The sequence below is a fragment of the Streptomyces changchenzhani genome, assembly GCF_039766235.1.
Lineage (GTDB): Bacteria > Actinomycetota > Actinomycetes > Streptomycetales > Streptomycetaceae > Streptomyces.
This window is the reverse complement of the sequence record NZ_JBDHNH010000018.1, coordinates 1-55,897: the sequence shown is the minus strand read 5'-3', so window position 1 is coordinate 55,897 and position 55,897 is coordinate 1. Positions and strand designations below refer to the sequence as shown.

Sequence of the window (55,897 nt, the reverse complement as noted above, 5' to 3'; positions counted from 1 at the left end):
GCGACCCACGTGATGAAGGACCAGACCTCCTTGGGGTCCCAGCCCCAGTAGCGGCCCCACGCGTCGCCCGCCCAGATCGCGCCCGCGATGATCGTGAACGTCCACAGCGGGAAGACGGCCGCGTTCACGCGGTACGCGAACTTGTCCAGCGTCGCCGCCGACGGCAGTCGCTCCAGGACCGACGTGGCGAACAGGCCGGGCTTGCGGCCGTCGGCGAGCTTTGCCTGGTACGAGTCGCGGAAGAGGTAGAGCACCGAGCCGACCGCGCCGAGGTAGAAGACCGCGCCGCAGAAGATCGCGGTGGATACGTGGATCCACAGCCAGTACGAGTCGAGCGCCGGGACCAGCTGGTCGCTGTCGGTGTAGAGCCACTTGGTGGCGATGCCCAGGTCCAGGAGGACCGTGGTGACCAGCGGCAGGCCCGCCCAGCGGACGTTCTTCTTGGCGGCCAGGAAGATCAGGTAGACCGCGACGAGCACTGTGGAGAAGGTGATCGAGAACTCGTACATGTTGCCCCACGGCGCGCGCTGCACCGACATCGCGCGGGCCACCACACCGCCCGCCTCGATGAGGAACGCCAGGGCGGTCAGGGAGATGGCGACGCGTCCGTAGAGGTCGCCCTTCTCCGTGCCGCCGGCCGCGCCGGGGCCGTCCGGGACGTCACGGGAGCCGGCCGGGGCGCGGGTGACGACCTGCGGCTTGTCGAGTACGGCGACCGAGCCGGCGGCCGGGGCAGCGGCCTGCGCCGACGCAGGTGTCGCCCGGCCCGTCAGCGCGGCGGCCGTGCGGCCGACCTTGCTGCGGCTGCCGAGGACCCACTCGGCGATGTGGGCGAAGAAGGCCAGCAGATAGATGGCCATCGACGAATAGATCAGCACATTGCTGATGTTGGCGAGGTTCTCGTTGGTCTCGGCCGCGAGATTCACGCGCGGGCTCCTTCGGCGGGTTCAGCAGGATCTGCGGGGTCGGGCGCCGGGGGCGCACTCGGCGCGGTCGGCGCCTCGGTGTTGAGCTTGGCGGCCAGGTCGGCCAGTTCCTCGGGGAGCTTCGTGGACTCGCTGCGGCCGAGTCCCGCCATCTCGACGACGGTGACGCCGTCCTTGCCGCGTGCGGCCCGGATCCAGATCCGGCGCCGCTGGATGAACAGCGAGCCCGACAGGCCCGCGATCGCGGCGACGGCTCCGATCAGCGCCAGCTGGGTGCCGGGCTGCTGGGAGATCTGGAACGTCGCCCACTCCTTCACGTCCTTCTCGAACGTGACCGTGCCCGCGCCGCCCGGCAGCTTCATGGTCTCGCCCGGGGCGAGGCGCTGCTTGAGGTCCGCGCCCTTGGCGTCCTTGAACGGCTTCATCTTGCGCTTGTCGAGCTGGTACACGTTCTGGGCCAGCCCCGCGTCGACGCCGAGGCTGCCGTGGAAGGCGTTGAGCGCGAGGCGCGGGTCGTCGAGGCCGGGGTACTGGGAGAGCATCGTGCCCTGGCCGGCGCCCGCGAACGTCGGTACGAAGAAGGCCTGGAAGCCCAGTTGGTCCTTCTTGCCGGTCTTGTCGCGGTAGCCGTCCATGATCTTGACCGCGCCGGACGAGGTGACGTTGGAGTCCATCGGCAGCATGGGGACCGCGCCGGAGAAGACCTTCTTGCCCTTGCCGTCCCTGACGGTGACGACCGGCGCGTAGCCATGCCCGATGAGGTGGACCTTCGAGCCGTCGACCGTCAGCGGCGAGTTGACCTCGATGACGGCTTTCTTCTCCGGGCCGTCCGAACCCTTCGCGTACTTCACGTGCGCCTCGTAGACACGGGGTGTGCCCCGCTGGGGGCCTGTGCGCTCGTACGTCCCGTCGAACTTCTCCAGCTGGAAGCTGAAGGGCGCCAGGTCGTGGTCCTTGTCGAAGAGGGTCCCGGACTTGAAGTCGTCGTACTGCGTGAGCGTGTTGGCGAAGCCACCGCCCTCGACGACCAGCTTGCCGCCCTCGGACTTGAAGAGCTGCCCGGTGGCGAACGACACCAGCATCACAATGAGCGCGGTGTGGAAGAGGAGGTTGCCGGTCTCGCGGAGGTAGCCCTTCTCCGCGGCGACGGCGTCGCCCGTCGGGTGCGCCCGGTAGCGGCGGCTCTTCATCATCGCCAGCGCAGCCTCGCGCACCTGCTCGGGCTCGGCGTCGGTGCGCCAGGTCGTGTACGCGGGCAGCCGGTTCAGGCGCTTGGGCGCGGCCGGCGGGCGGCTGCGGAGCTGGCCGACGAACTGCCAGGTACGCGGCACGATGCAGCCGATGAGGGAGATGAAGAGGAGCAGGTAGATCGCGGAGAACCACACCGAGCTGTAGACGTGGAACAGGCCCAGGTCGTCGTAGATCGGCGAGAGCGTCTTGTGCAGCTCGCGGAAGTCGGCGACCTTGCCCTCGTCGACGCTGGTCTGCGGGATCAGCGAGCCGGGGATCGAGCCGAGCGACAGCATGAAGAGCAGCAGCAGCGCCACCCGCATCGAGGTCAGCTGCCGCCAGAACCAGCGCGCCCAGCCGATCACGCCGAGCGTGGGCCCGCTGAGCACGGATTCCTCGCGGGGCGCCGTCGACAGCTGGGCCCCGGCTGCCTGCTCGTCGGATTCCACGGAGGTGCCCGCGGACTCTGTCTTGGTCTTGCTCATGGAACTAGATCCCCACCGTGAAGCCGTTGGTCCAGCCTTGCATGTCCTGGACGAGGCTGTCCCAGACGCCGGTGACAAGCAGCAGGCCGGTCGCGATCATCATCAGCCCGCCGATGCGCATCACCCAGGCGTAGTGCTTCTTCATCCAGCCGAACGCGCCGAGCGCCTTGCGGAACGCCACCGCGGCGAGCACGAAGGGCAGCCCGAGTCCGAGGCAGTACGCGACGGTCAGTATCGCCCCGCGCCCCGCGCTCGCCTCGGTAAAGGCCAGCGTCTGCACGGCGGCGAGTGTCGGGCCGATGCAGGGCGTCCAGCCGATGCCGAACAGGGCGCCCAGGACGGGCGCGCCCACCAGCCCGGCCACCGGCCGCTTGTGGAAGCGGAATTCGCGCTGGGTGAGCCAGGGCATCATGCCCATGAAGAAGATGCCCATCAGGATCATCAGCCCGCCGAGCACCTTGGAGAGGATCTGCTGGTGCTCCTGGAGGGTCGAGCCGAAGTAGCCGAAGAGCGCCCCGCCGGAGACGAACACGGCGGTGAATCCGAGGACGAAGAGCGAGGCCCCCGCGACCATCCGGCCGCGCTTGGCCTCCGCGAGGTCGGTGCCGCTGATGCCGGTGACGTACGACAGATAGCCGGGGACGAGCGGCAGCACACAGGGCGAGAAGAAGGAGACGAGACCGCCGGCGACTGCGATCGGTACCGCGAGGAGCAGTGCACCGCTCAGAACCGTCGGGTTCGGATCGGAGATCGCTGCGGCCAGAACACTCACAGGATCACTTCTCCGCGATCAACGGGTCGATCATCTGGCGCAGCTTCTTCTCATTGAGGGCGGTGAGCGTGCGGGCCGCGATCCGGCCCTCCCGGTCGATGACGATCGTCGACGGAATGGCCTGCGGATTCAGGCTGCCCTTGGGGAAGCGCAGAATGAGCTTGCCGATCGGGTCGTACAGGCTCGGATAGGCGACGCCGTAATCTTCCTCGAACTTGAGCGCCGGGCCCTTGGAGTCGTCGCGGGTGTTGATCCCCACGAACTCGACGCCGTCGGACTTCGTCTCTTTGGCGACCTTCGAGAAATGCGGTGCCTCGGCGCGACAGGGCGGGCACCAGGAGCCCCAGACATTCATGACGACGACCTTGCCCAAGAAGTCGCCGACATCGAGCTTCTTGCCTTCGAGGGTCGTGCCGTCGAGCTTGGGCGCGTCCTGCCGGTCGCCCTTGGCGACGGTGGAGATACCGCTGTCGCCGGTGACGAACTTGGCGCCGCCGGTGCCCGACGACGTACTCCCGTCGCCTCCGCACGCCGACAGGGTCAGCGCGCCGACGACCGCGACGGCCGCCGCCGCGGCAGCGTGGCGGGTGCGGTTCGAGCGGCGGCGGGGGGCGCGGCTAAGGCTCATGTGAAAAGTTTCGCATGGGCGTTCCAGTGATCTTCCGCGCCCCCCGTGGTGCCCGTAAAGCCCCTTGTCAAGACGCGCTAAGGAAGCTCTTCCAGCCGCCGGTCGGTGCCTGGCCGACTTCGAGGGAACGCAGTTTGGCGAGCACCGCCGGGTCCTGGACGTCGAGCCAGTCGCAGAACTGCCGGAAGGAGACCAGGCGTACGTCCTTCTTCCCGGCCATGCCCTTGATCGCCTCTTCGACGGCGTCCATGTAGATGCCGCCGTTCCACTGCTCGAAGTGGTTGCCGATGTAGAAGGGCGCGCGATTGCTCTCGTACGCGCGCTTGAAGCCGGCGAGATACGCGCCCGCGGCCTCCTGCTTCCATCCCGGGTAACGCGCGGGCGGGCCCTTGGTCGAATTCTTCGACTGGTTCGCGAGCATGTTGTAGTCCATCGAGAGCACCTCGAAGGAATGCCCCGGGAACGGCACGGCCTGCAGCGGCAGGTCCCACAGGCCCTTGCGCTTGACGGGCCACATCTGACGGCCGCCGGGCGAGCTGGCGTCGTAGCGCCAGCCGAGCTTCTTCGCGGTCGGCAGGAGGTTGTCCTGGCCGAGGAGGCACGGCGTACGGGCGCCGACGAGCTCCTTCTCGTAGTCGAAGGGCAGCGGGTCGAGGTCGGTCCAGCCGCTGTTGGTCTTCCACTCGGTGACGAAGGACTTCGCCTGGGCGGTCTCGCTCTCCCACTGGGCGGGCGTCCAGTTGCCGACGGAGCCGGAGCCCGCGCAGAAGTGCCCGTTGAAGTGGGTGCCTATCTCGTGGCCGTCGAGCCAGGCCTGGCGTACGCCCTTGAGCGTGGCCTTGATGTGGTCGTCGGTGAGGTAGCCGATGTCGGAGGCGCCGACCGGGTTGTTCGGCGGCTTGTAGAGGTCCTTCTTCGACTCGGGCAGCAGGTAGACGCCGGAGAGGAAGAAGGTCATCGCCGCGTCGTGGTCCTTGGCGACCTTCAGGAAGCGCGGAAAGAGGCCGTTGCCGACCTCGCCCGCACCGTCCCAGGAGAAGATCACGAACTGCGGCGGGGTCTCGCCGGGCTCCAGGGGGACGGGCTTCTTGGGCTGGTGCGGCTGCTTGCCGGTGTCGGCGGTGGAGCCGTCGCCTATGAGGCGTATCTCGGGCTCCTTGCCGGGCTCGCCCCCGCCTCCGCCCTTGCCGGACCCTGGCCGCCCCGAGCCCGAACCGGAGGCACCGCAGCCGGCGATCCCGACCGCGGCCGCCGCCCCAACTCCCAGTCCCAGCAGACCCCTTCGACTGATGTCGCGCATACCGTCCCCCATCCGAACTCGCCCTACTCGTCCTACTCGTCGTCCATAGAAATGGACATCGGGTGAGATGACGTGACGAACACGTAGGTTCCGGTGCAGGCGTACTTTTTCCTCAGTCATGGCCGAATATTGCTGATCTTTTACCGGCCATTTACCGGCTGCTTGCCGTTCACCCATCGGCGATCTATCGACGATCCGTCGGAGATCTATCGGCGATTACGCGCCAAATGCCTTGCCCTGTCCCTTGACGGGCTTCGCCCCGGCCAGCAGATGCGCCGGTACGAGGTCGCGGGCCGGCTCGCTGTAACCCACCGAGACGATCTTGTCGCCCCGGAAGGTGAAGGTGGTGAGCGAGGCCAGCGTGCACTGCCGCCTGCGCGGATCGTGCCACAGCCGCCGGCGCTCGACGAAGCTGCGTACGGTCCAGATCGGCAGCTGATGGCTCACGCACACCGCCTCGTGACCGCGGGCCGCGTCGCGCGCGGCGTTCAGCGCGGCCATCATCCGGGCGGCCTGCTCGACGTACGGCTCGCCCCAGGACGGGCGCAACGGGTTCGTCAGGTGCTTCCAGTTGGCGGGCCTGCGTAGCGCGCCGTCGCCGACACCGAAGGTCTTGCCCTCGAAGACGTTGCCCGCTTCGAGCAGCCGGTCGTCGGTGACCAGCTCCAGGCTGTGCGACTTGGCGACCGGCGCCGCGGTCTCCTGGGCGCGCTCCAGCGGGGAGGCGGCGACATGGGTGATGTCGCGGCCCTCCAGGTGCTCGGCGACCCGGTCGGCCATCTGCCGGCCAAGATCGGAGAGGTGATAGCCGGAGCGGCGGCCGTACAGGACCCCGTCGGGGTTGTGCACTTCGCCGTGGCGCATCAGGTGGACCACGGTCAGCTCGTCCGCCGCCCTGCTGGTCGGCTCGCTCATGCGGTCACCTCGGCGGCGGCGCGGGCGGCGGCCGGCAGCGCGGCGGCGATGCGCTCGACGGCACGGTCGTCGTGCGCCGTCGAGACGAACCACGACTCGAAGGCCGAGGGCGGCAGATAGACGCCGTCGGCGAGCATCGAGTGGAAGAAGGCGGTGAAGCGGAAGGCCTCCTGCTTCTTCGCGTCGTCGTAGTCGCGGACCTCGTCGGCCGTGAAGAAGACGGAGAACATATTGCTCGCCGTCTGGACACGGTGGGCGACGCCCTCCTTGGTGAGCGCCCCGGTGACGAGCGCGCGGATCTCCGCGGACACCGCGTCGACCAACGCGTACGCCGCGTCGTCGAGCAGCCGCAGCTGGGCGAGCCCGGCGGCGGTGGCGACCGGGTTACCGGAGAGGGTGCCCGCCTGGTAGACCGGGCCCTCGGGCGCGAGATGTGCCATGACGTCCCGGCGACCGCCGAACGCGGCGGCGGGGAAGCCGCCGCCCATGACCTTGCCGAAGGTCATCAGGTCGGGTGCGACGCCATCGATGCCGTACCAGCCGGCCCTGCTGGTACGGAAGCCCGTCATGACCTCGTCGGAGATGTACAACGCGCCATTTTCGGCGCACAGGTCCTTGAGCCCCTGATTGAAGCCCTCCCCCGGCGGCACGACGCCCATGTTGCCGGGCGATGCCTCGGTGATGACGCAGGCGACGTCGCCGGGGTGCGCGGCGAAGGCTGCTCGTACGGCGTCGAGATCGTTGTACGGAAGGACAACCGTGTCGCCGGTCTGGGCGCCCGTGACACCCGGCGTGTCGGGCAGGGCGAAGGTCGCGAGACCCGATCCGGCGGCGGCGAGCAGCGCGTCCACGTGGCCGTGGTAGCAGCCCGCGAACTTCACCACCTTGGCGCGGCCGGTGAAACCGCGGGCGAGACGGATGGCCGACATGGTCGCTTCGGTACCGCTCGACACGAGCCGTACCTGCTCGACGGGCGCGATCCGGGCGACGATCTCCTCGGCGAGCGTGACCTCGCCCTCACCGGGCGTACCGAAGGACGTGCCGCGCGCGACGGCCTCCTGCACGGCCGCGACGACCTCGGGGTGGGCGTGGCCGAGGATCATCGGCCCCCACGAACACACGAGGTCGACGTACTCACGGCCGTCGGCATCGGTGAGGTACGGACCGGCACCGGACACCATGAACCGGGGCGTACCGCCCACGGCTTTGAATGCGCGGACCGGAGAGTTCACGCCTCCGGGCGTCACAAGGGACGCGCGGTCGAAAAGCGTCTGCGAAACTGGGGCGTCATAGGGGAAGCTCACACAAGCCATGGTGTCAGAGCCCCGGACGGACTTGCGGACAGGTGTTTCACCGCACATCCGTGGGGGAGGTCACTGTCACGATGATCGGGTTGCGCGGCCACGGCCGCGAGTGGTCGGGTGGAGATATGTATCGCGGTGGCGAAGTGGGCGAGGGGACCGACGACCTGGGTCCCGAGCGGACCCAGCGCGGCCGGCACCGTCGGGACCGTGAAAAAATGACTGACGCGCGGATGGAAAGCAGGAGTGGCCGGGTGGGGGTGACCTACAAGTACTTCGGCGCCCCCGATGGAGCCACTGCGGCCCGCGTGCCCATTTCGATGCGCCCGGAGGAGCTGGGCGGCGACGAGCTGGGCATGGGTGGCATGTTCTCCAAGATCAAGCCGGAGACGGTGGCGGCGATGGTCCTGACCGGCATCGAGGGAATACCGCTGCACAAGGTCCCCCCGCTGGAGCTGGTCGTCCTGCACCCCGACTACGCGGTGGTCAAGCTCCCCATGACGGTCGTCGACCCGCTGCGCGGCATCGGCGAGGAGTCGGTGGGCGCGGCGGCCTTCATCTGGTCGACGGTGCCGGATCGCGGGGGGCCGCGGGACGCGTACTACGTGTACCAACTGCTGCACGAATGGCAGGACTTCAGCCATCGGCTGCATGAGGCGGGGCATCAGCCCTATTGTCTGGTCTGGCCCTGACCTGGGGTTTTCGGGGTTTCGATGGTCCTCTTCAGAGGTCTTCCGGGACCGGTGCGGTCGGTGGTTACTGGGCCGGCGCGATGTTCTGGTTGGCGTGGAAGAGGTTGTTCGGGTCGTAGGTTCGCTTGACTGCCGCGAGCCTGTCGTAGTGGCCACGGTAGGTGGCTTTGACCCGGTCCTGGCTCTCGCCCGCACCGAGGAAGTTCACGTAGCCACCGCCCATGGAGTGCGGGTGCAGCTCCGCCCAGTAGTCGACGCACCACTGCTTGACGGTCTCGGCGTTGGCCGGGTCGGGGTCGACGCCGCCGATGATGCCGGACCAGACAGCGTCCCGGTAGGACCACGCGGTGTCCCCCTGGCCGACACGGTGGGCGGCCCCGTCGACCGGGTAGAGGTGCATGGTCGACAGGTCGGTGGGGAGGTTCTCGGCGTATTTGGCGTGCACCTCGATGGCTTCATCCGTGATCCGGTCGAAGAAGTCCCCGCGCCAGTACCACTGGAGGCCGGCGGGTATCAGCTCGTCGAACATGCTCTGCAGCATGGGGTACGGCATCGGTGCCGTGAAGTGGAAGGCCGGCGGGCCTGCTTCGTTCACGGGCGTCAGAGCCTCCTCGGTGCGGCCCGGGTCGCCCGTCCAGCACCACACGACGCCGCACATCTTGTGGCCGTGTATCTCTTCCGGGAATGGGGGACCGGGCGGAACCGCGAGCACCGCGAAGAAGCCGTTCAGGTCCTCGGACGCCTGCGGCAGGAAGTCGCGATACCACCGCAGCACTTCGCGGATGTGGTCGACCGGCCACAAGGTGACCGCGAGACCCACGGTGTGCACCGGGTGCAGCCGGAAGCTGAACGAGGTGGCGATGCCGAAGTTCCCGCCGCCGCCGCGCAGTGCCCAGAACAGGTCCGGGTGCTCGGTCTCGCTCGCGGTGACGAAGCTGCCGTCGGCGAGTACCACGTCCGCGGCCAGCAGGTTGTCCACCGTCAGACCGTACTTGCGGGTGAGATGGCCGTGCCCGCCCCCGAGGGTGAGGCCCCCGACGCCCGTCGTCGACATGATGCCGGCCGGGGTGGCCAGACCGAAGGCATGGGCGGCGTGGTCGAGGTCGCCGAGCGTACTGCCGCCACCGACCCAGGCTGTCTTCGCGGCAGGGTCGACGCGCACCCAGCGCATCGGCGACAGGTCGATGGTGACGCCGCCATCGACCAGGCACTGGCCGGCACCACTGTGTCCGCCGCCCCGGACGGCGAGTTCGAGACCGTGGTCGCGGATGAAATCGACCGCGGCCATGACGTCCGCCGCGTCCGCGCACCGCACGATGGCGGCCGGGCGCCTGTCGATCATCGCGTTGTAGATCTTGCGAGCCTCGGTGTACTCCGGGTCCTGCGGGCCGATGACCGGACCGCGCAGCGCGGTCCTCATCGCTTCCAGAGTGCTGACGTCCATGGCCATCTCCTTGACGGGACGCGGACCGCTTCCCACCCGGCCGCCTATCCCCTGCTGGGCCGCCGGCGAGCGGTGGTGCGCCGACGCTCTGACGCTCCCATCAGCGGCACGGGAATCGGACGCCGCAAAGGCTGACATATCCAGCATCCCGCCGGTCGGAGAGCCTCGCAATTCCACCAGGTGCCCGAGCCCGGCCGGGAGAGCACCATGAGGTCATGGATGGACGCATTGGCGACATCAGCCCACCAGGACGCCTCGCGGACCCCGCCGACGGGATCAGTCTGGAGGAACTCGCACTCGCGGCCCGTAACCACGGTCTGCCGCTGGAGGCCCTGCGTTACGACCTCACCCCGCCCGGACTGCATTACGTACTGATCCATTACGACATCCCCGCCGCCCGGGCCGACGACTGGCGGCTCACCGTGGGCGGCCGGGTCCGGACACCGCTGACGCTGGACATAGAGACCCTGCGGTCGTTCCCGGCCGTCACCCACCGCGTGACGATGGAGTGCGCGGGCAACGGCCGGGCGCGGCTCACGCCACGGCCGGTGAGCCAGCCGTGGCTGGTCGAGGCGGTCGGAACAGCCGAGTGGACCGGGGTGCCGCTGCGCTTGCTGCTCGCCGAGGCCGGGGTGGAGCCGGATGCCGTCGAGGCCGTCTTCAGCGGAGCCGACCACGGTGTCGAGCGCGGCGTCGAGCAAGACTACCAGCGGAGTCTGCCGCTGACGGTGGCCGCCGGCAGCGATCCGTATCCGGAGGTGCTGGTGGCGTACGGCATGAATGGCGGGCCCATGCCACCCCAGCACGGCCATCCCCTGCGGCTGGTGGTTCCCGGCTGGTACGGCATGGCACACGTGAAGTGGCTTCGCGAGATCACGCTCACCGACACCCCGTTCACCGGATTCCAGCAGGCGGTGGCCTACCGCTACCGGCAGGAGGCCGACGATCCGGGCGAGCCGGTCACCCGGATCTCCCCGCGCGCGCTGATGATCCCGCCCGGGTTCCCGGACTTCATGTCCAGGACCCGCGTCGTGCGACCCGGCCGGGTACTGCTGGAGGGCCGGGCCTGGTCCGGGTACGCCCCTGTCACGACGGTCGAGGTGAGCACGGACGGCGGACGCTCCTGGAGTGCGGCAACGCTCGCTTCGCCGGACGAACACGGCTGGGCCTGGCGGCAGTGGCAGGCGTCCTGGACGGCGGCACCCGGCAGCCATGTGCTCAGCGCCCGCGCCACCGATGCCGAGGGCAACACCCAGCCCCTCGCCCAGCCGTGGAACCGCGGCGGCTTCGGCAACAACCTCGTCCAACAGATCTCCGTCCTCTGCCCGCAGGACGGCTGACACCAGGAAGACGCGAATTCAACGAATTCAGGTCACGTACGAATACTGGGCCACAGCCACACCATTCACATGCAGAGCAGCAGTCGATTCGCGCATCAGAGGTCCCCGGCACGTTCAGGACATTTGACGCCTGGCCAGAATAAAGCTGTCGCGAGCGACTCCGATTCGCCACGCTGAAATCGCTTCGCACCACAAACAAATCAACGCTCAACTACACGCTCGCAGCACGTCAATCCGTTTCTTCGGAAGGAAACAATGCCGTGGCAAGTACCAAAGCGAATGTGCGCATCGAGCTGGTCAAGGTGCACTGTCTCGACACCGAGGACAATCTCGGCGGCGATGAGTTCTACCTCGTGGGCGGCGTCATCGGTGGCGAGCACCGCTATCCGGTCCTGACCCGGCCGCTCGACATCAACGAAGGGCAGACCGTCCTCTTCGACCAGAGCGAGGCCCTGATGTTCCAGGGCGAGCTCGACGTCACCGACACCCTGCACGTCGGCGTGGCGGCGTACGACGAGGACTTCAGCAAGGACTGGGGCGGGAAGTACGGAGCCGCCCTGAAGCAACTGACGGATGCCGTCAACCAGGTCGACCCGAGCAGCGGGAACACAGGTCAGCGGCTGATCGAGGCCGGCGAGCAGACCATGACCGAGATCTTCTCGATCATCGACCCGGACGACCTCCTCGGCCGGCTGACCTTCAGCTTCCCGGTGTCCGAGCTGCACGCGGGCGAGAAGCTGTGGCGGGTCAAGGGCGGCACCTGGATGGGCAGGTGGGAGTACGAGGTCACCTACCGGATCACCAAGATCCCGGTGGCCTGACCCTCCGACAATCCGTGAAGATGGGGCAGTGGTCCGCGCGCATTCCTGCGTGCACGCGGGCGCGTGTGCGGGCGACTGCCCCGCATTCCCCGGGAGAGGGAGAATGCCATGGCGGGCACCAAGGCGCGGATTCGTATCGCACTGGTCAAAATGCACTGCAAGGATACCGATGACAATCTCGGTGGCGACAACGTCTATATGGCGGGCGGCATCATTTGTGACGGCCGCCGCACCGCAATCCTTACCTACCCGACCGGCATCAGTGACGGACAGGTCATTCATCTCCATCAGAACGAAGCCCTGGTCTTCCAGGATGAAGTCCTGACCACCGCCACCATTCACGTCGGAATCGCTGCCTACCGGGAGGATTTCAGCAAGGACTGGGGGAAGAAGTACGGCCCGATGCTCAAGGCCATGACCCGGGCCGTCGACAGCGTCACCCCGCCGCCCGACGGCGCGGGCCGGCAAGTGATCGACGCCGGCGAGCAGGCCCGTACCGGCATCGACGGCGTCTTCGCCTCGGATATGGTCCTGGGCACACTGGACTTCCACATCCCGGTCGCCGAGCTGCACGGCGGAGAGAAGCTGTGGTGCTTCAAAGGCAGCTCCGGTCTGCGCAATTGGGACTACGAGGTGACCTACCGGATCGCGAAGACAGCCAACTCCGACTGAAGCCCCGCGCGGACCACGGCCTCAGCTGCTCCCGGCCGTGCCCGCGCGGGTCACAGGATCAGCTGCCCCCGGCCGTCCCCGCCGCCTCCCGCCGCAGCCGCACCGGCAGTCTCCGGACGCTGTTGCCGACGAAGCTCGCGTGCCGGGGCAGGGCCGCTTCCGTCTCCGGGACCGCCAGGTCCAGGTCCGGGAAGCGGGTGAACAGCCGCTCCAGGGCGATCGTGGCCTCCATCCGGGCCAGCGGTGCGCCCAGGCAGTAGTGCGGGCCGTGGCCGAGGGAGAGGTTGCGGGCGGTCCTGGTGACGTCGAAGCGGTCCGCGTCGGGGCCGTACGCCGTCTTGTCGCGGCCCGCCGCCGAGTAACCGGCCAGCACCGGAGTGCCCTTGGGGATCACGGTGCCGGCCAGTTCCAGGTCGCGGGTGGGGTAGCGGAACGGGAAGTAGCTGACCGGGGCGTCCCAGCGCAGCGTCTCCTCGACGACGTCCTGCCAGGAGACGGCGCCGGTCAGGGCCAGTTCGAGCTGGTCGCGGTGGGCGCAGAGCGCACGTACCGCGTTGGTGATGAGGTTGAGCGTGGTCTCGTGCCCGGCGATGATCATCAGCAGCAGGGTGCCGATCAGCTCGTGCGGGCCGAGCCGGTCCCCGTCCGCCTCGCGGGCCGCGATCAGCGCGCTGGTGAGGTCCTCGCCCGGCTTTCCGGTGCGGTCGGCGACGATCGTGCCCAGTACCTCCACCAGCTCCCGGTTCGCCGCCATCGCCTCCTGGGGGCCGATGTCGGTGGCGACCACCTGGTTCGAGAGGTGGTGCAGCCGGTCCTGGTGCCCAGCGTCCACCCCGAGCAGCTCACAGATGACGCCCATCGGCAGCGGCAGCGCGAAGTGCGCACGGAGGTCGACGGGCTCGCCGTCCGTCGGGGCCGCCCGCTCCAGGCCGTCGAGCAGCTCGGCGGTCACCTTCTCGATCCGCGGGCGCAGTTCCTCCACCCGGCGGGCGGTGAACGCCCTGCTCACCAGCGCCCGCAGCCGCCGGTGGTTCGCGTCGTCGGCGGTGGTCATGCCGTGCACGGTGGCGAAGGTCTTCAGCGGCCAGCCGTCGGGGATCTTCCCCTCCTGGAGCGCGGTGAAGTGCGCCGCGCCCTTGGCGACATCGGGGTGCGCGAGGAACTCCTTGAGCGCGTCGTGCCCAAGCACCACCATGCCCTCTACGTCGCCGGGGAGTACGACCGTCGCCACAGCGCCCCGGGCGAGCAGCCTGGCATTGTCCGCGTGCGGGCAGCCCCCGGCCGGATCCATGCGGTGGGGTGTGCCGGCGGGCGGGGCGGGCTCGTGCTGTGTGCCGGGTGAGGTGCTCAACTGGACTCTCCTGACGGTCGTACGGACGGCAGATGCGGTTCGGTGAAGCGCACCGGGAGCGCGGCGAGCCCCTTACTCCACGGCGACTTGGTCCAGGCCAGATCGGCTTCCGGCACGGCCAGTTCCAGGTCGGGCAGCCGGTGCCTGATGGTGTCCACCGCGGTACGGGTGATCAGCCTGGCCGGGTCCTGCGCGGGGCACGTGTGCGGGCCGCCGCCGAACGCCAGGTGGGAGCGGTTGCCGACGACGGGGCTGCCGTCGGCGGGCAGCACCGCCGGGTCCGCGTTGGCCGCGGCCAGGCCGAGGACCAGCATGTCTCCGGCGCGGATGTCCTGGCCGCCGAAGCTCAGGTCACGGGTGGCGTAGCGCGCGGGGAAGTTCTGGGTCGGCGGGAACCGCCACAGCACCAGGTCGAGCGCGTCGTCGACGGTGAGGTGCCCGCCGGTCAGCGAGGACCTGAAGGCCGGGTCGCAGAGCAGGATGCGCAGGGTGGTGGCGATCCAGTTCACGGTGGTCTGGTTCCCCGCGACGAACATCACCACCAGGTTGTGCAGCACCTCTTCGTCGGTCAGCCGGGCAGGGTGCTGCAGCAGCGCCGAGGTGATGTCACTGCCGGGTCTGCTGCGCTTCTCCTCGATCAGCGCCTGCAGGATGACGCCCATGCGGTTGTTGGCGTTGGCCGAGTCCGCGTTGCCGACGGCCATGCCGGCGATGGCCTGCACCAGTTGCTGGCCGGTCCGCTCGTCCAGGCCGAGCAGCCCCGTGATGACCTGCATGGGGAGCTTGCGCGCGTAGTGCGGCACCAGGTCGGCCTCCCGGCGCCCGGCGAACGAGGCGATCAGCTGCTCGGCCTGCGCCCGTACGGTGCGGCGCAGTTCGTGCCCGTTGATGCCGGCCAGCGCGTCGGACACCGCGGCCCGCATCCGGCGGTGCTGCTGCCCGTCGGCGTACAGCAGCGCGGGCCGCCAGCCGACCATCGGCAGGATCGGCGAGTCGGCCGGCACCCGGCCCTCGCGCATCAGGCTCCAGCGGCGCGGGTCGTGCGAGAAGTCCTGCTCGTCGCGGGTGAGTTGGAGCAGCTCGCGGTGGCCGAGCACCAGCCAGGCGTCGATGCCGGGCGCGACCGTCACCGGGGCCACCGGGCCGTACGTCCGGCGGAGTTCCTCGTACAGCGCGGGCAGCCCGTCGCCGTCGAGCTGGGGCCCGTACAGCGGCGTCGCGGCCGGGCAGCGCCCGCCGAACCCACGGGGCGGGGCGGCGGGATGGCCTGGCAGGGCGGGCGGGGTGGTCATGAGGGCTCCGGGGCGGACTGGGGTGGAGGTGCGGACTCGGACTCGGACTCGGACTCGATGAGGTGGCTGACGAGGGCGATCAGCGCCCGGACCGAAGACCGCGGGTCCCGCGCGTCGCAGGCCACCAGCGGAGTGTGCGGGAGCAGGTCGAGGGCGGCCCGGAGTTCGTCCTCGGGGTGCTGCGGGCTGCCGGGGAAGACATTGACCGCGACGGCGAAGGGCAGCCCGAGGTCCTCCAGGTTGCCCAGGGCGTCGAAGGACGCGGTCAGGTCGCGGGTGTCCACCAGGGCCAGCGCGCCGAGGGCGCCCTTCGCGAGGTCCCGCCAGGCGGGCAGGAAACGCGGCTGGCCCGGCGTACCGAACAGATACAGCACCAGCTCGCCGTCGATCGTCATCCGGCCGAAGTCCAGGGCGACCGTGGTGGTCGTCTTGGTGGGCTCGACACGGGCGTCCACCCGGGCGCCCGCCTGGGTCATCGCCGCCTCCGTGAACAGCGGCTTGATCTCCGAGACCGTGCCGATCAGCGTGGTCTTGCCGACCCCGAGCGGGCCGACGACCAGGATCTTGGCCGCCCCGACGACGCTGGAGGTGAGGTACTTGCCCGCGGTCCCGGGGGTCGCTGTCCCGGCGGTCGCGGTGCCCGGGGTCCCACCTGAACCGTGCACCGGTGCCTCAGAGGCGGCTTTCGAGGCCATGGAGCACCTTTCTCAGGACGGACAGATCGGTACGTTCGGCCGGCGGAATGGGCGGGCGGCTCACGATCAGCCCCCACTCCAGGAGGTCGGAGAGCAACACCTGTACCACCGGCGGGGATTGGCCGATGTGGGCGGCCACCTCGGCCACGGACAACAGTCCCTGACAGTGCGTCAGAATCATGCGGTGTTCGGGCTGGAGGGACGGCGGTACGTCGACGTCCGCGGCCATCACCAGGGACTCCCAGGACAGTGGCTCGCCGCCCGTGTCCGCCCGGCCGCCGGTGATCACGTACGGGCGTACCGCGGACGTGGTCCGTTCCTCCGGCCGGCCGGTCATGACGGCGGAGTCACCGACTGATCATGTTTATCCGGCCGGTGATCCGACTGGTCACCCGCCTGGCCATGCGACTGACCGCCCGCCTGGCGATCCGCCTGGTCACGCGGCCGGCTCGTCAGATGCGCGCCGATCTTCGCCACCAGAAGCTGCATCTGCTGGGCCACCAGGCCCACATCGGCGGCAGTGTCGGTGGCCACCCCCAGATGCGCGCCGGTTCCGGCGTGGGTGAACAGGACGAACCCGTGCTCCGACTCCAGCATCAGCTGACGCACCGCGCCGCCCCCGCCGAACAGCAGCGCGGCGGTGGACCGGCCCGTCATCGTCATCGCGGCGCAGGCCGCGGAGAGCGATTCGGCCTCGGCCACGCTCAGGCTGGCCACCGGCCCCGAGAGGTTCTCGGCGGAGGCGTGCCCCAGCCGCAGACCGTCCTCGGAGACGACCACGGCGTGTCTGACCCCCGGTATCTCGGTCAGCGGGCGCAGCATCCAGCCCAGGTCGGGGAGGATTCCTATGGTCCCGGTCACGGTCGGCCTCCATTGTGTTGGTTACGCACTTGATCGGGTTCCCGGGCCGGCACTTCGGTCTGCTCGGCCCCGTCGATGACCGCCCGCCCGCGCCGGGTGCCGGACAGCACACTGGCGATCGACGCCCGCGCGGCCTCCGGGGTCCAGGGAGCTGAGGGGGTCGGCGGTGCCTGTGGGGCCCGCGAGGTCTGGAGGGTCCGCGGAAGCTGGTCGGCCGCCGCCTGCCGGGCGCCCCGCCGACTGCGCCGCCGGGGCAGCCCGTCGAGTCCGGCCGCCGGCGGCTGTTGCGCCGCCCCCAGCTGCTGTACGTCGTCGGCCCCGGCCGCCAGGAGCTGCTGTACGTCGTCGGGGCCGGCCACCGATGGCTGTCGTACGCCGTCGGGCACGTCGTCGCCCCGGCTCGGTGGCGGTGACAGTGGTGGCGGCGGGGGCAGTGGGGGCGCGACCGGCGCGACGGTCTGATGCAGCGGCACGGGCTCGACGGTCCGCCGCGGTGGCACCGGCGCGGCGGCCGGGTACCCGGTGTCCGCGGCGGCCCGGTGCGACGGGGCGAAGTGGGACAGCGGCTCGGTCAGCAGCCGGTGCGGTACGAAGGCCACGGCGCGGGTGCCTCCGTAAGCGGACGCTCCCGTCAAATCCACCTTGAAGCCGAGCTCCCGGGCCCAGCGCCCCACGCAGGCCAGCCCGAGGCGGGGCACCGCGCCGAGTCTGGCGAGGTCCAGGTCGGCGCGCAGCTGGCCCATCGCCTGGCGCAGGACGTCGGGCGGCATTCCGAGGCCGGCGTCGTCGACCTCCACCACCGCTCCGGCGCCCACTTCCCTGATGGTCACGACGACTTGGGTGCTCGACGGTGAGAACACCGTGGCGTTCTCCAGGAGTTCGGCAATGGCGTGCATCAGCCCCTCCACCGCCGGGGCCACCACGTAGAGCGTCTGCCCGCCGTGCACATCGAGTCGGCCGAACTCCACGATCCGGGACTGCGCGCCACGTACACAGTCGTAGAGCGACACCGGCTGGGTCTCCCGCCGGGCGGGCCAGATGCCGCACATCACCAGCAGCGTCTGGGCCTTGCGGGTCATCTGGGACGCCGCGTGGTCGGCCTTCATCACCTCGGCCATCAGGCGCGGGTCGTCGATGGAACGCTCGACGCGGTCCAGCACCTGCTGCTGCACGGTGGCCATGGCGTGCATGTTCCGGGCGACGGATTCGAAGGCGGCCTGTACGGAGTCCCGCAGGGCACGCTCCCGGCGCACCGCCTCGTCCGAGCCGAGCGCCACGACCACGTCGGCCAGGGCGCGGGTGAACTCCTCGCCGGTCTCGGCCTCCAGGGCGACCGGCCCGGGAACCCCGTCCAACCGCTGTCCCGTACGCACGCGTTCGGCGATGGCGGGCACCCGTACCGCCGCCAGATGCGCAACGGCCGCTCCCCGGGCGGCGGCCACCCGCTGGTCCCCGGCCCGCCCGGCGCGCTCGGCGGTCAACTCCCTGCGCAGCAACAGCGCCCAGAAACCGAGGAGTACGGCGACGGCGGCGCATCCTGCGGCCAGAATCTGCCGCAGCTCGGCGGCCCCGGACCAGCCGGCGAGCGCCGCCCCGACGGCCGCAAGCGCCGCCGCGAGGAGCCACCACGCTCCCGCGGGCCCGCTCTTCGACCGGCTCAGCACGCGGAGTGGGGGGAGTACGGCTTGACGGCCCTGTGGGCCAGGACCACGACTACGACCACTGAGAAAGGGCCCCTTCCAGGACACGCCGAACTCCCCTAGGGATCAGGAGCATTCAGATCCTACGATCACCAACTCGCTTTCGAACATCGGTTGTTCAACTCCTGTCACTTTGGTGCGCCCTGCGGTAGGCGCGAGGCGTGGTGCCGGTGAGCTCGCGGGCACCAGCCCCAGCACGTACCGCACGGCGTTCCGCTCGCTGGTCGCCGACCTCACCTGGTCGGAGCGGGAGGAAGCGGGGCCGTCCTAACGCCCCACCGGCCATCGGCACACCAGCTGCCCCCACCTACAGCGGCGTAGCCGCCTTGAGCACCAGGAACAGCGCGAACGCCGCGTTCAGCGCCGAAAGCGTCGACACCGCCGTCCCCGCCGCCGCCACCAGCGCCGCGATCCCCGTCGGTGTCAGCGCCGGGGGCCAGCCTCGCGCCGGGGGGACCGGGCCAAGGAGGGCCGCCACCCGGCGGGGCACCGGGCCGCCCGGTGTCGCGAACGACGGGAGGGGGAACGGCGGGAGCGGGAGGGCGTCGTGGGAGATCAGGGCCGCCTTGCCCACCGTCCGGGCCGTCAGGCGCCGGTCCCCCGTCGCCTGCGCCGCCTCCTCGTCCGCCCAGCGCTCCGTGCTGTACCCGACCGCCGCACGCAGCGGGCACAGGAGGGGGTTCGCGCAGCCCGCAAGTTGGGTGGCCAGGAGCAGTCGGTGGTGGCGGCCGGTCAAGTGGGCGTGCTCGTGGGCCAGTAGCGCGTCGCGCTCGTCCTCGTCCAGGGACGCGAGCATCCCCGTCGAGACCATGATCCGGCCGCCCCGCGCGGCGGCGCCCCGCGAGGCAGGCAGCGCGTACGCGTACGGCGTCTCGTCCGGCAGGATCGCGACCTCGGAGGTGGAAGGGAGTCCCGCCAGGGTGCGGTGGGCCCGTGCCCGGAATCGGTAGTGGCGGCGGATCGTGAGCGCGCACGCCGTCGCCACCACGGCGAGCACGACGATGGCCGCCTCCCCCGCCACCTCGTTGTACGGGACCGCGGCCCGCACCTCGGGGTCGGACCAGCCGTCGGGCAGCGGGTTGCCGGGCAGTTGGGCCGTGCCGACGATCACCAGCAGGCACAGGCACAGCGTGCTGCACGACGCGAGGATCACCGCGGCAGCCGTCAGCAGGCGAGCGGCGCTCCTCGGGTGCAGGTGCTGCTCGGCCAGGCGCGCGAGCGGCAGCGCCGTCAGGGGCAGGACCAGCGGCAGCAGGACGAAGACGCCCACCTGTCAGCTCTCATCCGGATCGCTCGGCCCGACCTGCCCGGCGCGCCCGCCCGGCCCGCACTGTCCGCCCGGCCCGACCTGGCTGCCCACCTCGCCCAGCAGCGACCGCAGCAGGTGCTCGTCGTCCGCCGAGAGCGCCGACACGAAACTCGACAGCACCGCGTCGCGGTCGTCCCGCTTGTCGAGCAGGCTGCGCATCCGCAGCGCCGTCAGCCCCGCCCCGTCCGCCACCGGCTCCCACCGGATGGGGCGGCCCTCGCTGCTGCGGGTCACGGCCTTCTTCTCGTACAGCCTGGTCAGGATCGTAATGACCGTGGTGTACGCCAGGTCGCCGTCCAGCCGCCCCTGCACCCAGGCCGCGGTGACCGGCTCCTGGGCCGTGCCCAGCACCGAGAGCACCTGCGCTTCGAGCTCGCCCTGGCCGCGCCGGCGCCCGCGGGGCTCCCGCCCCCGGTCGGCCTTGCTTCCGTCTCCGCTCATGACGCGGCCTCCTTCCCGAATCCGTACGCGACTCATACGCGACTCGCACGCGACCCATACGCGACACTCATACGCGACTCAAACAACGGGGCATCGTAACCGTCTCGCAGCCGTGCCCCCCGCGCTCTCCACTTGACCTCTACACTGCTGTAGTTTTCAGAGTACGGATTCCAGGGAGGAAACAACATGGGTGTGACCCTCGCCAAGGGCGGCAACGTATCGCTCACCAAGGAAGCTCCCGGCCTGACCGCGGTCCTGGTGGGCCTCGGCTGGGACGTCCGTACGACAACGGGCACGGACTACGACCTGGACGCCAGCGCGCTGCTGTGCAACGAGTCCGGCAAGGTCGTGTCCGACGCGCACTTCGTCTTCTACAACAACCTCACGAGCCCCGACGGTTCCGTCGAGCACACCGGTGACAACCTCACCGGCGAGGGCGAGGGCGACGACGAGAGCATCAAGGTCAACCTCGCCTCCGTACCCGCCGCGATCACCAAAATCGTCTTCCCGGTGTCGATCCACGACGCGCAGAGCCGCGGCCAGAGCTTCGGCCAGGTCAGCAACGCCTTCATCCGCGTGGTCAACCAGGCCGGTGGCGCGGAGATCGCCCGCTACGACCTGAGCGAGGACGCCTCCACCGAGACCGCCATGGTCTTCGGTGAGCTCTACCGGCACGGAGCGGAGTGGAAGTTCCGGGCTGTCGGGCAGGGTTACGCTTCCGGGCTCGCCGGCATCGCGACCGACTTCGGCGTCGACATCTGAGCAGTCCGAGCACAGCGGCACGCTCGGCGCACAGCACCACAGCCGCGCGGCACCACCAGCCGCACGCAAAGCACAGCACAACACACAGCACCACACCACAGCACACTGCCCCGCCCCTCTCATGAGAGCCGAGCCATGACTGTCAATATGTCCAAGGGCCAGCAGATCAGCCTCACCAAGTCCGGCGGCGGCGAACTCACCGTCGTACGCATGGGTCTGGGCTGGAAGTCCGTGCCCCGCAAGGGATTTCTCGCCCGGATGACTGCCAAGGAGATCGACCTGGACGCGTCGGCCGTGCTGTTCGCGGACAAGCAGGCCGCCGACGTCGTCTTCTTCCAGCACCTGACGAGCGACGACGGTTCCGTCCGGCACACCGGTGACAACCGGGTCGGCGGCGCGGGCGGCGACGACGAGTCGATCGTGGTGGACCTTCAGCGGGTCCCCGTGCACGTCGACCAGATCGTCTTCACGGTGAACTCCTTCACCGGCCAGACCTTCGAAGAGGTCGAGAACGCCTTCTGCCGTCTCGTCGACGAGACGAACGGCCAGGAGCTGGCCCGCTACACCCTGACCGGCGGCGGTCGCCACACCGCGCAGATCATGGCCAAGGTGGTGCGCGCGGGCGCCGGTTGGCAGATGGCCGCCATCGGCGAGCCCGCCCAGGGGCGCACCTTCCAGGACCTGATGCCCTCCATCGCGTCCCACCTGTAAAACCCGACGAAGCGGCGCAGACTGCCTGATCCGGCGGATTCCGAAGGATGACGGATTTCAACGGATTCGATGGATTCGTCGGATCAGGCAGCCGGCCCCACCAGCTCCTCCAGGATGTCCTCCAGGACGTCCTCCATCGTGACAAAGCCGAGGACCGCCTCCTCGACGACCGCCGCCCGGAGCGCGGTCACGGAGTTCCCGGAACCGGTGGCAAACTGGCCGCCGATATCCGAGGAGCCCCCCGTGCCCATGTTGCGTCACCTGCGCCGCGTAGTCCGCCTTACCTCCCGCAGGCCCGTGGACCTCAGCCACCCGGCCCGCTCACCCCTGGGCAGCGCCGTGGAGAACTGCGTGGTCTTCGAGCACGGCGTACGCCGCCCCAGGGACTGCCCGGCGCCCGAGGCCGTGCGCCAGGTCCGCGAGTACGGCGGCAAGGGCTTCGTATGGATCGGACTGCACGAGCCCGGCGCCGATGAACTCGCGGACCTCGCCGACCTGTTCGGCCTGCACCCGCTGGCCGTCAAGGACGCGCTGAGCGCCCATCCCCGACCCAAGCTGGAGCGGTACGACGACACGCTCTTCGCCGTCTTCAAGACCGTCCGCTACGTCGAGCACGAGGAGCTCACCGCCACCAGCGAGGTGGTGGACACCGGCGAACTCATGGTCTTCACCGGCCCCGACTTCGTCATCACCATCCAGCACGGCAGGCACGGCTCGCTCGGCCCGCTCCGCGAGGCCCTGGAGGCCGCGCCCGACCTGCTGTCGGAGGGGCCCGCCGCGGTGCTGCACGCCGTGGTCGACCATGTCGTCGACGAGTACGCCCTGGTGACCGACGCCGTACAGCACGACATCGACACCGTCGAGAACGCCGTCTTCAGCGTGGACGCGGGCCGCAGTGGCGTCGGGCGGGTCTACCAGTTCAAGCGGGAGCTGCTGGAGCTCAGGCGGGCCGTGACACCGCTCGCGCGCCCCCTGCACACCCTGGCGACCCGGCCCGTCCCGCCGGTCGGCCCGGACCTCCAGCCGTACTTCCGCGATGTCGCCGACCATCTGGACCGGACCATAGAGCAGATCACGTCCTTCGACGGGCTGCTCGACTCGATCCTCCAGGCCCACCTCGCGCAGGTGACCGTCGCCCAGAACGAGGACATGCGCAAGATCACGGCGTGGGCCGCGATCATCGCCGTACCCACGATGATCTGCGGTATCTATGGCATGAACTTCGAGCACATGCCGGAGCTGAAGTGGACGTACGGCTACCACCTGACCGTCGCGGTGATGGCCGCCGTGTGCTTCACCCTGCACCGGAGCTTCCGCCGCAACGGCTGGCTCTGACCAGGGGCGCCGGGGCGTTCGATTGCGCTGTTCAGCCGCTCAGGCGCTCAGGCGCTCAGCTGTGCAGCGACCGCGCGTCCTCCGTGTGCCCCTCGGGCTCAAGCTGGATCGTCGAATGCGGTACGTCGAAGTGGTCACCGACGCACGCCTGGAGGCGGCCGAGCAGATGACCGGTCTCCTCCTCGCGCAGCGTCGCGTCCGAGACCACGATGTGCGCGGTCAGGACGGGCATCCCCGAGGTGACGGTCCACGCGTGCAGATCGTGCACCGCGAGCACCCCGGGCTCCGCCAGCAGATGCCGGCGCAGCTCGCTCAGGTCCATGTCCTGGGGAGTGGCCTCCAGCAGTACGTGCAGGGAGTCGCGCAGCAGCGAGTACGTACGCGGCACGATGAGGACGCCGATGACGATCGAGGCGACGGGGTCGGCCGCCTGCCAGCCGGTGAGCAGGATGACCAGGCCGCCGACGATGACCGCGACCGAGCCGAGGGCGTCGCCGAGCACTTCGAGGTAGGCGCCGCGCAGGTTGAGGCTGCGTTCCTTGGCATCGCGCAGGAGGTAGAGGCCGACGATGTTGGCGGCGAGGCCGACCAGGGCCACGCCGAACATCAGCCCGCCCTTGACCTCGACCGGCTCGCTGAAGCGCCGGATCGCCGAGTAGAGCACCCAGATGAAGATGCCGGCCAGGAGCAGGGCGTTCAGGACGGCGGAGAAGATCTCCACCCGGAAGAAACCGAAGGTACGGCGGGGGGTGGGCGCGCGCTGCGCGAGGGTGATGGCGCCGAGCGCGAGGGAGACGCCGACCGCGTCGGTGAGGCTGTGCGCGGCATCGGCGAGGAGCGCGAGGCTGCCCGACAGGAGCGAGCCGACGACCTGGACGAGGGTGATGGTGACGCTGATCCCGATGGTCCACAGCAGACGCCCGCGAAAGCCGCCACTGAGGGTGCTGGCGGCGGACGGCGCGCCATGATCGTGCCCCATGCCCGAACCTCCTCGCCCGCCAGTCGACCACGGGCGGGGGGAGCCCGCCACAGCAATGCCCGCGAGCGCGTCCCCCTACCCGGCCCTCTCAGCTCGCGTCCGGGGCGGAGCCCCAGTTCAGGAAGGGGCGCATCGGGGGGCCCACTGTCAGACCCGGGACCTACATTTGCGTTCATGGAACCGAACGTACGCATCGAGCCCTGGTCCGAGGGCGACTTGGAGCTGCTCCGGCAGGTGAACGCGCCGGAGATGATGAAGCATCTCGGAGGCCCGGAGACCGACGAGCAGCTGCTCGTACGGCACAAGAGATACGTGAACGAGGACGGCTCGCACAACGGCCGGATGTTCCGGATCGTGCTGCTGCCCGAGGGCGTACCGGCCGGCACGATCGGCTTCTGGAACCAGACCTGGCACGGCGAGGCGGTGTACGAGACCGGCTGGAGCGTGCTGCCCGAGTTCCAGGGCCGGGGCGTCGCGAAAGCCGCGACGGCGGCAACGGTGGAGCTGGCGAGGGCCGAGGGCCGCCACCGCCGGCTGCACGCGTTCCCTTCCGTCGACAACCCCGCGTCGAACGCGCTGTGCGCGAAGGCGGGCTTCGAGTTCGTCGCCGCGTGCGACTTCGAGTTCCCGCCGGGGAACCTCATGCGGTGCAACGACTGGCGGCTCGACCTCCGCGCGTGAGCATCCGCGCTGGGCCGGTTCGCCCCCACGCTCGCACGCCCACCCAGCTAGGGACGCTCCGCCGTCAGATAGCGCTGCACGGTCGGCCCCAGCCAGCCGACCACCTCTTCCCGGTCCATCTCGACGGCGGCCGGCAGCCGCAGCACGTACCGCGCCATCGCCATGCCCAGGATCTGCGAGGCCACCAGCGCGGCACGCCGGGGCGCCTCGGCGGGGTCGTGCCCCAGGCCGGCGGCGATGGGGACGAGCTGTTCCCGGAAGATCGCCGCCATGCGCTCGGCGCCCGCGGCGTTGGTCACCCCGACGCGCAGCAGCGCGGTCAGCACCTCGTCCGCCTCCCAGCGGTCCAGGAAGTGGCCGACGAGGACCCCACCGACATCCTCGCCGCCCAGCTGGGCCGGCTCGGGCAGCCGCAGGTCGAACTCGGAGGCCGCGGCGAAGAGCCCCTCCTTGTTGCCGAAGTAGCGCATCACCATCGACGGGTCGATGTCGGCGTCGTGCGCGATGGCGCGGATGGTGGCGCGCTCGTACCCGTCGGCAGCGAACCGCTCACGGGCGGCTTCGAGAATCGCGGCCTTGGTCGTGTCGGAGCGGCGCGGCGGCCGGGGCACATCAGTCATGCCCACGAATGTAGGCCAACGGCCGTTGACATTCCAGTGCGCACTGCGGCAGCCGGCCGGAGAAAGCCGGAGAGGATCAGAAGAAGTAGCGGTCCCCCGTGGCCGGAGCCAGCACCCGGTGCTCGTTGTTCTGCGGGTTCCGGTCGGACGCACCACCGTTCCACGCCGTGTCGATCCGCACTGTCACCTCGACGGTGTGCACCGCCACCCGGAGCGCAAGGTCGAGCCCCCGCCCCTTGAGCGACCGCCCCGTCCCGGCACCCGCCCGCAACTCCCCCGCCCCGCACAGCACCTCGTCGGGCCCGGCCCGCAAGCAGCCCGAAGGCAGCACCTGCGCCCCGGCCAGGGGCACCGAGAACCTCAGCCGTACGGTCGCGTCCGCCACCCCCGAGGGCCCATGGTTCGCCACCACCAGCCGGACCCCGAGCCGCCCCTCGCGGACCATGACATGCCCGTGGTACGCCACATCCGCCTCCGGAGCGATGCCCGCGCCCCCCGCACGGTCGCCCGCACTCGCATTCGCACCCACACCCGCACTCACACCAGCCACACCCACCACGGCCATAGCCGCCCCGGCCACCGCCACCAACGCCCTACGCATCGCAACCATGTCCCGAACATACCGATTCATCCCGCCAGGCCCGCCCCTCGCCCCGTGACACGCTGAGCCCATGCTCTTCGCGCGCTCCGCCGCCCTCTTCGTCCTCGCCGCGCTGTTCGAGATCGGCGGCGCCTGGCTCGTCTGGCAGGGCGTACGCGAGCACAAGGGGTGGATCTGGATCGGCGCCGGGATCATCGCCCTCGGCGCGTACGGCTTCGTCGCCACGCTCCAGCCGGACGGCGAATTCGGCCGCATCCTCGCCGCGTACGGCGGCGTATTCGTCGCGGGCTCCATCGCCTGGGGCATGGTCGCCGACGGCTACCGCCCCGACCGCTGGGACGTGACCGGCGCCCTGGTCTGTCTCGCCGGAATGGCCCTCATCATGTACGCACCACGGGCTCGCTAACCTGTTCCCCATGCCTACGCCCATCGCCATCATCACCGGAGCGAGCAGCGGAATCGGTGCCGCGACCGCCCGCCGCCTGGCCGCCGCCGGTTACCGCGTCGTCCTCACCGCCCGCCGCAAGGACCGCATCGAGGCCCTGGAGGCGGAGCTCACCGCCGCGGGCCACCAGGCGACGGCGTACCCCTTGGACGTCACCGACCGCGCGGCCGTCGACGAGTTCGCCACCGTCTTCCGCAACCTCGCGGTCCTCGTCAACAACGCGGGCGGCGCGCTCGGCGCCGACCCGGTCGCCACCAGCGATCCCGCCGACTGGCGCCAGATGTACGAGACCAACGTCATCGGCACCCTCAACCTCACGCAGGCCCTGCTCCCCGCCCTCACCGCGAGCGGCGACGGAACGGTGGTTGTGCTGTCCTCCACCGCTGGGCACGGCACGTACGAGAACGGCGGCGGCTACGTGGCCGCCAAGCACGGCGCCCACGTCCTCGCCGAGACCCTGCGCCTGGAGATCGTCGGCACCCCGGTCCGGGTGATCGAGATCGCCCCCGGCATGGTCAAGACGGAGGAGTTCGCGACGACCCGCTTCCGCGGCGACACCGACAAGGCCGCGAAGGTCTACGCGGGCGTGGCCGAGCCGCTCAGCGCGGACGACGTGGCGGAGACGATCACCTGGGCGGTCACCCGCCCGCCGCATGTCAACATCGACCTCCTGGTGGTCCGCCCACGCGCCCAGGCCTCCAACACCAAGGTGCACAGGGAGCTTTGAGCGGAACGGCCACTCACTCCAAGGGCACGATCCGGGCGACCACCGTCTCCACCAGCTGGTCGATCCGGGCGTCGGAGAGCATCTCGGGCAGCGTGAAGTGCTCCAGCATCAGCCCGGTCATGGCGAGGTAAAGGACAAGGAACGTGTCCGCGTCACCCGGCAGCCGAGCGTCCACGTAGGACCGGGCGCTCTCCTCGAAGGCGGCGCGGACGTTCTGGTTGAGCTGCCGCTGGAGCGCCGGCCGGCGGGTGGCCTCCAGCCGCAGCTCCAGGAGGGCCAGATAGCCGGAGCGGTCGTCGGCCATACGCCGCACCAGTGCCCGCATCAGCCCGGTGAGCATCTCTCGGGTGGGCCCCGCCGCCCGCGCCTCTTCGCCGACGGCGTCCGGGTCGGGGGTGTTGCGCACATGGATACGGGCGCCCGCCTGCATGAACAGATCGTCGCGGCCGGTGAAGTAGTTGGACGCCGTACCGACCGGGACAGCGGCCCGGGTGTCGACCGCGCGAAAGGTGAGCCCGCGCGCCCCCTCCTGCGCCAGCACCTCGATGGCGGCGTCGACAAGCGCCGTCCTGCGCTCCGGATTCCTACCCATGCGGACCCGCCTCTCCATTCCCGTCGCAGAACCACTACGCCTGAAGCACTATATGCGAAGTGGTTACAGTCGCACCCTCAACAATCGCACCCCTCGACGACCGGACACCGAGGCCCCTCTTGCGCAAGCTCACCCACATCACCGCCTGCCGCAAGCGTTGATCCGGGGCACGCGGAGGCCCCCCGGCACGATCTCTGCCGGGGGGCCTCCGAGCGCGGGTGTCAGCCCTTCACACAGATGACCTGCTTCAGCTTCGCGACGACCTCGACCAGGTCGCGCTGCTGATCGATGACCTTCTCGATCGACTTGTACGCACCCGGAATCTCATCCACGACACCGGAGTCCTTACGGCACTCCACGCCCTGGGTCTGATCGGCCAGGTCCTTCGTCGAGAAGCGCTTCTTCGCGGCGGTACGGCTCATCCTGCGACCGGCGCCGTGCGAGGCCGAGTTGAACGACTTCTCGTTGCCCAGCCCCTTCACGATGTACGAACCGGTGCCCATCGAACCCGGGATGATCCCGTACTCACCACTGCCCGCCCTGATCGCGCCCTTACGGGTGACGAGCAGGTCCATGCCGTCGTAACGCTCTTCGCTGACGTAGTTGTGATGGCAGCTGATCACCGGCTCGAAAGCCACCTTGGCCTTCTTGAACTCCCTGCGGACCACGTCCTGGAAGAGTCCCATCATGATCGACCGGTTGTACTTCGCGTACTCCTGCGCCCAGAAAAGATCGTTCCGGTACGCCGCCATCTGCGGGGTGTCCGAGATGAAGACGGCGAGGTCCCTGTCGACCAGCCCCTGGTTGTGCGGCAGCTTCTGAGCCTGGCCGATATGGAAGTCGGCCAGCTCCTTGCCGATGTTCCTGGACCCGGAGTGCAGCATCAGCCAGACCGAATTTGTCTCATCGAGACAGAACTCGATGAAGTGGTTGCCTGATCCGAGCGTTCCTATCTGCTTAGTCGCCCGCTCCTGACGGAATTTGACCGCTTCCGCGATCCCGTCGAACCGCTTCCAGAAGTCGTCCCACCCCGCTGTCTGGAACCCGTGCAGCCGCCCCGGGTCGACCGGGGAGTCGTGCATCCCGCGCCCCACCGGAATCGCCTGCTCGATCTTGGAGCGGAGGCGTGACAGGTCGCCCGGCAGATCGTTCGCCGTCAGCGAGGTCTTCACCGCCGACATTCCACAGCCGATGTCCACACCGACCGCGGCCGGACACACCGCCCCGTGCATGGCGATCACCGAACCGACTGTCGCACCCTTGCCGTAGTGGACGTCCGGCATTACTGCGAGACCCTTGATCCAGGGCAGTGTGGCAACGTTCTGGAGCTGCTGCATCGCGCCGCCCTCGACTGTCGCCGGGTCGGCCCACATCCGGATCGGAACCCTCGCACCCGGCACCTCTACATACGACATAACTCCTCGATCTCCCCGTAAGTGTGAAAACGCAAAACTGACGCAAATCTCAATGAAAGAGACAGCGGACCGGCGTCGTGCCCGGTGCGTGCGATAGACATTGTGTCCACCGGCCGCCATCGGGCGGCAACCGTATTTCTCATCGAAGGGAGCCTGGGACCGTGCAGCGAAAGGTGTTCGTACCCGGCGTCGCGCTTCTCGCGACGCTCGCCGCCGGCTGCACCGGCGGCTCCGGTACCGAGGGCTCCACCGCCGACTCCAAGGCGGGTGACCCCACCACGTCCGCCGCGCCGGACGGCAAGTACCGCACGCTCCGCGAGCCCTGCGGCTCCGTCGACCGCGCCCTGCTGCGCGACCTGCTGCCCGGCGCCACCAGCCTGCCGCCCGAGCAGCAGGCGAAGGCGTACGCGGGCACGGCCGACGTGACCTATGACACCGACCGGCAGGTCGGCTGCCGCTGGAAGGCCGACTCGCCGGAGGCCACGCACCAACTGGTCGTCGAATTCGAGCGGGTCGTCTCGTACGACACCACCGTCAGCGACGACGACCGCGCCGAGGAGGTGTACGCGAAGCAGGTGACCGCTGCCCACCTGCCGTCCCCCTCGGCTCCTCCCGAGAGCGCGGACGAGGAGGGGACGGACGGGGAGAGCACGTCCCCCGGCGCCGACGCCTCCCCGGGAGCGGACGCGTCCCCGTCGGCCTCCGCCAAGCCGGACAGCGCCCCCGAGACCACACCCAGCAGCGAGTCCGGCGCCCCCTCGCAGACCCCCGAGGGGCTCCAGCCGCGCACGCTCGGCAGTCTCGGCGACGCCGCCTTCCTGGACGACGTACTCGCCCGGTCCGACTCGACGGCGCAGCGCCGCACGGTCAGCGTGGTATTCCGCACATCGAACGTGATCGTGACCGTCCGGTACAGCGCGCAGCCGGCCCTGATGACCGCGGTCCCCGACAGCAAGGAACTGCAGGAAAAGGCCCAGGCCGTGGCCCGCAAGCTCGCCGAGCAGTTCAGCGAATAGGGCCGTAGGGACCGGTCCGCACCGACCGGGCAGCGCCTTGCGCGCAGTCCGGCGCGGACCGTCCCCGGCGTACCGTGGCCGCACGAATCAGTCCCGAGAGCGCCAGCCCCACGAGCACCAGCCCCACGAGCACCAGTCGCCCGTCCCATGAGCCTCAGACCCGTGAGCGAAGGAACCATGCACCGATCAGCCCCGCGACTCACCCGCATTCTCGCCTGCGCCGCCGTACCGGTGATGCTCGTTGTCGCCGGCTGCTCGTCGGACTCCGACGGCGGGAAGGACGCATCGCCGTCCGCCAGTGCCTCCTCGAAGGCGCCGACGAAGCCGACGGTCCAGCCCGCGGCGTTCGACACGCTGCCGAAGCCGTGCGACGCGATCACGCCGAAGACGACCGAGTCCCTCGTGCCGGACGCGAAGGACAAGTCCGGCACCTCCGACCGGTCGAACGACGTCTCCGCGCGCGGCGGTTGCTCGTGGAACGGGCTGGACAGCAAGGGCGTGAAGGGGTCCCAGTACCGCTGGCTCTCCGTGTCGTTCATGCGGTACGACTCCGACCAGGCCCGCGGCGCCGGTGACAAGCTCGCCGGGGAGTACTACGCGAAGCAGGTAGAGGCCGCGAAGGCGACCGAGGGCGCGAAGAAGGTCAAGGCGGAGCCCGCCACCGGCATCGGCAACCAGGCCACCACAGTCACGTACGAGCTGCGGAAGACCGACGCGGACTTCGGATACGCAACGATCGTGACGCGTACGGAAAATGCTGTCGCCACGGTCGTCTACAACGGCGCGGGCTACCAGGGTGCCAAGTCCCCCAACCCCGCCGACCTGGTGAAGGACGCTCAGAAGGCGACCAAGGAGGCCGTGGCTTCGGTCACTGCCGCCAACAAGAAGAGCTGAGCCCGCACCGAGCGGCAAGCAGTACGTTGTAGCTGTTTCCGGCACTTTGCGGAGCCCGGTCCTCCCCTTGAGGACCGGGCTCCGGCTGTACCCGCGCAACGCGACCCGCACACATGTGCCAGGCTGGCCCCCGCCAAGTTGGACGTACGGGAGGGGATCGCGGGTGGCCGCGATGCAGCTGACACGCACGCACCGCATTTTGATCGGGGTCGTAGTCACCGGAGCGGTGCTCATCGCCGCGATCGGTTTCGCGGGCTCGTACGCCGCGGTGCGCGAGCTCGCGGAGGAAAAGGGCTTCGGGAAATTCTCCGTGGTCTTCCCGATCGGCATCGACGCGGGCATCTGCGTGCTGCTGGCGCTGGATCTGCTGCTGACGTGGATGCGGATCCCGTTCCCGCTGCTGCGCCAGACGGCGTGGCTGCTGACCATCGCCACGATCGCCTTCAACGGCGCCGCATCCTGGCCCGACCCGCTGGGTGTGGGCATGCACGCGGTGATCCCGGTGCTGTTCGTGGTCTCGGTGGAGGCGGCGCGGCACGCGGTCGGCCGGATCGCCGACATCACGGCCGACAAGCACATGGACGGCGTGCGGCTGACGCGCTGGCTGCTGTCGCCGCTGCCGACGTTCAAGCTGTGGCGGCGCATGAAGCTGTGGGAGCTGCGTTCGTACGAGCAGGTCATCAAGCTGGAGCAGGACCGCCTGATCTACCAGGCCCGGCTCCAGGCCCGCTTCGGACGCGCGTGGCGGCGCAAGGCGCCGGTGGAGTCGCTGATGCCGCTGCGGCTCGCGCGCTACGGCGTGCCGCTCGCGGAGACCGGACCCGCGGGTCTGGCGGCGGCGGGCATAGAGCCGGCGCTGCTGCCGCCGGTGGCGCAGCAGGAGCCACAGCGGACGCAACAGGTACAGCAGGCGCAACAGCCACAGCAGGGGCAGCCGCAGCTGGCGGCGGCCCAGGCTCAGGCCCAGGCTCAGGAGACCCCGGCGCTCCCGGCACAGGCCTCCTCACAGCCGCAGCCCCTCCCCCTGGAGCCCCAGCAGTCCTCGCAGCCACAGCCACTCCCCCAGCAGCAGCCCCAGGTGCAGCAGGCAGCTCCGGCTGAGGAGACCCAGCAGGACGGCACCCCGGCCGTGCACGCGAGCCCCAGCCCCTGGTTCGCAGCGCCGCAGGTCCCGCAGGAGACGTACGAGGGCGCGTACGACCCGACCTACGCCGACCCCACCTACGTCGACCCCACGTATATCGATCCCACGCGCATCGAGCAGCCCGAGCCGACCCCGGTGATGGTCCCGTCGGGCCCCGGCCGCAGCCGCCCGCTCGGCGGCATCCCCGGCCCGCGCGGCGAGCAGAGCCCGGCGGAGTACGCGGAGTACCAGGACGGGAAGCCGGAGGACGACGGGGACTCGGAAGAGGAGACGTACTACAACGCGTTCCGCAAGTACGTCAGCGAGAACAACACCTTCCCGACGGCCCGCCAGCTCGGCTCGTACCTCCAGGACCTGTACTCCCAGGCGCCTGTACCCGGCGAACTGGCCGAGTACAACCGGCGCTTCGAGATCCGCTACCAGCAGGAGCTCGACGCGGAGCACATCGCCTGAACTAGGCGACCCGCTTCTTGCGCCCGACCTCGCCCCACACCGCGAGGGTGACCCCGAGGACAGCGACGGTGGCGTAACCGGCGGAGGCAGTTTGTTTCATACGTCCACGATCACCCGGCGCTCGCACCGATTCGTCGTGCGCGAGGCCGAACCGGCAGTACGCCGAAGGATGCAGCGCGGCACCCTCCAGCCCGTCCGGCGTTTGAGGACCGGGGTCCGGGGCGGAGCCCCGGTTTCGGGAAGGGGCGGGTAGGGGACAGCGCCGCAGGCAACCCGCAACCCGCCCCCGCGCCGCGCTACGCCCCCAGCAGCTTCCGCACCCGCTCCGCCCCCACCGCGAGCAGCAGCGTCGGCAGCCGCGGCCCCGTGTCCCGCCCGACCAGCAGCTGGTACAGCAGCGCGAAGAACGACCGCTGCGCCACCTTCAGCTCCGGCGTCGGCTTCGCGTCCGGCGCCAGCCCCGCCATCACCTTCGGCACGCCGTAGACCAGCGTCGTCAGCCCGTCCAGCGACCAGTGCGCGTCGAGGCCGTCCACCAGCCGCCGCAGCGACTCGCGCCCGGCGTCGTCCAGCGCGCCCAGCGTCTCCGTGTCCGGCTCGCCGCGCACGATGGTGCGCTGCTCGGCCGGGACCTGGGTGCTGATCCACGCCTCCGCACGGTCGAGCCGCGGCCTGACCTCGTCCAGGGACGAGATCGGGTTCGCCGGGTCCAGCTCGGTCAGGATGCGCAGCGTCTGGTCCTCGGCCCCGGCCGTGATGTCGGCCACCGAGGCGAGCGTGCGGTACGACAACGGCCGCGGCGTACGCGGCAGTTCACCGGCGGCCGTGCCGATCGCCCGGGAGTGCGCCGCCGCGTCGGCCGGCAGCACGGTGCCCTCGGCGACCTTCTTCTGCAGCGAGTCCCACTCGTCGTACAGCCGCTGGATCTCCTGGTCGAAGGCGATCTTGAACGACTGGTTGGGCCGGCGCCGCGCGTACAGCCAGCGCAGCAGCGGCGCCTCCATGATCCGCAGGGCGTCGACGGCCGTGGGCACCCCGCCCTTGCTGGACGACATCTTCGCCATCCCGCTGATCCCGACGAAGGCGTACATCGGCCCGATCGGCTGCACCCCGTCGAAGACCTCGCGCACGATCTGCCCACCGACGATGAAGGACGACCCGGGCGAGGAGTGGTCGACGCCACTCGGCTCGAAGATCACGCCTTCGTACGCCCAGCGCATCGGCCAGTCGACCTTCCAGACCAGCTTGCCGCCGTTGAACTCGCTCAGCAGCACGGTCTCGGCGTGCCCACAGACGCAGGTGTACGACAGCGCGGTGCTCTCGTCGTCGTACGCCGTGACCGTGGTCGTGTCCTTGCCACAGACGGTGCAGTACGGCTTGTACGGGAAGTACCCCGCGCCGCCGCCACTGCCGTCGTCCTCGTCGGCCGCGCCGGACCCCTCGGCGGCCTCCAGCTCGGCCTCGTCGACCGGCTTCTGCCCCTGCTTCTGGCCGGCGCCGGGCTTGATCTTCGTCCGGTAGCGGTCGAGTACGGCATCGATGTCGGCCCGGTGCTTCATCGCGTGCAGGATCTGCTCGCGGTAGACCCCGGCGGTGTACTGCTCCGTCTGGCTGATGCCGTCGTACTCGACACCGAGCTCGACGAGCGCCTCGGTCATGGCCGCCTTGAAGTGCTCGGCCCAGTTCGGGTACGCGGAGCCGGCCGGTGCGGGCACCGCGGTCAGCGGCTTGCCGATGTGCTCGGCCCACGACTCGTCGATGCCCGGGATGCCCGCCGGCACCTTCCGGTACCGGTCGTAGTCGTCCCAGGAGATCAGGTGCCTGACCTCGTACCCGCGCCGCCGGAGCTCGTCGGCGACCAGGTGGGGGGTCATGACCTCCCGCAGGTTGCCCAGGTGGATCGGGCCCGATGGCGAGAGTCCGGACGCGACGACGATCGCCGGCGCGGCAGCGCCCGGGTGTTTCGCCCCAGGGGCACGTCGCTCCGACTCGGCGATGACATCGTCCGCGAAGCGGGAGACCCAGTCGGTCTCTGTGCTGCTCTGAGCCACGATCGGCACGTCCTTCTTTCTCGTCGGCTTGCGTGAGCATTCTCCCAGACGGTACGACCTCGCCCGCGGTTGCCCAGGTTGCCTTTATACGAGAAGACCCGCCCTCACCCCACATGAAATACTCGGTCGCACACTCCACTCTTCTTCGACAGGAACGGCAGCTCATGGCTTCGGTCCAATCCCTCGCTTCGACCGTCAATCAGCGCGTCGCGGACGCCCTCTCGGCAGCCCTGCCGGAGGCCGGCGCCGCCGACCCGCTGCTGCGACGAAGCGACCGGGCCGACTTCCAGGCCAACGGGATCCTGGCCCTCGCCAAGAAGGCCAAGGCCAACCCGCGCGAGCTGGCGACGAAGGTCGTCGAGGGCCTCCCCACCGGTGATGTCATCGCGGACATCGAGGTCTCGGGCCCCGGCTTCCTCAACATCACGATCACCGACCGGGCGATCATCGAGACCCTCGCGGCCCGCGCCGCCGACGGCCGCCTCGGCGTGCCGACGGCCGGGCAGCCGGGCACGACGGTCATCGACTACGCCCAGCCGAACGTCGCCAAGGAGATGCACGTCGGCCACCTGCGCTCCGCCGTGATCGGCGCCGCGATGGTCGAGATCCTGGAGTTCACCGGCGAGACGGTGATCCGGCGCCACCACATCGGCGACTGGGGCACCCAGTACGGAATGCTCATCCAGTTCCTGATCGAGCACCCGCACGAGCTGGACCACAAGGACGGCGTGGAGGTCTCCGGCGAGGAGGCCATGTCGTCGCTGAACCGCATCTACAAGGCTTCGCGCGTGGTCTTCGACTCGGACGAGGCCTTCAAGGAGCGGGCCAGGGACCGGGTGGTGGCCCTCCAGGCCGGAGACCCCGAGACGCGCGCCCACTGGCAGCGCTTCGTCGACGAGTCGAAGATCTACTTCTTCTCGGTCTTCAACAAGCTCGACATGGACATCCGCGACCCCGACATCATCGGCGAGTCCGGCTACAACGACATGCTCGAAGAGACCTGCCGTCTCCTGGAGGAGTCCGGCGTGGCGGTCCGCTCCGAGGGCGCGCTGTGCGTCTTCTTCGACGATGTGAAGGGCCCGGACGGCAAGCCGTCCCCGCTGATCGTCAAGAAGTCCAACGGCGGTTACGGCTACGCGGCCACCGACCTCTCCGCGATCCGCAACCGCGTGAGCGACCTGAAAGCCACCACGCTGCTGTACGTCGTGGACGTCCGCCAGTCCCTCCACTTCAAGATGGTCTTCGAGACGGCCCGCAGGGCGGGCTGGCTGACCGACGAGGTCAAGGCCCACCAGCTGGGCTTCGGCACGGTCCTGGGCAAGGACGGCAAGCCGTTCAAGACCCGCGAGGGCGAGACTGTACGCCTCGTCGATCTCCTGGACGAGGCAGTCGACCGCGCCACGACGGTCGTCCGTGAGAAGAACAACGAGAAGATCGCCCTCACCGAGGAGGAGATCGTCGAGAACGGCGCCCAGATCGGCATCGGCGCGGTGAAGTACGCCGACCTGTCGACCTCTGCCGCCCGTGACTACAAGTTCGACCTGGACCAGATGGTCTCCCTGAACGGCGACACGTCCGTGTATCTCCAGTACGCGTACGCCCGTATCCAGTCGATCCTGCGACTGCGGGGCGAAGCGGAGCCGACTGCCCACCCCGACCTCGAACTCGCCTCCGCAGAGCGGGCGTTGGGCCTGCACCTGGACCAGTTCGGGGAGAATCTGGCCGAGGTGGCGGCGTCGTACGAGCCGCACAAGCTCGCGGCGTACCTCTACCAACTGGCGTCGCACTTCACGACGTTCTACGACCAGTGCCCGGTTCTGAAGCCCGAGATCCCCGCCGAGGTCGCCCAGAACCGCCTCTTCCTCTGCGACTTGACCGCCCGCACGCTCCACCAGGGCATGGCTCTGCTCGGCATCCGCACCCCCGAGCGCCTCTGACCGCAGGCAGCACCCAGCTCGCGCACGCGCGGCCCTCCGCCGGTTTTGACCGGTGGGGGGCCGTCGGCGTTCATGCGTTCAACGCGTTCACATCAGCGCGTGCGACGTCCGGCCCGATTCCTCATCGATCTCCTTGTGTGCCTTCTGCAGCAACAACGAGGCGATCTCCATGAGCGCTCGCGCGCCCGCGACCTCCTCGCCGACCCGCAACTGTTCCGAATCGGTCGGGTGACGTCGGGCGGTGCCGTGCCCACGTATTTCCGTGCTGTCACCGAGCCTCACCATGGCGGCCGCCCTGGTCCGGTCGCCTTCCTCGCTGAACTCAATTTCGACGTGCCAGCCGACGAGTGTCTGCATGGCGGATCACCTCCAGCGGTACCCCTTCCAGGGTGCGCCGACCGGGCGCTGATCACCAGCGGAACGCAGACCACACCTACCTTTTGGTGAGTACACACTTTTTAGTCGGTACTTGCTGAAAAGAAAGCGCCGAGCCAGGATCAAAGGGACCCCCGAAGACACCTTCCGAGGAGCCCGACGTGTCCGATTCCACCGCCCCCGCCCCCACCTCGCCCCCTGTCTCGGTCATCGGCCTCGGCATGATGGGCACCGCGCTCGCCGCCGCGTTCCTCGCGGCCGGTCACCCCACCACCGTCTGGAACCGTTCGGCGGCCAAGACCGGCCCGCTGGTCGCCCAGGGCGCCCACCCCGCCGCCACGGCCGCCGAAGCGGTCGCCGCGAGCCCACTGGTGGTCGTCTGCCTGTCGACGTACGACACGGTGGATGCCGTACTCCACCCCCTCGCGGAGCAGCTCACCGGCAAGGCGGTCGTCAACCTCACCAACGGAACCCCGGCCCAGGCCCGCGAGTTCGCCACCTGGGCGCAGAAGCAGGGCGTCGAGTACATCGACGGCGGCATCATGGCGGTACCGCAGATGATCGCAGGGCCGTATGCGTACGTCCTCTACAGCGGCTCGCAGCCCGCCTACGACACCCATCGCGAGACCCTGGCCCGCCTGGGCGACACCAAGTGGGTCGGTACGGACCCGGGGCGCGCCGCGCTCCAGGACATCGCGCTGCTCACCGGCATGTACGGCATGTTCGCCGGCGTCCTGCAGGCCTTCGCGCTGGTGCGCTCGGAGGGCATCTCGGCGGAGGAGTTCTCGGGGCTGCTGATCCCGTGGATCGGCGCGATGACGGCGGGCGTGGGCGAGATGGCCCGCGCGATCGACAACGGCGAGCATCTGACCGACGTCTCCAGCCTGGCCGTGAACCAGGCTGCTTTCCCGAACCTCCTCACCACCCACCGCGACCAAGGTGTGAGCGCGGAGCTACTGGCCCCGATCCAGGGCCTGTTGGACCGAGCGGTGACCGAGGGGCACGGCGCGGACGGACTCTCCCGGCTGACCGAGCTGCTCAAGTCCTCGCTGTGAACGCCAAAACAACTTCGCATTGGTCTATACCTTGACTGGATCATGTCAACACGCTTGAGTGTGGGCCACCACCCCCCACCGAGGAGTGATCGAGTGCTGAGACACCGGATCATGGCGTTGTTGGTCGCAATCCTCGTCGGAGGCGGACTGGGGACAGCTCTCGCCCCCACCGCCTCCGCCGCCCCCACTGCAGCCGCCGGCGTCTGCGACACCGCCCCCAACTGGCGGGCAGGCGCGTCGTACGTAACTGGCAACGTTGTCAAGTACACCGACGGCAAGTTCTACATAGCCGAGCACGACAACCCCGGCTACGACCCCATCATCAGCACCTGCTTCTGGGATCCGTACAACTGCGGCGGTGGCGGCACCCCCGCCCCCACCGGCTTCCCCGTCAGCGAGTCGCAGTTCAACCAGATGTTCCCGAGCCGCAACGGCTTCTACACGTACAGCGGACTGACAGCCGCGCTGAGCGCGTACCCGGCCTTCGCCAACACCGGCAGCGACACGGTCAAGAAGCAGGAAGCCGCGGCTTTCCTGGCCAACGTCAGCCATGAGACGGGCGGCCTGGTCCACATCGTGGAGCAGAACACGGCCAACTACCCGCACTACTGCGACTGGGGCCAGTCGTACGGCTGCCCGGCCGGCCAGGCGGCGTACTACGGCCGCGGTCCGATCCAGCTCAGCTGGAACTTCAACTACAAGGCCGCGGGCGACGCACTCGGCATGGACCTGGTGAACAACCCGTGGCTCGTCCAGAACGACGCGGCCATCGCCTGGAAGACCGGCCTCTGGTACTGGAACACCCAGACCGGCCCCGGCACGATGACCCCGCACAACGCGATGGTCAACCAACGCGGCTTCGGCGAGACGATCCGCAGCATCAACGGCAGCCTGGAATGCAACGGCGGCAACCCCGGCCAGGTCCAGAGCCGCATCAACACCTACCAGAGCTTCGTAGGAATCCTCGGCACGACGGCAGGCTCGAACCTGAGCTGCTGAAGCACCACAGCGCCACAGCCCCAAAGACAGGGCGGCGGTCCGGGAGAACACACCCCGGCCCGCCGCCCAACCACATTTCCCACGTCTCAGCGCAGCCCGCGCGCGACCTCGGTCGCCCAGTACGTGAGGATCATGTCCGCGCCGGCCCGCTTGATCCCGGTGAGGCTCTCAAGGATCGCCTTCTCCCGGTCGATCCAGCCCCGCTCGGCCGCCGCCTCGATCATCGCGTACTCACCACTGATCTGGTACGCCGCGACCGGCACATCCACGGACTCCGCGACCTTGGCCAGGATGTCCAGGTAGGGGCCGGCGGGCTTGACCATCACCATGTCGGCGCCCTCGTCCAGATCCAGCGCCAACTCCCGCAAGGACTCACGCGCGTTGGCAGGATCCTGCTGGTACGTCTTGCGGTCACCGGTCAGCGAGGACCCGACGGCCTCGCGGAACGGCCCATAGAAGGCGGACGAGTACTTGACGGTATAGGCAAGCACCGCCACATCATCCCTTCCAATACTGTCCAACGCATCGCGAACGACGCCGACTTGGCCGTCCATCATGCCGCTGGGCCCCACCACGTGCGCACCCGCATCGGCCTGGACCTGCGCCATCTCGGCGTACCGCTCAAGCGTGGCGTCGTTGTCGACGCGCCCCAGTTCGTCGAGCACGCCACAATGCCCATGATCGGTGTACTCATCAAGGCAAAGGTCGGACATCACAACAAGCTCGTCACCCACCTCGGCCCGAACCTCACGCAGCGCGACCTGAAGAATCCCGTCCGGATCGGTGCCCGCGGTCCCGCGTGCATCCTTCTTCTCATCCACCGGTACGCCGAAGAGCATGATCCCGGCAACACCCACCTCAACGGCTTCGACGGCCGCCTTCCGCAGGGTGTCCAGGGTGTGCTGCTGAACACCGGGCATGGCCGAGATAGCAACCGGCTCACTGATGCCTTCGCGTACGAACACGGGAAGGATCAGATCGGCGGGATGCAACCGAGTCTCGGCAACCATGCGCCGCATGGCGGGAGTGGTCCGCAGCCGCCGGGGCCGGGCTCCGGGAAAGGATCCGTACACAGTCATACGGACAACGCTACGCCCGCCCGCCCCAGGCTCTTGCCGACACGATGCCGGACCACACACAATCCTTTCCAGCCCGCCCCAGCCATATCCAGCCCGTCCGGCGTTTGAGGACCGGGGTCTGGGGCGGAGCCCCAGTTACGGGAAGGGGCGGGTAGGGGACCAGCGCCGCAGGCAACCCACACCCACACCCCCGCCGCACCAACCCGCCCGCACCCACACCCCGCACCCACACCAACGCAGCGACGCTAAGTCGTCCGCCTCCGCCGAGACCCCGGCCGCCGCTCACTCGGCCGAGCAACATGCTCCCCCGCCTCAAGCGCCGCAACCCGCCGCTGCGCCCCGAACTCCGCAAGCGCCTCAGCCAGCTTGTGCACGGACGGCTCCGGCGAAAGCACATCGACCCGCAGCCCGTGCTCCTCCGCGGTCTTGGCCGTAGCAGGCCCAATACAGGCAATAACGGTCACATTATGGGGCTTGCCCGCAATGCCAACGAGATTCCGCACAGTGCTGGAAGACGTAAACAGCACCGCGTCGAACCCGCCCCCCTTGATCGCCTCACGCGTATCTGCAGGCGGCGGCGAAGCCCGAACCGTCCGGTACGCGGTGACATCATCGACCTCCCACCCAAGCTCGATCAGCCCGGCAACCAGCGTCTCGGTCGCGATATCGGCCCGAGGCAGGAAGACCCGGTCGATCGGATCAAAAACGGGGTCATACGGCGGCCAGTCCTCCAACAAGCCCGCCGCAGACTGCTCGCCACTGGGCACAAGATCCGGCTTAACACCGAACTCGACCAGCGAGGCGGCGGTCTGCTCACCGACCGCAGCGACCTTGATCCCGGCGAAGGCACGCGCGTCGAGCCCGTACTCCTCGAACTTCTCCCGGACGGCCTTCACCGCGTTCACCGAGGTGAAGGCGATCCACTCGTACCGCCCGGTGACGAGCCCCTTGACCGCGCGCTCCATCTGCTGGGGCGTACGCGGCGGCTCGACCGCGATGGTCGGCACCTCGTGCGGCACGGCCCCGTAGGAACGCAGTTGGTCGGAGAGCGACGCCGCCTGCTCCTTGGTCCGCGGTACGAGCACCCGCCACCCGAAGAGCGGCTTGGACTCGAACCACGAGAGCTGGTCGCGCTGAGCGGCGGCGCTGCGCTCACCGACCACGGCTATGACGGGCTGGTGGCCGTCCGGGGACGGCAGCACCTTCGCCTGCTTGAGGATCTGGGCGACCGTGCCGAGCGTCGTGTTCCAGGTCCGCTGGCGAGTCGTCGTACCGGCGATGGTGACGGTCATCGGGGTGTCCGGCTTGCGGCCGGCCGAGACCAGTTCGCCGGCCGCAGCGGCGACCGAGTCCAGCGTGGTGGAGACCACGGTCGTCGCGTCGCTGGCGCCGATCTCCGCCCAGCAGCGTGCGTCCGCGGTGCGGGCGTCCACGAAGCGGACGTCGGTGCCCTGCGCGTCACGCAGCGGCACACCGGCGTACGCCGGCACGCCGACCAGCGTCGCAACCCCCGGGACGACCTCGAAGGGGATGCCCTCGGCGGCGCAGGCGAGCATTTCGTCGCCCGTGTTGCCGTCGAGACCGGGGTCGCCCGCTACCGCACGGACCACCCGCCTGCCGCCCCTCGCGGCCTCCATGACAAGATTCACCGCAGTGCTGGAAGTAAGCGGTGTCCTGATGGCGGGGATACCGGCGGCCTTTGACGCATCGTCAACTGCCGTCAGCTGAGGTGTGCTTACACCTGCCCGGACATGGGCGCGTACGACATCGAGAACATGCGGTTCGGCGATCAGTACGTCCGCGCTCGAAAGCGCTTCGACTGCGCGGAGTGTCAGCAGCCCCGGATCGCCGGGTCCGGCACCGAGGAAGGTGACATGCCCAGGTGCGGAGGCGGCCGAAAGTGCAGAGGTGGGGCTCATTGTGCTCGCTCCCCCATAAGACCGGCCGCACCCTTCGCGAGCATTTCGGACGCGAGTTCGCGTCCGAGTGTCATCGCGTCGTTGTGCGACGTGGGTACGGGACCGGTGATGGACAGCTGCACCAACTCGGCGCCGTCGGGCGTACCGACAGCACCGCGCAGGCGCATTTCATTGACAACCTGCCCGTCAACCAACAGGTCGGCCAGCGCACCAACAGGTGCACTGCAACCGGCCTCCAGGGCGGCGAGCAGGGATCGCTCGGCGGTCACGGCGGCCCGAGTGTACGGGTCGTCGAGCTCGGCGAGCACGGCAGCGAGGTCGACGCTTGTGGCGGCGCACTCGACTGCCAGGGCCCCCTGGCCGGGGGCGGGCAGGACGACATCGACCGAGAGGAACTCGGTCACCTCGTCGATCCTGCCAATGCGGTGGAGACCCGCGGCGGCCAGAACCACCGCGTCCAGTTCCCCACTTCGTACAAATCCGACACGAGTGTCGATGTTCCCGCGGATCGGCACGGTCTCGATGGTGAGTCCGTGGACGCGCGCGTACGAATTGAGCTGCGACATGCGTCGCGGCGATCCGGTGCCGATGCGCGCACCGGGCGGCAGCTGCTCGAAAGTCAGCCCGTCCCGGGCGACGAGGACATCACGCACGTCCTCACGCTGCGGCACCGCGGCGAGCAGCAGGTTGTCCGGCTGAGCCGTCGGCAGGTCCTTGAGCGAGTGCACCGCGAAGTCCACCTCACCGCCGAGCAGCGCGTCGCGCAGGGCGGTGGCGAAAACGCCGGTACCGCCGATCTGCGCGAGCTGCTCCCGCGAGATGTCCCCGTACGTGGTGATCTCCACCAGCTCGACGGGGCGCCCGGTGATCTGGCGCACCGCCTCGGCGATCTGTCCGGACTGAGCCATGGCGAGCTTGCTGCGCCTGGTTCCAAGCTTCAAGGCATTGGTCATGCCCGGCCTCGATTTCCACCGTCGGTGTCGTTCAGGTCGGCCCGGCTGACGGCGGCGACCGTCTGCGGGTCGAGGTCGAAGAGTTCACGCAACGCGTCCGCGTACCCGGCGCCGCCGGGCTCGCTCGCGAGCTGCTTGACCCGCACCGTGGGCGCGTGCAGGAGTTTGTCGACGACACGGCGCACGGTCTGGGTGATCTCCGAGCGCTCCTTGTCGTCCAGGTCGGGCAGCCGGCCTTCCAGCCGCGCGACCTCGTTCGCGACGACGTCGGCGGCCATGCTGCGCAGGGCGACGACGGTCGGCGTGATCTGGGCGGCGCGCTGGGCGGCGCCGAAGGCGGCGACCTCGTCGGAGACGAGGGTGCGCACCTGGTCCACGTCGGCGGCCATCGGCGCGTCCGCGGAGGCTTCCGCGAGCGACTCGATGTCCACCAGGTGTACGCCGTCGAGCCCGTGCACCGCCACGTCGATGTCCCGCGGCATGGCAAGGTCGAGCAGCGCGAGCCGCACCGGCGCACCGATGCCGTCCCCGCGCCGGGGACGCCGGGACCGCGCGACAGCCGTGCCGTTGTCGGCCCAGGCACCGTGCTGCGTCAGCGGGTCGACGCCACCGCCGAGCCGGGCGCCGGGCAGCGGAACGGCCGTGTCACCGGGCGAAGCCACGGCTACGGCGGCCTCCGCCAGGGCGGGGTCCGCCGCGAGGCCGGTCGGATTAGGGGTGCCCGCGTCGGCGGACACGGGACAGCCGGGGGCCGCACTCTCGCCCTGGTCGACGGCGGCGGAGCCGCTCGTGGCGAGGGCGGGCACACCGGGCAGGCCCAGCGCGGCGGCGATGCCCTCGGCGGTCAGGACCAGGCCCGTCGCGCCGGTGCACGAGACGACCAGGTCGACTCGTGTCAGTTCCCGTGCGACCGCGTCCATGGGTACGGCGTGGGCGACCACACCGGGGCCACCGGTCTCGGTCAGGATCTCCGCGAGCCGCTCGGCGCGCGCGTGCGTCCGGTTGGCGACGACGATCTCGCTCACCCCGGTGCGTACGAGCGTCGCCGCGGCCAGCGAGGACATCGAGCCCGCGCCGATCACCAGCGCCCGCTTGCCGTCGGCCCACTCGGCGACCGGGGCCGCGGTGGGCGCACCGGCCGCGAGCTGTTCGAGGCCGAAGGTGACGAGCGACTGTCCGGCCCGGTCGATGCCGGTCTCGGAGTGCGCCCGCTTGCCGACGCGCAGCGCCTGCTGGAACAGGTCGTTGATCAGCCGGCCCGCGGTGTGCAGCTCCTGGCCGCGCGCGAGCGCGTCCTTGATCTGCCCGAGGATCTGACCCTCGCCGACCACCATCGAGTCGAGACCGCAGGCCACCGAGAAGAGATGGTGGACGGCCCGGTCCTCGTAGTGCACGTACAGATAGGGAGTGAGCTCTTCGAGCCCCACCCCGCTGTGCTGGGCGAGCAGCGTGGACAGCTCGGCGACGCCCGCGTGGAACTTGTCGACGTCGGCGTACAGCTCGATGCGGTTGCACGTGGTGAGCACGGCGGCCTCGACGGCCGGCTCCGAGGCGAGCGTGTCCTGGAGCAGCTTGGCCTGTGTGTCAGCGGCCAGCGATGCCCGTTCAAGCACGCTCACCGGCGCGCTGCGGTGACTCAGCCCTACGACCAGAAGACTCATGCCGGCATCACGGCGGGAACGTCCCCGTCGGGTCCCTTCCGGCCGGCCGCAGAGGCGCGCACGACGGGCTGCTGCGCGGCGGCGGCAGCGGCAGCCGCGGCGGCAGCCCCCTCGCCTGCCTTGCGCTGCTCGTGGAACGCAAGGATCTGCAGCTCGATGGAGAGGTCCACCTTGCGTACGTCGACACCGTCGGGAACGGTCAGCACGGTGGGCGCGAAGTTCAGGATGGAGGTCACACCGGCGGCGATGAGCCGCTCGCTGACCTGCTGGGCGGCGCCGGCCGGGGTGGCGATCACGCCGATGGAGACGCCGTTGTCCTCGATGATCTTCTCAAGTTCGTCGGTGTGCTGGACGGGCATCCCGGCGACGGGCTTGCCCGCCATCTCCGGGTCCGCGTCTATCAGCGCGGCGACCCGGAAGCCGCGGGAGGCGAACCCGCCGTAATTGGCGAGCGCGGCGCCGAGGTTACCGATACCGACGATGACTACCGGCCAGTCCTGGGTCAGGCCGAGCTCGCGGGAGATCTGGTAGACGAGGTACTCCACGTCATACCCGACCCCGCGCGTCCCGTAGGAGCCCAGGTAGGAGAAGTCCTTGCGCAGCTTCGCGGAGTTGACCCCCGCCGCCGCGGCCAGCTCCTCGGAGGAGACCGTGGGGACCGAGCGCTCGGAGAGAGCGGTCAGGGCGCGCAAGTACAACGGAAGTCGGGCGACGGTGGCCTCGGGAATGCCTCGGCTACGGGTCGCCGGTCGGTGAGTTCGGCCAGTTGCCACGGTGCTCCTGCGGGATGAGCGGGGCTGCAGGCGGCCGTATGTCCCAGGACCGCCCCGTCGATTGCAGGCTATGCCTTTGTGAACGCGTGCACAAAGATGGTGTCCGATTTGTCCAAGCAAAGTGACCGGGGTCACGCACCGCGCCCGCCCGGTCCCGGAACCAGGGACCGCGCAGCCTCGTTGAAGACCTGAAGGGGGCAAAGCCGTACACACTCCTCACGTCCACGCCCCCGGGGACCGCTCAAATCGCCCACGATGGTAACCGGGTTTCGGTCAGCCCCCCAGCGCCTTGCGCAGTCTGGCCGCATCCACTCGCCAGAAGGTGTGCTGCTCACCGTCGACCAGCACCACCGGAACCTGCTCCCAGTACGCCCGGTACAGCTCCTCGTCCCGCGTGATGTCCTTCTCCTCCCAGGCCGCGCCCACCTCCTCGCACACCGCCGCGACCACGGCGCGGGCGTCGTCACAGAGATGACAGCCGGGCTTGCCGACCAACGTGACCAATCGCTCGTCCGGCCTCTTCTTCGTACGCCTCAGCAGGGGGCTCATACCGCCATTGTGGCCCTGTACTGCCGCGTCGCATTCAGCCGCGTAACGCCGCCGTTCCGGAGAGTTCACGTCATGGCATCCCTCGTCGTCCGGAACTACCGAACAGACTGGCTATGCTCACGACATGGCCGCACTGGGATGGCTCACCCCCCGTAGGCGCTCCGCCACTGCGCGGAGTGTGCTGGCGGGAGAGGCAGCAGCCGAGGCAGCACGCAAGACGTCGCAGGAACTCGACGCGCTGGAGGGACTCGGCGCGTACGAGGCGAGCCCGTCCGTCAAGCCACCGGAACCCGATTTCCCCGTCGCCGGCGATGTACACGCCGCCGCCTTCTTCGATCTCGACAACACCGTGATGCAGGGCGCCGCGATCTTCCACTTCGGCCGCGGCCTCTACAAGCGGAAGTTCTTCGAGCGCCAGGAGCTGGCCCGCTTCGCCTGGCAGCAGGCCTGGTTCAGGCTGGCCGGCGTCGAGGACCCCGAGCACATGCAGGACGCCCGCGACAGCGCGCTGTCCATCGTCAAGGGCCACCGCGTCTCCGAGCTGATGTCCATCGGCGAGGAGATCTACGACGAGTACATGGCCGAGCGCATCTGGCCGGGCACCCGCGCGCTGGCCCAGGCCCACCTCGACGCGGGCCAGAAGGTCTGGCTCGTCACCGCCGCCCCCGTCGAGACCGCCACGATCATCGCCCGCCGCCTCGGCCTGACCGGCGCGCTCGGCACGGTCGCCGAGTCCGTCGACGGCGTATATACGGGAAAGCTCGTGGGCGAGCCGCTGCACGGCCCCGCGAAGGCCGAGGCCGTCCGCGCCCTGGCCGCGGCCGAAGGCCTGCAGCTGGCCCGCTGCGCGGCGTACAGCGACTCCCACAACGACATCCCGATGCTCTCGCTCGTCGGACATCCGTACGCCATCAACCCGGACTCCAAGCTGCGCAGGTACGCCCGCGACCGCGAATGGCGGCTGCGCGACTACCGGACCGGCCGCAAAGCGGCCAAGGTCGGCATCCCGGCGGCCGCCGGCCTCGGCGCCATCGCGGGCGGCACCGCCGCCGCCATGGCCCTGCACCGCCGCCGCCGCTAGCCGCCGGCCGCACGGCAGCCGGGACCCGACGCCCGCACAGCGCGAACGCGCGTTCCGACGCGCGCGAACCGATGGGCAATCCGGGTTCTCTACCCCCGGCTACTCCCGCCAGTCCCACGACTTGCACTCGGGCACAACAGATCCAGCAAACACGCAGTTATCGAAGCGAATTGATCAACAAACGGTCATAATCCGCGACTTGATCCGCCGCTTAGACGCCACAGAAGCGACTGAACCGGTGATTTCCGCAACTGGGTGTAGCGCTGCCTGTACGAAGCGTTATTCTCCTCAGACGCATACGGGAACCTGCTCATCAATACGATGAGCGAACGGACCCGCACTGCACGTGATGGAAGCTCTGCCTCTGGGAGTCCCGTGTACCCACACGTCGGGGTTGACGCCTCGGGCCTGGCTACGCTGCGCGCAACGGTCGGCGACCGCTTGCGCGGCTTCGTCCCCACCGCGTACGCCGTCCCCGCCCTTGCCACCCCTGCACTTGTCGGCCCTTGCTACGCCCTGGCCGACGGCGGTGCGGCGGTCGGCAGACGCAGCCGTGGCGCCGGCTCGGGCACCGGCACGTCCACCGCCCGTCGGCCCAGTGCCGACAGCGACAGCGCCCGCATGATGGACCTCGTAGAACGTGCTCAGGCCGGCGAGGCCGACGCGTTCGGTCGCCTCTACGACCAGTACAGCGACACGGTCTACCGCTACATCTATTACCGCGTCGGCGGAAAGGCGACCGCGGAAGACCTCACCAGCGAGACGTTCCTGCGCGCCCTGCGCAGGATCTCCACCTTCACCTGGCAGGGCCGTGACTTCGGTGCCTGGCTGGTCACAATCGCCCGCAACCTGGTCGCCGACCACTTCAAGTCGAGCCGATTCCGCCTCGAAGTGACCACCGGCGAAATGCTCGACGCGAACGAGGTCGAGCGCAGCCCTGAGGACTCCGTCCTCGAATCCCTTTCGAACGCGGCGCTGCTGGAAGCAGTCCGCAAGCTCAACCCGCAACAGCAGGAATGCGTGACCCTGCGCTTCCTGCAGGGCCTCTCGGTCGCCGAGACGGCCCGCGTGATGGGCAAGAACGAGGGGGCGATCAAGACGCTCCAGTACCGGGCCGTCCGCACCCTCGCCCGTCTCCTGCCCGACGACGCACGCTGACGCCCGCCGACACCCGCCGACCGGTCGACCACAACTCACAGTTGGTGACGCCTCGATGACGCTGTGGTCCGATCATCCTTCGCGCGTAACCCAAGTGCCGCGCCGCTCGTTGTGCGGGATGCAGGCTCCCTGCGGTCACGCCATGTCCGCAGCCACTCACTCAATCGAGTGGATGTGCTCATGGCGTGCAACCTTCCGGACCCCCAGGGGAGTCGATCGTCATGACGAGAGGAGGTGCCGCCAGTGATCGCGAATGTCTCGGCACACCGGCGGGCGAACGCCTTCGCCCAGGCCCTGGAGGATCGAAATCCCCAGGGCACGGCGGCAGATCAGCCCCAGGCCACGGCCGAAGGGCCGGCTCAAGGACGGCTGTTGACCCTGGCGAACGGTCTCGGCGAACTGCCGTCACCGCAGCTGGATCCAGAGGTCAAAGTGGTGCAACGGGCACAGCTCATTGCCGCCATGGAAGCCATGGTCGCCGAGGGCGGTGCGTCGACGGGCATTCAAGTGCCCGAGCAGCGCACCGGCCGCGGCGCCCATCGGGCCACGCTCCGGAAATTGCGCCCACGCTCCCGCTGGTCGAAGGGCATTGCCGCGGGCGGACTCACCGTCGGTGTGGCCGCAGGAGCCTTCAGCGGAGTAGCCGCTGCAAGCTCCGACGCCCTGCCAGGTGATTCGCTGTACGGGCTGAAGCGCGGCATGGAAGACGTCAAGCTCGGCCTGGCAGGTGACGACGCCGACCGGGGTGAGATCTACCTCGACCAGGCGTCCACCCGTCTCCAGGAGGCACGTCGCCTCATGGAGCGTGGCCGGGTATCGGATCTGGACCATGAGCAGCTGGGCGAAGTAAGACGCACGCTGAGCGGAATGACACACGACGCCGGAGAAGGCCATCGCCTGCTCCACCGGGCGTACAAGCGTGACGGCTCGATCGGCGCGCTGCAGACGCTGTCGTCATTCACCAAGTCCCACCGGGACGCCTGGAGCAGCCTCCGAGACCGGCTGCCGGTGCAGCTGGCCGACGTGGGCAACCAGGTGAGTTCGGTCTTCGACGCCATAGACGAAGAGGTCGCGCCGCTGCAGTCACTGATGCCCCGCACCCCGGAGTCGGGCCGCAGCCCCGAGCGCCCGAGCTCCACCCAGGACCGCACCGGCTCGTCCGGTTCGGACCGCCCGGCACCCTCCACGACCGCCTCTTCCGGCGGCCGCACAGGTGACAACAACAAGCCGCAGCCGCCGTCCGCACCGGACAGCTCCAAGGACGACGGCCTGCTCGGCGGCGGGACGGGCGGCCTGCTCGACCCCCCGAAGAGCGAACCCACCACCCAGTCACCACCCCCGGGCAAGGGGCCCAACAAGCCCCCCACCCCGGAAGTGACCCTCCCCCCGCTGCTCCCGGGCATCCTCCCGGGCTTGGGCATCGAAGGCGAGGACGCACAGTAGAACGACGTACGACGTGTGGGGCCCACTCTTCCTGAGAAGAGTGGGCCCCACACACATGCACCACCCGCCGTCAGCCGCCCCGGCGTCCGAGAAGGGGGGCCCGGCCCGTCCGGCGTCCGAGAACGGGGGCCCAGCCCGTCCGGCGTTCAAGGACCGGGCCCGGCCGAACCCATCCCCACCTCATCCCCACCCCGCCCCTCCCACTCCACCCCGCCCATTTCAGCCTGTCCGGCGTCTGAGGACCGGGACCGGCACGGGGGCGGACCACTTTCCTCCCACCCGGCCCCGTCTCACCCCGCCATTTCAGCCGTCCGGCGTTTGAGGACCGGGGCCTGGGGCGGAGCCCCAGTTACGGGAAGGGGCGGGTAGGGGACAGCGCCGCAGGCAACCCGCACCCCACCGGCCCGCACCGTCACCCGTATCCGCACCACACTCACCGCTCAAAACTCAAAAGAACACGGACCGCCGCTGCACCAGCAGCTTGTACAGCGTGTGCTGAATCTGCTCCCGCACCTGATCCGTCAGATTGAACATCAGCATCGGATCCTCCGCCGCCTCCGCCGGATACCCCGCCGTAGGAATCGGCTCCCCGAACTGAATCGTCCACTTCGTGGGCAACGGCACCGCCCCCAGCGGCCCCAGCCATGGAAACGTGGGCGTGATCGGGAAGTACGGAATCCCCAACACCCGCGCCAGCGTCCGCGAGTTGCCGATCATCGGGTAGATCTCCTCCGCCCCCACGATCGAGCACGGCACAATCGGCGCCCCCGCGCGCAGCGCGGTCGAAACGAACCCGCCCCGCCCGAACCGCTGCAACTTGTACCGGTCGCTGAACGGCTTCCCGATCCCCTTGAAGCCCTCCGGCATCACCCCGACGACCTCACCCCGCCGCAGCAGCTCCTCCGCGTCCTCCGCACAGGCCAGCGTGTGCCCGGCCTTCCGCGCCAGCTCGTTCACGATCGGCAGCATAAAAACAAGATCCGCCGCGAGCAGCCGCAGGTGCCGCCCCGCCGGATGGTTGTCGTGCACCGCGGCCTGCAGCATGAGCCCGTCCAGCGGCAGCGTCCCCGAGTGGTTGGCGACGATGAGCGCCCCGCCCTCCGACGGGATGTTCTCGACGCCCTTCACCTCCACCCGGAAGTACTTCTCGTAGATGGGCCTGATCATCGACATCAGGACCTTGTCGGTGAGCTCCTCGTCGTAACCGAACTCGTCGACCTCGTAGTCACCGGTGAGCCGCCGCCGCAGGAACGCGAGCCCGCCCGCGATCCGCCGGTCCCAGCCGCCGGCACCCGGCTCGCCCACCGAACCCACCGAACCCACCGAGCCCTCCGAGCCCGCCGAGCCCGCCGACTCCACGGAGCCCGCCACCCCGCGCCGAATCCCCTCGGGCTCCGCGACAAGCACCGCGTCGTCCGGCGCCGTCTGCTGCTCCGGTACGGGCGCGAGCGCCCCGCCCTTGCGCCCGGAGGGCCGCTTCGCCTTGGGGTCCTTCGCGGCGCCGTCCTTGCCCTTGGGCCTGGCTGCTCGCCTCGTCCTCGGCTCGTCGCCGAAGGGGATGACCTTGGCATCGGCCATGTCAGGTGCGCTCCTTGCTGACGAGAGTGGAGAGCCGGTCGACACCACGGGCCACCGCCTCCGGCGGCAACAGCCCCGCGCCCCGGCTGCGCGCGAAGTCCGCGAAGGTCTCCGCCGTTGTGTATTTGGGGTCAAAGCCCAGTGTCTCGCGCATCTGGGTCGTCCTGACCACCCTGCCGTGCGTGAGCAATCGAATCTGCTCGGGAGAGAAGTCCGTGATCCCAATGGTCCGCAGCGCGGACCCGACCCACGTGACAGCCGGCAGCAACACCGGCACCGTCGGCCGGCCGAGCCGCCGCGAGCACTGCGACAGCAACAGCACGCCGTCGCCCGCGACATTGAAGGTGCCGCTGTTCAGCGTCCCGCGCAGCGGGTCGTGCGAAGCGATACGCAGGACATCCATCACGTCGTCCTCGTGGACGAACTGGAGCCGCGGGTCGTACCCGAAGACGGTCGGCAGGACCGGCAGCGAGAAATACTCGGCCAGCGGGGAATCCGCGCACGGCCCCAGGATGTTCGCGAAGCGCAGCACGCACACGGCCACATCGGGCCGGCGGCGCGCGAAGCCCCTCACATACCCCTCGACCTCCACCGCGTCCTTCGCGAAGCCGCCGCTCGGCAGCGACTTGGGGGACGTGGTCTCGGTGAAGACGGCGGGATCACGGGGCGCCGAACCGTACACACTCGTACTGGACTTGACCACGAGCCGCTTCACGGTGGGCGACTTCTGACACGCGCCGAGCAGCTGCATGGTGCCGATGACGTTGGTCTCCTTGACCGACGTACGGCTGCCCGCGCCCAGCGGCATACCCGTGACATCCATGTGCACAACGGTGTCGACGTGGTGCTCGGCGAGAACACGCGCGATGCCGGCCTGGCGAATGTCCGCCTGCACGAAATCGGCGCCGCCCAAATGGTGCTCGGGATAAACGGCATCGACGCCGATCACCCGGTCCACATCGGCATCACGCTGGATGCGCCGCACAAAGCGGCCCCCCAGCTGCCGGGCCACACCTGTGACGAGCACGACCTTGCCCAAGATCAGCGCCTTCCTTAGGTCCCCTAGCGCCACCGTAGCGGTTCGTTGTTGCGCTGTGATGACCGCACCGCACCTGAAGTGACCGCAGCCACCCCCTGCGCCACACCGTAAACGCACCGCAGCCCCTCCACCAGGACGGTGGAGGGGCTGCGGATCACGTACAGCTGTCGCTTACTTCTTGTTACGACGCTGAACACGGGTGCGCTTGAGAAGCTTGCGGTGCTTCTTCTTGGCCATCCGCTTGCGCCGCTTCTTGATAACAGAGCCCACGACTACCCTCGCTCACTTCTCTTCACTCGGTGCGGGGCGTCTGGGCCCACACGACCTACAAGGGCCCAGCCTACCCGCCACCGGGTGAGGGAGGTAATCCGAGGCAGACTCAGGCCGATTCCACCCCCACAAAGGACTCGCGGAGGTACTCGTGAACCGCTTGCTCCGGAACCCGGAATGACCTGCCCACCCGGATCGCCGGCAGATGACCACTGTGCACCAATCGGTACACGGTCATCTTCGACACTCGCATTACCGACGCGACTTCCGCGACGGTCAGAAACTTGACCTCGTTGAGAGGCCTCTCGCTGCCAGCAGCCATGACCCACCTGTACCTTCCGCACCCGACGCGCACCGGCTTCCCCTCCGGTGACTCTTCGTCGTTGTGCGCTCACTCCCCAGACTAGGGGCGGGTGATGCGAGTGGGGAAGAGGAGCAGCCATCGGCCGCCTACTGTGACAGACACGCTCGATTGAGTACATAGCGAGTAAGCGGTCGGTAGTAATCAGACCGCACAGCGTCATCAAGCGGAACGGCGACGGACACCCGCCCCTCGGCCTCTCCGACGAACAGCGCGGGGTCGTCCGTGTCCGCCAGGCCGATGGCCTCAATGCCGAGCTGACCTGCACCGCAGACCCATCCATGGTCTCCGACGACCAGCTCGGGAAGAGGTCCGTCACCCTCCGCCGCAGCGGCCAGCGCGACCCGAACCGGGAGGGGTGAATGGGAGTGTGCGCCGGTCTCATTCGCGGGACCACGCGCGCCGGGTTCGCGCATCAGCGCGACTCCCCGTACGTAGTCAAGGTTGTACGTGCGTACCCCGAACCGGGTCGTTATGTCGACACATCGCCCCTGCGCGGAGGTGAGTACGACGCACCCGGCCGCCGACAAAGCGTCTGCCAACGCGGCGTAGAACCCGAGCAGGCGGTGCGGATGCCCGGTCCCGAAGAGCACCGTCGACCTCCGCGCGGCAGCCTCGCCGAGCCGCCCGGCGAACGCTCCCAGCGCCGCCAACGTCCTTTCGGGGTCGATCACATCGGGCCCGACGGTATGCGCGGGGTCATCCGACACCCCACACTTCTCGGCCATCAGAGCCATCACATCACGCTCGCCCCAGGCCAGTTCGGGCTCAAGGCCGAGCAGCACACGAGGATCACGGGCAGCGAAGGCCCGATAGCTCCGCAGGCTGACTTCCCGAGAAGTGGCCACAGGCCCGGCCAACCGAGCCGCCAACAAGTGCGCACGCAGGGCGCCGGTACTCAACACCCGCCACATGCTCCCCCAATCCCCCGCGCCCCGTACCAAAACCCCGGATACAACGCACAGTTGGAGTAACACCCCGTACGCTCCGACCCCGCCCATTTCAGCCCGTCCGGCGTCTGAGGACACGCCCGAAGGGCGTCCGGGGGCCTGAGGGCCTGCCCCCAGTTTCGGGAAGGGGCGGGTAGGGGACAGCGCCGCAGGCAACCGCACCACAGGCACATCCGCACCCGCACCCAGCCCGCACCCCGAATCGGGCTCCGCTACGGCAACATCCCCCGCAACGGAAACACCGCTCGCCGCGTCGCCAACACCGCCTGATCCAGCCGATCCGCAGGGTCGTACCCCGCCTCCCACCCCCGCCAGACCGGCGTCCGGCCGTCAGTCATCCGACCCGGCCCCAACTGCCGTGTCCGCGCGTACACCTCGTCCCGCCAGGACGCCGGAATCACCGACTCCGGCTCAATCGGCCGGTGCGCCGCAATCGCCACCAGATGCGTCCAGGACCGCGGTACGACGTCCACCACCGCATAACCGCCCCCGCCCAACGCGACCCACAGCCCGCCATCGACGTACTCGTGCGCGAGGTCATGACACGCCGCCTGCACCGCCCGCTGCGCGTCCAGCGAAACTGCCAAGTGCGCCAACGGATCGTCGAAATGCGTGTCCGCGCCGTGCTGAGTCACCAGCACCTGGGGTCGGAAATCCGCCAAAAGCTCCGGCACCACCGAGTGGAACGCCCGAAGCCATCCCTCGTCCCCCGTCCCCGCCGGAAGCGCCACATTCACCGCGCCGCCCTCGCCCGCCCCGCCGCCCGTCTCCTCGGGCCACCCGCTCTGCGGAAAGAGCGTCCGAGGGTGCTCGTGCAGCGAGATTGTGAGCACCCGCGGGTCCTCCCAGAACACCGCCTGGACTCCGTCCCCGTGATGGACGTCAACATCCACATAGGCGACCCGCTCGGCCCCCAGCTCCAGCAGCCTCGCGATCGCCAGCGCCGCGTCGTTGTAGATGCAGAACCCCGCCGCACCCCCCGGCATCGCATGGTGCAGCCCGCCGGCGAAGTTCACCGCGTGCGCGGCCTCCCCCCGCCAGACCGCCTCCGCCGCCCCCACCGACTGCCCGGCGATCAGCGCCGACGCCTCGTGCATACCGGCGAAGGCCGGATCGTCGACGGTCCCGAGCCCGTACGACCCGTCCGCACTCCGCGGATCCGCCGACGCGGCCCGTACGGCAGCCACATAGTCCTCGCGGTGGACGAGCCGCAACGTCGAGTCCCCGGCCGCCCGCGCGGCCCGCACATCGACCACCTGGTCGAGCCCGTACGCCCGCACCAACCCCATGGTGAGATCGAGTCTCACCGGGTCCATCGGGTGGCTCGCCCCGAAGTCGTATCCCGTTACCGCGTCATCCCACATCAACAGTGCGCGCCCGCTCATGCCCGCCACCGTATCGGTCGCCCTCCACAGCGAACGACCGGGCGTACACCAGCGTCACCAGCACCAGAACCATCGGTACGAGCATCGCGCCCCGATAGCTCCACGCGTCCCCGAGCGCCCCCACCAGGGGCGCCCCGACCAGGAACCCCACGTAGTTGAAGACATTGATCCGGGCAATGGCCGCATCACTCGCCCCGGGAAACATCCGCCCCGCCGCCGCGAACGTCTGCGGCACGATCACACACAGCCCGAGCCCCAGCATCGTGAACCCGAGCATCCCGACGCCGACCCCCGGCGCCAAGGCCACCACCCCGAACCCCGCCGCGGCCAGCACAGTCCCGCACCGCACCACCGCCACGGCCCCGAAGCGCCGCACACCCAAGTCCCCGACGGCCCGCCCCAGCAGCGTCGTGACCATGTAGATGTTGTACGGAAGGGTCGCAGTCTGCTCGGACGAACCGAGCACGTCCTGGAGGTACTTGGCACTCCAGTTGGAGACCGTCGAATCCCCGATGTAAGCGAAGGTCATCACCAGACACAACGGCAGCAAAAGCTTGAACCCGACGCCGGACGTCGCCTTCTCCCCCTCGCGCACAGGCGCCACCGGCGCCGCCGCCACCCCGTCGACGTACCACCGACTGCCGACGAACGCGGCCGGCAACAACACGGCCACCACCGGCAGATACGAGACGAACAGCGACAACTCCCAGTGCGCACCCACCCAGGCGAGC

Annotated in this window: 56 protein-coding genes and 1 pseudogene (1 of these 57 cut by a window edge); 20 read left to right on the top strand and 37 right to left on the bottom strand. The window is 69.4% G+C overall.

Annotated features, from left to right (window positions below; all coding sequences use genetic code 11):
* The 7 genes from ccsB to hemL all read right to left on the bottom strand — a co-directional run.
* On the bottom strand, positions 1-926 hold the 5' portion of the coding sequence (gene ccsB, locus ABCR94_RS36150) for a c-type cytochrome biogenesis protein CcsB (protein WP_347125454.1). 151 nt of this gene lie to the left of the window's left edge; the window shows 926 of its 1,077 coding nt (coding positions 1-926); it begins with the start codon at positions 924-926; its stop codon lies beyond the left edge, outside the window.
* Entirely contained in the window at positions 923-2,641 is a 1,719-nt protein-coding gene (gene resB / locus ABCR94_RS36145) for a cytochrome c biogenesis protein ResB (protein WP_347125452.1), read from the bottom strand. The genes ccsB and resB overlap by 4 nt, the downstream gene beginning before the upstream one ends.
* 4 nt (positions 2,642-2,645) lie before the next feature.
* On the bottom strand, positions 2,646-3,413 hold the full coding sequence (locus tag ABCR94_RS36140; RefSeq protein WP_347125450.1) for a cytochrome c biogenesis CcdA family protein: 768 nt from the start codon (positions 3,411-3,413) through the stop codon (positions 2,646-2,648).
* A 4-nt stretch (positions 3,414-3,417) separates the two neighbouring features.
* Positions 3,418-4,041 carry a TlpA family protein disulfide reductase gene (locus tag ABCR94_RS36135; protein WP_347125448.1) on the bottom strand — a complete coding sequence of 208 codons (624 nt, stop codon included), beginning with the start codon at positions 4,039-4,041 and terminating at the stop codon, positions 3,418-3,420.
* Between the two features lie 67 nt (positions 4,042-4,108).
* Positions 4,109-5,341 carry a polysaccharide deacetylase family protein gene (locus ABCR94_RS36130; protein WP_347125446.1) on the bottom strand — a complete coding sequence of 411 codons (1,233 nt, stop codon included), beginning with the start codon at positions 5,339-5,341 and terminating at the stop codon, positions 4,109-4,111.
* A gap of 216 nt (positions 5,342-5,557) precedes the next feature.
* Positions 5,558-6,256 carry a histidine phosphatase family protein gene (locus tag ABCR94_RS36125; protein ID WP_347125444.1) on the bottom strand — a complete coding sequence of 233 codons (699 nt, stop codon included), beginning with the start codon at positions 6,254-6,256 and terminating at the stop codon, positions 5,558-5,560.
* A complete protein-coding gene (gene hemL / locus ABCR94_RS36120) occupies positions 6,253-7,569 on the bottom strand; it encodes a glutamate-1-semialdehyde 2,1-aminomutase (RefSeq protein WP_347125442.1) in 1,317 nt (438 codons plus the stop codon). The genes ABCR94_RS36125 and hemL overlap by 4 nt, the downstream gene beginning before the upstream one ends.
* Positions 7,570-7,685: 116 nt before the next feature.
* Between hemL and ABCR94_RS36115 the strand changes: the two genes are divergently transcribed.
* Complete coding sequence (locus ABCR94_RS36115) at positions 7,686-8,249, top strand: hypothetical protein (RefSeq protein ID WP_347125542.1); 564 nt, start codon at positions 7,686-7,688, stop codon at positions 8,247-8,249.
* 64 nt (positions 8,250-8,313) lie between these two features.
* Here ABCR94_RS36115 and ABCR94_RS36110 read toward each other — a convergent pair whose 3' ends face one another.
* On the bottom strand, positions 8,314-9,693 hold the full coding sequence (locus tag ABCR94_RS36110; RefSeq protein WP_347125440.1) for an FAD-binding oxidoreductase: 1,380 nt from the start codon (positions 9,691-9,693) through the stop codon (positions 8,314-8,316).
* Between the two features lie 215 nt (positions 9,694-9,908).
* Between ABCR94_RS36110 and ABCR94_RS36105 the strand changes: the two genes are divergently transcribed.
* The 3 genes from ABCR94_RS36105 to ABCR94_RS36095 all read left to right on the top strand — a co-directional run bounded on the left by ABCR94_RS36105 (position 9,909) and on the right by ABCR94_RS36095 (position 12,526).
* Complete coding sequence (locus ABCR94_RS36105) at positions 9,909-11,033, top strand: sulfite oxidase (protein ID WP_347125438.1); 1,125 nt, start codon at positions 9,909-9,911, stop codon at positions 11,031-11,033.
* Positions 11,034-11,293: 260 nt separating this feature from the next.
* Positions 11,294-11,854, top strand: a complete 561-nt coding sequence (locus ABCR94_RS36100) for a hypothetical protein (RefSeq protein ID WP_347125436.1) — start codon at positions 11,294-11,296, stop codon at positions 11,852-11,854.
* Positions 11,855-11,962: 108 nt separating this feature from the next.
* Positions 11,963-12,526 carry a hypothetical protein gene (locus ABCR94_RS36095; RefSeq protein ID WP_347125434.1) on the top strand — a complete coding sequence of 188 codons (564 nt, stop codon included), beginning with the start codon at positions 11,963-11,965 and terminating at the stop codon, positions 12,524-12,526.
* Positions 12,527-12,584: 58 nt separating this feature from the next.
* On the opposite strand, the gene ABCR94_RS36090 is transcribed toward ABCR94_RS36095, so the two are convergent.
* The 6 genes and pseudogenes from ABCR94_RS36090 to ABCR94_RS36065 all read right to left on the bottom strand — a co-directional run bounded on the left by ABCR94_RS36090 (position 12,585) and on the right by ABCR94_RS36065 (position 18,389).
* Positions 12,585-13,817 carry a cytochrome P450 family protein gene (locus ABCR94_RS36090; protein ID WP_347125541.1) on the bottom strand — a complete coding sequence of 411 codons (1,233 nt, stop codon included), beginning with the start codon at positions 13,815-13,817 and terminating at the stop codon, positions 12,585-12,587.
* Positions 13,818-13,873: 56 nt separating this feature from the next.
* On the bottom strand, positions 13,874-15,169 hold the full coding sequence (locus ABCR94_RS36085; RefSeq protein WP_347125432.1) for a cytochrome P450: 1,296 nt from the start codon (positions 15,167-15,169) through the stop codon (positions 13,874-13,876).
* Positions 15,166-15,864, bottom strand: a complete 699-nt coding sequence (locus ABCR94_RS36080; protein WP_347125430.1) for a GTP-binding protein — start codon at positions 15,862-15,864, stop codon at positions 15,166-15,168. The genes ABCR94_RS36085 and ABCR94_RS36080 overlap by 4 nt, the downstream gene beginning before the upstream one ends.
* On the bottom strand, positions 15,842-16,201 hold the full coding sequence (locus ABCR94_RS36075; protein WP_347125428.1) for a DUF742 domain-containing protein: 360 nt from the start codon (positions 16,199-16,201) through the stop codon (positions 15,842-15,844). The genes ABCR94_RS36080 and ABCR94_RS36075 overlap by 23 nt, the downstream gene beginning before the upstream one ends.
* A gap of 92 nt (positions 16,202-16,293) precedes the next feature.
* Positions 16,294-16,725: pseudogene (locus ABCR94_RS36070) on the bottom strand (roadblock/LC7 domain-containing protein); the annotation flags it as partial.
* On the bottom strand, positions 16,722-18,389 hold the full coding sequence (locus tag ABCR94_RS36065) for an ATP-binding protein (protein WP_347125426.1): 1,668 nt from the start codon (positions 18,387-18,389) through the stop codon (positions 16,722-16,724). The pseudogene ABCR94_RS36070 and the gene ABCR94_RS36065, both read right to left, overlap by 4 nt.
* 172 nt (positions 18,390-18,561) lie before the next feature.
* Here ABCR94_RS36065 and ABCR94_RS36060 point away from each other — a divergent pair, with 172 nt between their 5' ends.
* Positions 18,562-18,696 carry a hypothetical protein gene (locus ABCR94_RS36060; RefSeq protein ID WP_347125424.1) on the top strand — a complete coding sequence of 45 codons (135 nt, stop codon included), beginning with the start codon at positions 18,562-18,564 and terminating at the stop codon, positions 18,694-18,696.
* Positions 18,697-18,732: 36 nt separating this feature from the next.
* Here ABCR94_RS36060 and ABCR94_RS36055 read toward each other — a convergent pair whose 3' ends face one another.
* Positions 18,733-19,695 carry a M56 family metallopeptidase gene (locus tag ABCR94_RS36055; RefSeq protein ID WP_347125422.1) on the bottom strand — a complete coding sequence of 321 codons (963 nt, stop codon included), beginning with the start codon at positions 19,693-19,695 and terminating at the stop codon, positions 18,733-18,735.
* Positions 19,696-19,698: 3 nt separating this feature from the next.
* Positions 19,699-20,175 (bottom strand): BlaI/MecI/CopY family transcriptional regulator, encoded by a 477-nt coding sequence (locus tag ABCR94_RS36050; RefSeq protein WP_347125420.1) that lies wholly within the window; start codon positions 20,173-20,175, stop codon positions 19,699-19,701.
* Positions 20,176-20,361: 186 nt separating this feature from the next.
* Here ABCR94_RS36050 and ABCR94_RS36045 point away from each other — a divergent pair, with 186 nt between their 5' ends.
* Both ABCR94_RS36045 and ABCR94_RS36040 read left to right on the top strand, forming a co-directional pair.
* Positions 20,362-20,937 carry a TerD family protein gene (locus tag ABCR94_RS36045; RefSeq protein ID WP_347125418.1) on the top strand — a complete coding sequence of 192 codons (576 nt, stop codon included), beginning with the start codon at positions 20,362-20,364 and terminating at the stop codon, positions 20,935-20,937.
* 135 nt (positions 20,938-21,072) lie between these two features.
* Positions 21,073-21,648 (top strand): TerD family protein, encoded by a 576-nt coding sequence (locus tag ABCR94_RS36040; protein ID WP_347125416.1) that lies wholly within the window; start codon positions 21,073-21,075, stop codon positions 21,646-21,648.
* Positions 21,649-21,731: 83 nt separating this feature from the next.
* Here the strand turns inward: ABCR94_RS36040 and ABCR94_RS36035 are convergent, their stop codons facing one another.
* Entirely contained in the window at positions 21,732-21,899 is a 168-nt protein-coding gene (locus ABCR94_RS36035; protein ID WP_347125414.1) for a hypothetical protein, read from the bottom strand.
* Here ABCR94_RS36035 and ABCR94_RS36030 point away from each other — a divergent pair.
* Positions 21,898-22,983 (top strand): magnesium and cobalt transport protein CorA, encoded by a 1,086-nt coding sequence (locus tag ABCR94_RS36030; RefSeq protein ID WP_347125539.1) that lies wholly within the window; start codon positions 21,898-21,900, stop codon positions 22,981-22,983. The genes ABCR94_RS36035 and ABCR94_RS36030 overlap by 2 nt on opposite strands.
* 55 nt (positions 22,984-23,038) lie before the next feature.
* Here ABCR94_RS36030 and ABCR94_RS36025 read toward each other — a convergent pair whose 3' ends face one another.
* Positions 23,039-23,962 (bottom strand): cation diffusion facilitator family transporter, encoded by a 924-nt coding sequence (locus ABCR94_RS36025; protein ID WP_347125412.1) that lies wholly within the window; start codon positions 23,960-23,962, stop codon positions 23,039-23,041.
* A gap of 174 nt (positions 23,963-24,136) precedes the next feature.
* On the opposite strand from ABCR94_RS36025, the gene ABCR94_RS36020 reads away from it, so the two are divergent.
* Positions 24,137-24,643, top strand: a complete 507-nt coding sequence (locus ABCR94_RS36020) for a GNAT family N-acetyltransferase (protein ID WP_347125410.1) — start codon at positions 24,137-24,139, stop codon at positions 24,641-24,643.
* A gap of 47 nt (positions 24,644-24,690) precedes the next feature.
* Here ABCR94_RS36020 and ABCR94_RS36015 read toward each other — a convergent pair whose 3' ends face one another.
* Together ABCR94_RS36015 and ABCR94_RS36010 are read right to left on the bottom strand one after the other, a co-directional pair.
* Positions 24,691-25,263, bottom strand: a complete 573-nt coding sequence (locus ABCR94_RS36015) for a TetR/AcrR family transcriptional regulator (RefSeq protein ID WP_347125408.1) — start codon at positions 25,261-25,263, stop codon at positions 24,691-24,693.
* Between the two features lie 76 nt (positions 25,264-25,339).
* Positions 25,340-25,873 (bottom strand): hypothetical protein, encoded by a 534-nt coding sequence (locus ABCR94_RS36010; protein WP_347125406.1) that lies wholly within the window; start codon positions 25,871-25,873, stop codon positions 25,340-25,342.
* Between the two features lie 61 nt (positions 25,874-25,934).
* Here ABCR94_RS36010 and ABCR94_RS36005 point away from each other — a divergent pair, with 61 nt between their 5' ends.
* Entirely contained in the window at positions 25,935-26,270 is a 336-nt protein-coding gene (locus ABCR94_RS36005; RefSeq protein ID WP_347125404.1) for a YnfA family protein, read from the top strand.
* Between the two features lie 10 nt (positions 26,271-26,280).
* Positions 26,281-27,036, top strand: a complete 756-nt coding sequence (locus tag ABCR94_RS36000) for an SDR family NAD(P)-dependent oxidoreductase (protein ID WP_347125402.1) — start codon at positions 26,281-26,283, stop codon at positions 27,034-27,036.
* A gap of 13 nt (positions 27,037-27,049) precedes the next feature.
* Here ABCR94_RS36000 and ABCR94_RS35995 read toward each other — a convergent pair whose 3' ends face one another.
* On the bottom strand, positions 27,050-27,628 hold the full coding sequence (locus ABCR94_RS35995; protein WP_347125400.1) for a TetR/AcrR family transcriptional regulator: 579 nt from the start codon (positions 27,626-27,628) through the stop codon (positions 27,050-27,052).
* Positions 27,629-27,849: 221 nt separating this feature from the next.
* Entirely contained in the window at positions 27,850-29,043 is a 1,194-nt protein-coding gene (locus ABCR94_RS35990; protein ID WP_347125398.1) for an RtcB family protein, read from the bottom strand.
* A 161-nt stretch (positions 29,044-29,204) separates the two neighbouring features.
* Between ABCR94_RS35990 and ABCR94_RS35985 the strand changes: the two genes are divergently transcribed.
* From ABCR94_RS35985 to ABCR94_RS35975, 3 genes are all read left to right on the top strand, one after another.
* Complete coding sequence (locus tag ABCR94_RS35985; protein WP_347125396.1) at positions 29,205-30,059, top strand: DUF3558 domain-containing protein; 855 nt, start codon at positions 29,205-29,207, stop codon at positions 30,057-30,059.
* A 177-nt stretch (positions 30,060-30,236) separates the two neighbouring features.
* Positions 30,237-30,953, top strand: a complete 717-nt coding sequence (locus ABCR94_RS35980; RefSeq protein WP_347125538.1) for a DUF3558 family protein — start codon at positions 30,237-30,239, stop codon at positions 30,951-30,953.
* Positions 30,954-31,116: 163 nt separating this feature from the next.
* A complete protein-coding gene (locus ABCR94_RS35975; protein WP_347125394.1) occupies positions 31,117-32,550 on the top strand; it encodes a DUF2637 domain-containing protein in 1,434 nt (477 codons plus the stop codon).
* Between the two features lie 296 nt (positions 32,551-32,846).
* Here ABCR94_RS35975 and lysS read toward each other — a convergent pair whose 3' ends face one another.
* On the bottom strand, positions 32,847-34,610 hold the full coding sequence (lysS, locus tag ABCR94_RS35970; protein ID WP_347125392.1) for a lysine--tRNA ligase: 1,764 nt from the start codon (positions 34,608-34,610) through the stop codon (positions 32,847-32,849).
* A gap of 155 nt (positions 34,611-34,765) precedes the next feature.
* Here lysS and argS point away from each other — a divergent pair, with 155 nt between their 5' ends.
* The gene (argS, locus tag ABCR94_RS35965) at positions 34,766-36,538 is read left to right on the top strand and encodes an arginine--tRNA ligase (protein WP_347125390.1); all 1,773 of its coding nucleotides are present in this window, start codon (positions 34,766-34,768) and stop codon (positions 36,536-36,538) included.
* Positions 36,539-36,625: 87 nt separating this feature from the next.
* Here the strand turns inward: argS and ABCR94_RS35960 are convergent, their stop codons facing one another.
* Complete coding sequence (locus ABCR94_RS35960; RefSeq protein WP_347125388.1) at positions 36,626-36,895, bottom strand: DUF1876 domain-containing protein; 270 nt, start codon at positions 36,893-36,895, stop codon at positions 36,626-36,628.
* 179 nt (positions 36,896-37,074) lie between these two features.
* Between ABCR94_RS35960 and ABCR94_RS35955 the strand changes: the two genes are divergently transcribed.
* Together ABCR94_RS35955 and ABCR94_RS35950 are read left to right on the top strand one after the other, a co-directional pair.
* A complete protein-coding gene (locus ABCR94_RS35955; RefSeq protein WP_347125386.1) occupies positions 37,075-37,968 on the top strand; it encodes an NAD(P)-dependent oxidoreductase in 894 nt (297 codons plus the stop codon).
* 111 nt (positions 37,969-38,079) lie between these two features.
* Positions 38,080-38,967 carry a chitinase gene (locus ABCR94_RS35950; protein ID WP_347125536.1) on the top strand — a complete coding sequence of 296 codons (888 nt, stop codon included), beginning with the start codon at positions 38,080-38,082 and terminating at the stop codon, positions 38,965-38,967.
* A gap of 86 nt (positions 38,968-39,053) precedes the next feature.
* Here the strand turns inward: ABCR94_RS35950 and hemB are convergent, their stop codons facing one another.
* The 6 genes from hemB to ABCR94_RS35920 all read right to left on the bottom strand — a co-directional run bounded on the left by hemB (position 39,054) and on the right by ABCR94_RS35920 (position 45,901).
* Positions 39,054-40,046 carry a porphobilinogen synthase gene (gene hemB / locus ABCR94_RS35945; protein WP_347125384.1) on the bottom strand — a complete coding sequence of 331 codons (993 nt, stop codon included), beginning with the start codon at positions 40,044-40,046 and terminating at the stop codon, positions 39,054-39,056.
* A gap of 245 nt (positions 40,047-40,291) precedes the next feature.
* Positions 40,292-41,965 (bottom strand): bifunctional uroporphyrinogen-III C-methyltransferase/uroporphyrinogen-III synthase, encoded by a 1,674-nt coding sequence (locus tag ABCR94_RS35940; protein ID WP_347125382.1) that lies wholly within the window; start codon positions 41,963-41,965, stop codon positions 40,292-40,294.
* Entirely contained in the window at positions 41,962-42,918 is a 957-nt protein-coding gene (gene hemC, locus ABCR94_RS35935; protein WP_347125380.1) for a hydroxymethylbilane synthase, read from the bottom strand. Before hemC ends, ABCR94_RS35940 begins: the two co-directional genes overlap by 4 nt.
* Positions 42,915-44,579, bottom strand: a complete 1,665-nt coding sequence (locus tag ABCR94_RS35930; RefSeq protein WP_347125378.1) for a glutamyl-tRNA reductase — start codon at positions 44,577-44,579, stop codon at positions 42,915-42,917. The genes hemC and ABCR94_RS35930 overlap by 4 nt, the downstream gene beginning before the upstream one ends.
* Complete coding sequence (locus ABCR94_RS35925; protein WP_347125376.1) at positions 44,576-45,352, bottom strand: redox-sensing transcriptional repressor Rex; 777 nt, start codon at positions 45,350-45,352, stop codon at positions 44,576-44,578. The genes ABCR94_RS35930 and ABCR94_RS35925 overlap by 4 nt, the downstream gene beginning before the upstream one ends.
* A gap of 273 nt (positions 45,353-45,625) precedes the next feature.
* Entirely contained in the window at positions 45,626-45,901 is a 276-nt protein-coding gene (locus ABCR94_RS35920) for a glutaredoxin family protein (RefSeq protein WP_347125374.1), read from the bottom strand.
* Positions 45,902-46,025: 124 nt separating this feature from the next.
* Between ABCR94_RS35920 and ABCR94_RS35915 the strand changes: the two genes are divergently transcribed.
* From ABCR94_RS35915 to ABCR94_RS35905, 3 genes are all read left to right on the top strand, one after another.
* Complete coding sequence (locus ABCR94_RS35915) at positions 46,026-46,982, top strand: HAD family hydrolase (protein ID WP_347125372.1); 957 nt, start codon at positions 46,026-46,028, stop codon at positions 46,980-46,982.
* A 375-nt stretch (positions 46,983-47,357) separates the two neighbouring features.
* Positions 47,358-48,140, top strand: coding sequence for an ECF subfamily RNA polymerase sigma factor, BldN family (locus tag ABCR94_RS35910; RefSeq protein WP_347125370.1), 783 nt, complete (start codon positions 47,358-47,360; stop codon positions 48,138-48,140).
* Between the two features lie 243 nt (positions 48,141-48,383).
* Positions 48,384-49,583: a DUF5667 domain-containing protein gene (locus ABCR94_RS35905; RefSeq protein ID WP_347125368.1), complete on the top strand. Its 1,200-nt coding sequence runs from the start codon at positions 48,384-48,386 to the stop codon at positions 49,581-49,583.
* Positions 49,584-50,030: 447 nt separating this feature from the next.
* Here the strand turns inward: ABCR94_RS35905 and ABCR94_RS35900 are convergent, their stop codons facing one another.
* The 7 genes from ABCR94_RS35900 to ABCR94_RS35870 all read right to left on the bottom strand — a co-directional run.
* On the bottom strand, positions 50,031-51,161 hold the full coding sequence (locus tag ABCR94_RS35900; RefSeq protein ID WP_347125366.1) for a lysophospholipid acyltransferase family protein: 1,131 nt from the start codon (positions 51,159-51,161) through the stop codon (positions 50,031-50,033).
* A gap of 1 nt (position 51,162) precedes the next feature.
* Positions 51,163-52,200 carry an NAD-dependent epimerase/dehydratase family protein gene (locus ABCR94_RS35895; protein ID WP_347125364.1) on the bottom strand — a complete coding sequence of 346 codons (1,038 nt, stop codon included), beginning with the start codon at positions 52,198-52,200 and terminating at the stop codon, positions 51,163-51,165.
* Positions 52,201-52,371: 171 nt separating this feature from the next.
* Positions 52,372-52,470, bottom strand: coding sequence for a 30S ribosomal protein bS22 (locus ABCR94_RS35890; RefSeq protein WP_003948845.1), 99 nt, complete (start codon positions 52,468-52,470; stop codon positions 52,372-52,374).
* Positions 52,471-52,579: 109 nt separating this feature from the next.
* The gene (locus tag ABCR94_RS35885) at positions 52,580-52,792 is read right to left on the bottom strand and encodes a helix-turn-helix domain-containing protein (protein ID WP_014046653.1); all 213 of its coding nucleotides are present in this window, start codon (positions 52,790-52,792) and stop codon (positions 52,580-52,582) included.
* 128 nt (positions 52,793-52,920) lie between these two features.
* Entirely contained in the window at positions 52,921-53,736 is an 816-nt protein-coding gene (locus ABCR94_RS35880) for a phosphatase (protein WP_347125361.1), read from the bottom strand.
* A gap of 257 nt (positions 53,737-53,993) precedes the next feature.
* On the bottom strand, positions 53,994-55,166 hold the full coding sequence (locus tag ABCR94_RS35875; RefSeq protein ID WP_347125359.1) for an acetoin utilization protein AcuC: 1,173 nt from the start codon (positions 55,164-55,166) through the stop codon (positions 53,994-53,996).
* Positions 55,135-55,897: MFS transporter (locus ABCR94_RS35870; RefSeq protein WP_347125356.1), on the bottom strand; the 763-nt coding region annotated here is incomplete at its 5' end. The genes ABCR94_RS35875 and ABCR94_RS35870, both read right to left, overlap by 32 nt.

Excerpts from the sequence above, each read along its gene's own strand:
- resB (WP_347125452.1), bottom strand. The coding sequence starts at position 2,641 with ATGAGCAAGACCAAGACAGAGTCCGCGGGCACCTCCGTGGAATCCGAC.
- ABCR94_RS36135 (WP_347125448.1), bottom strand. The coding sequence starts at position 4,041 with ATGAGCCTTAGCCGCGCCCCCCGCCGCCGCTCGAACCGCACCCGCCAC.
- ABCR94_RS36130 (WP_347125446.1), bottom strand. The coding sequence starts at position 5,341 with ATGCGCGACATCAGTCGAAGGGGTCTGCTGGGACTGGGAGTTGGGGCG.
- ABCR94_RS36125 (WP_347125444.1), bottom strand. The coding sequence starts at position 6,256 with ATGAGCGAGCCGACCAGCAGGGCGGCGGACGAGCTGACCGTGGTCCAC.
- hemL (WP_347125442.1), bottom strand. The coding sequence starts at position 7,569 with ATGGCTTGTGTGAGCTTCCCCTATGACGCCCCAGTTTCGCAGACGCTT.
- ABCR94_RS36115 (WP_347125542.1), top strand. The coding sequence starts at position 7,686 with ATGTATCGCGGTGGCGAAGTGGGCGAGGGGACCGACGACCTGGGTCCC.
- ABCR94_RS36110 (WP_347125440.1), bottom strand. The coding sequence starts at position 9,693 with ATGGACGTCAGCACTCTGGAAGCGATGAGGACCGCGCTGCGCGGTCCG.
- ABCR94_RS36105 (WP_347125438.1), top strand. The coding sequence starts at position 9,909 with ATGGATGGACGCATTGGCGACATCAGCCCACCAGGACGCCTCGCGGAC.
- ABCR94_RS36095 (WP_347125434.1), top strand. The coding sequence starts at position 11,963 with ATGGCGGGCACCAAGGCGCGGATTCGTATCGCACTGGTCAAAATGCAC.
- ABCR94_RS36090 (WP_347125541.1), bottom strand. The coding sequence starts at position 13,817 with ATGGATCCGGCCGGGGGCTGCCCGCACGCGGACAATGCCAGGCTGCTC.
- ABCR94_RS36085 (WP_347125432.1), bottom strand. The coding sequence starts at position 15,169 with ATGACCACCCCGCCCGCCCTGCCAGGCCATCCCGCCGCCCCGCCCCGT.
- ABCR94_RS36080 (WP_347125430.1), bottom strand. The coding sequence starts at position 15,864 with ATGGCCTCGAAAGCCGCCTCTGAGGCACCGGTGCACGGTTCAGGTGGG.
- ABCR94_RS36075 (WP_347125428.1), bottom strand. The coding sequence starts at position 16,201 with ATGACCGGCCGGCCGGAGGAACGGACCACGTCCGCGGTACGCCCGTAC.
- ABCR94_RS36050 (WP_347125420.1), bottom strand. The coding sequence starts at position 20,175 with ATGAGCGGAGACGGAAGCAAGGCCGACCGGGGGCGGGAGCCCCGCGGG.
- ABCR94_RS36045 (WP_347125418.1), top strand. The coding sequence starts at position 20,362 with ATGGGTGTGACCCTCGCCAAGGGCGGCAACGTATCGCTCACCAAGGAA.
- ABCR94_RS36040 (WP_347125416.1), top strand. The coding sequence starts at position 21,073 with ATGACTGTCAATATGTCCAAGGGCCAGCAGATCAGCCTCACCAAGTCC.
- ABCR94_RS36030 (WP_347125539.1), top strand. The coding sequence starts at position 21,898 with ATGTTGCGTCACCTGCGCCGCGTAGTCCGCCTTACCTCCCGCAGGCCC.
- ABCR94_RS36035 (WP_347125414.1), bottom strand. The coding sequence starts at position 21,899 with ATGGGCACGGGGGGCTCCTCGGATATCGGCGGCCAGTTTGCCACCGGT.
- ABCR94_RS36025 (WP_347125412.1), bottom strand. The coding sequence starts at position 23,962 with ATGGGGCACGATCATGGCGCGCCGTCCGCCGCCAGCACCCTCAGTGGC.
- ABCR94_RS36020 (WP_347125410.1), top strand. The coding sequence starts at position 24,137 with ATGGAACCGAACGTACGCATCGAGCCCTGGTCCGAGGGCGACTTGGAG.
- ABCR94_RS36015 (WP_347125408.1), bottom strand. The coding sequence starts at position 25,263 with ATGACTGATGTGCCCCGGCCGCCGCGCCGCTCCGACACGACCAAGGCC.
- ABCR94_RS36010 (WP_347125406.1), bottom strand. The coding sequence starts at position 25,873 with ATGGTTGCGATGCGTAGGGCGTTGGTGGCGGTGGCCGGGGCGGCTATG.
- ABCR94_RS36005 (WP_347125404.1), top strand. The coding sequence starts at position 25,935 with ATGCTCTTCGCGCGCTCCGCCGCCCTCTTCGTCCTCGCCGCGCTGTTC.
- ABCR94_RS36000 (WP_347125402.1), top strand. The coding sequence starts at position 26,281 with ATGCCTACGCCCATCGCCATCATCACCGGAGCGAGCAGCGGAATCGGT.
- ABCR94_RS35995 (WP_347125400.1), bottom strand. The coding sequence starts at position 27,628 with ATGGGTAGGAATCCGGAGCGCAGGACGGCGCTTGTCGACGCCGCCATC.
- ABCR94_RS35990 (WP_347125398.1), bottom strand. The coding sequence starts at position 29,043 with ATGTCGTATGTAGAGGTGCCGGGTGCGAGGGTTCCGATCCGGATGTGG.
- ABCR94_RS35980 (WP_347125538.1), top strand. The coding sequence starts at position 30,237 with ATGCACCGATCAGCCCCGCGACTCACCCGCATTCTCGCCTGCGCCGCC.
- argS (WP_347125390.1), top strand. The coding sequence starts at position 34,766 with ATGGCTTCGGTCCAATCCCTCGCTTCGACCGTCAATCAGCGCGTCGCG.
- ABCR94_RS35960 (WP_347125388.1), bottom strand. The coding sequence starts at position 36,895 with ATGCAGACACTCGTCGGCTGGCACGTCGAAATTGAGTTCAGCGAGGAA.
- ABCR94_RS35950 (WP_347125536.1), top strand. The coding sequence starts at position 38,080 with ATGGCGTTGTTGGTCGCAATCCTCGTCGGAGGCGGACTGGGGACAGCT.
- hemB (WP_347125384.1), bottom strand. The coding sequence starts at position 40,046 with ATGACTGTGTACGGATCCTTTCCCGGAGCCCGGCCCCGGCGGCTGCGG.
- ABCR94_RS35940 (WP_347125382.1), bottom strand. The coding sequence starts at position 41,965 with ATGAGCCCCACCTCTGCACTTTCGGCCGCCTCCGCACCTGGGCATGTC.
- hemC (WP_347125380.1), bottom strand. The coding sequence starts at position 42,918 with ATGACCAATGCCTTGAAGCTTGGAACCAGGCGCAGCAAGCTCGCCATG.
- ABCR94_RS35930 (WP_347125378.1), bottom strand. The coding sequence starts at position 44,579 with ATGAGTCTTCTGGTCGTAGGGCTGAGTCACCGCAGCGCGCCGGTGAGC.
- ABCR94_RS35920 (WP_347125374.1), bottom strand. The coding sequence starts at position 45,901 with ATGAGCCCCCTGCTGAGGCGTACGAAGAAGAGGCCGGACGAGCGATTG.
- ABCR94_RS35915 (WP_347125372.1), top strand. The coding sequence starts at position 46,026 with ATGGCCGCACTGGGATGGCTCACCCCCCGTAGGCGCTCCGCCACTGCG.
- ABCR94_RS35900 (WP_347125366.1), bottom strand. The coding sequence starts at position 51,161 with ATGGCCGATGCCAAGGTCATCCCCTTCGGCGACGAGCCGAGGACGAGG.
- ABCR94_RS35885 (WP_014046653.1), bottom strand. The coding sequence starts at position 52,792 with ATGGCTGCTGGCAGCGAGAGGCCTCTCAACGAGGTCAAGTTTCTGACC.
- ABCR94_RS35875 (WP_347125359.1), bottom strand. The coding sequence starts at position 55,166 with ATGAGCGGGCGCGCACTGTTGATGTGGGATGACGCGGTAACGGGATAC.